Below are 57671 nucleotides of genomic sequence, written 5' to 3'. Positions count from 1 at the left end.
CCGCGATCCGGGCGCGGGAGAGCGAGCGGGCGGCGCTGCGCGCCGACGCCGACCTCGGCCTCGACGCGCCCGACGCGATCGCGGCGCTCGACACGGAGCTCGCCGAGCTGAACGAGAGGCTCGCGCGGCTGGAGGAGGAATGGCGGGCCGAGACGGCGCTGGTCGAGGAGATCCGGGCGCTGCGGGCGGGGCTCGCCGAGGGGGACGCGGATCCGTCGCCCGAGCCGGAACCCGTCGGGGCGAGCCTGGAGAGCGGCGAGGCGCCGGAGGCGGCGCTGCCGCCGGACCGGGAGGCGCGCCGCGCCGCGCTCAAGGCGAGCGCGGACAGGCTCGGCGCGATCGAGCCCGAGCGGCGCATGATCTACGCCCATGTCGACGCCCAGGCCGTGGCCGCCGTGGTCTCCGACTGGACCGGCATCCCGGTCGGCCGGATGGTCCGCGACGAGATCGAGACCGTCCTGCGCCTCCCCGAGATCCTGAACCGGCGCGTCGTCGGCCAGTCCCACGGCCTCGGCATGATCGCCAAGCGCATCGAGACCAACCGTGCGCGGCTCGACAACCCGGACAAGCCGATCGGCGTGTTCATGCTCTGCGGACCCTCCGGCGTCGGCAAGACCGAGACGGCGCTGGCGCTGGCCGAAGCCCTCTACGGGGGCGAGCAGAACATGATCACCATCAACATGAGCGAGTTCCAGGAGGCGCACACCGTCTCGACGCTGAAAGGTGCCCCCCCCGGCTACGTCGGCTACGGCGAGGGCGGACGCCTGACGGAGGCGGTGCGGCGGCGCCCCTACAGCGTCATCCTCCTCGACGAGGTCGAGAAGGCACACCCCGACGTCCACGAGATCTTCTTCCAGGTCTTCGACAAGGGCGTGATGGAGGACGGAACCGGCCGGCGGATCGACTTCCGCAACACCCTCATCATCCTGACCTCGAACGTCGGCACCGACCTGATCATGCAGCTCTCGCGGGACCCGGGCTACCGCTCGGACGCGGAGGCGCTCGCCCAGGCCCTCCGGCCGGAGCTGCTCAAGGCGTTCCCGCCCGCGCTCCTCGGGCGCATCGTGACGATCCCCTACTTCCCGCTCTCGCCCGAGATGCTCGGCGGCATCGCCCGCCTCCAGCTCGACCGGATCGGCCGGCGCGTGAAGGCCAACCACGGCGCCGCCTTCGCCTACGATGACGCGGTGGTCGCGCACATCGTCTCCCGCTGCAACGACCCGGACTCGGGCGGGCGGATGATCGACAACATCGTCACCAACACGCTGCTGCCCGAACTCTCGCGGGAGTTCCTGAACCGGAGCCTGTCCGGCGAGCCGCCCGCCGCGGTGCGGATCGGCGTCGAGGGCGACCACTTCGTCTACGCCCTGTCCGGCGCTCCGGGGGACGACACGGCGGCCCCCGCCGTACCCGACACGTCGCCCGACCCCGCGCCCGAGGAGGCCGCCTGATGACGCTCGCGCCTCTCGTCGGGCCGGCGGCCGTCGCGGCCGCCGATCGCGTCGTCGCGGCGGGAATGCCCGCCCCGATCCGCCCCGAATAGTCACAGCCGCGCCGGGAGAGACAGCATGGTCGGGATGGACAAGGTCGGGCGGGATACCGGCCCCGGCGACGGCGGCTTCCTCGTCACGGACCTGGATACGCCGGGCACGGTCGAGTTCGAGTTCATCCTCTCGAACTACAACATCGACGGGAACATGCTGAAGCCGGAGCACAAGACGCTGCTCAACCAGCACATCGTGCCCTTCCTCAAGCGCAACCGGTATCACGCCGAGATGACCGGCACGGCGAGCCGCACGGGCGACGCCGCCTACAATCGGCAGCTCTCCCGCGAGCGCGTTTCCAGAGTGCGGGCCTACCTCCTCCGCCAGGGCCTCGCCGACGCGCAGGTGCCTCTCAGGGACATGCACGCCGTCGGCGAGGACAAGTCGACCTCGAAGTTCGACGAGGACGAGCTCGAGCGGTCCGTGCGCATCAGCATCGTCGTCGGCGTGCGGCCGGCTCCCGCGGGGCCCGGCGTGGTCGTGCCGCAGATCGTGCCGCCCAACGGGAACCTGCCGCCGGCGCCGCCGCAGGTCGTCCCCGAGACGGTGATCGTCATCGATACGCGCGAGCCCTGGGCGATCCAGGAGCTGACCGGCTTCAACGGCGGCGTCGGCGCAGGCGGCAATGTCGGGCCGCTGAACGTCGGCGTGCAGGTCGGCACGATCGAGTACCATTTCCTGCTGTTCAACAGGCGCACCAAGCAGATGTCGCAGTGCCGCTTCTTCGGCGCGGCGATCTCCGGCGGCCCGAGCCTCGGCAAGTCGTGGAAACCCGGCTTCTCGGCGGGGCCGGGCTTCTCGATCACGAAGGGCAGCCACACCTGGGACCAGTTCTTCACCAAGGCCGGCACCGGCTTCGACGCGTTCGCCGGCGCTGCGACCTGGTTCGAGCCGTTCTCCCTCGCCCTCAACACCGACATCTCGGCGAAGGCGATCCTCAAGTTGGACAGCCTGGGAATCTCGATCGAGGTCTCGACGGGCGTGACGATCGGCACCTCCGGCTCGGCGGCGGCCCGCGGCGACTTCTTCCTGAAGCCGCCGGTCCAGCTCAACCTCTGAGGCCGGCGCCGCGATGCGACAGATCGGACGCCGCGCGGAGCGGCCGCCGTAGAGCCGCCGGAGCCGACCGCGCGCTGTGCGGGGGACAAGAGTAGCAGCGTCGGATCGAAGCGCGATCCGGACAGGGAGCCGAAACAGTGGCCAGCAAGATTTTGACGAGCACGCTCTTCCGCGACGACGCCAGGCTGCAGATGACGGCCATCGATCACCGCTATCACGTGACCGTCGGCGATCAGGGCGTCCACGTCAGGCGGATCCAGTTCTTCCTCTACGGCGTCGGCGCCCTGCAGGTGATGTACGCCGAAGACGTGGCCAGCGGGGAGGATCCGGAGATGACCGCGTCGCTCTTCAACGCCGAGGCCGAGGTCATGGAGTACGGCACCGCGACCGCGAAGGCGGTGCTGATCTACAAGCAGATGAACAAGATCATCGGCTACGGATACCAGACGTCCGCCGACAACATCGTCGGCGTCCTGACGATCCGCCACATGGACAAGATCGCGCGCACCGGAACGTCGAAATCGACCGAAGAGCGCAAGACCATCACCGCCTCCGCCACGAACGCGCTGAAGCCGGCGGTGATGGCGGGAATGACCGTGGGGAGCCGCGTGATCGGCCGCTCGTGAGACGCAAGCGTCGGCGGGCGAGCACGGCCCTCGACGAGACCGGGACCGACCCGAGGGAGAGGGACATGACGAAAGAGGCTTCCGGCAACCGCTTCGAGCAGGTCGACGAGCCGGCGGACGACGCCATGACACTCTCGCTGAAGCGGGAGGGCGAGAAGATGTCCGGGGTCGTCACCTGCCCCGCCGCGATCACCGGCGGCCGGCTGCCGAAGGATTTCGCGTCCGACGAGATGCCGCTGAAGGACGCGTTCCGCTCGGCGATCCGCCTCGCCAACGAGATGCGGGTGCCCCTCGTGGTCCTGGACCCGGACGGGCTCTGGCAGGCCGAGTGGGGAACGCTCGTCCGCGAGCCGGACGAGACCGACGCCTGATCCCGAGACCACCCGAGCCACCGGAGTATCCGCCTTGGCGACCATCCAGACGATGCAGGCCTCGAAATGGACCGTCCGCTGCTGGGACGCGTCCCAGCAATGGGTCTGGCTCTACACCTTCTCCGGCGACGGCCGCTCCCGAACGGGAAGCGTCACCTGGAAGGACGAGAACAACGGCATGACCGGCCAGGGAAGCTGGTTCCTCGAGGGCGGCAAGCTCAAGACGACGTGGACGAACTCGCAGACCAAGGAAACCTGGGCGCTGCCGATCAACACCGAGAACTGGACCGGCTCCTGCACGATGCATGGCAAGCCATACAACCTCCACGCCATCGCCCGCAGCGTCACCGAGAAGAAGCCGTCCACCGACAAGAGCGCCATCAACGCGGACCTGCTCTTCTCCGGCGACAAGAAGCAGGCGGCGCAGTTCCTCTCGAAGCGGGCCATCGAATACATGCCGCTGGAGAAGGCCTTCGGGGGCCCGCTGAAGAGCGTGAACGGGCTCGCCGTGCACATCACGGCGGGGCGCGGGCAGGCCAGGGACTGCTTCGACATCTTCACGAAGCGTAACGTCTCGACCCATTTCGTGATCGATCGCTCCGGCAACGTCGTGCAGTTCGTCGCGGCCTCGCTGGAGGCCTGGGCGCAGGGGCCGGGCAACCCGCACTGGCTCAGCGTCGAGCTCGTCGGCTACCAGCCGGACAACGCCATCCAGCGCACGGAAGGCATCAAGCCGGGTCCCCAGCTCGATGCGCTCCGCGACCTCTGGGGCTGGGTGCGGGACGCCTTCCCGCACGTGAAGGAGGGGCTCGCGATCCCCTATGTCGGGCAGAAGCACATGCTCGAATGGGTCGGCAAGCAGTCCTTCGTGAAGAAGGACGAGGCCGGCAAGCCGATCTTCGGCGGCGTGCTCGGCATGGGCCTCGACCAGCACTACAAGGCGCTGGCGGACGCCTTCGTCGCCCGCGGCGACGCGCCGACCACCTCCGACAACCTGCGCGTCTGCATCGATTCCCTCGGCCTCTCCTGCCACTGGTGGCTCGACTACTATCCGAAGTCCTGCCCCGGCGCGCCGATCATGTCCCAGATGCCGGAGGTGCTCGGCAAGTCCGCCGTCGTCCTGCCGGGGGCCGAGAAGTACCTCTACGAGGAGCCGGTCAAGGTCGCCGGCGGCGGCGGCTCCAAGAAGGGCTGAGGTCTCACGCCATGCCCAAGGGCCCCGCCGCGCGCGTCACCGACCCCGTCGCCCACCCGCTGCCGCCGGTGCTCCAACCGGGGCCGGGCAGCCCCAACGTGCTGATCGGCAGCCTGCCGGCCTGGCGCGGGGTCAGCGCCGCGGCGGCGGCGGCGATCCAGGCGGCCAAGGCCATATCGGATACGACGATCCAGGTCGCGGAGGCCGCGACGCTCGCCGCCGCCGGCACGCCGGGCGCGCCCGCGGCGCTCGCCGCGGAGCAGACCGTCAAGTCGACGGCCGCCTCGACCATGGGTTCGATGATCTCGGGCGGCGCGGGCGGCGCCGACATCCACCTCTGCGCGACGCCCCTGCCGATCCCGCCCCACGGGCCCGGCGTGGTCGTCAACGGCTCGCAGACGGTGCTCATCAACAAGCTCGCCGCCTGCCGGGCGGGCGACACCATCGTCGAGGCGGTCGGACCGCCGAACGCCATCGTCATGGGACTGCCGACGGTGATCATCGGAGGCTGAGACGGGCCGCCGGGGCCGATCCGCGCAGGGCGGCTCGAAGGGGAGGGCACCATGAAGGTCTGTGTCACCAACGGCGTCATCTTCCCGTCGCCGCCGCTGCCGAAATCGATCCGGGGCAAGATCTTCCACAAGATCGGCAAGTACGCCGAGGAGAAGATCGGCGCGGACTTCCAGACCTTCACCGGGCGACGCCAGTGGTACCCCGTCCCGATCGACGCGCCCGATTTCCGCGACGGCAGCCAGGGGCTGAACTCGAAGACCCTGTACTATTCGTTTCTGGTCGAGAAGAACCCCGACGTCGACAAGCAGAAGCTCGAGTGGCTCATGAACAGCCGCGAGGCGAAGGGCGAGGACGGCCAGCTCGTCTACATCCCCGACTTCATGGGCGACAAGGCGCCGGTCAACAAGCGCTTCTACGAGGTCAAGCCCGGGATGCCGAACCGGACGAACGAGGACGGCGAGACCAAGATCGCCTCCGTCGACGGGCTGATGGCCGACACCGAGCTTCCCTACAAGCCGGGCGAGAACTGGCAGCCGGTCGGCCGGCATGAGCTCTTCAACGGCTACATCCCGATGATGGCGCCGGGCCTGCTCCCCATCCCGATCCCCGTGAAGGTCATCGTGACTCTCGAGTACAAGCGGCACGACTGGACGCAAGGGCTCGTGGTCTACCATTTCTGCATCGATGCGAACTTCTCGGACGCGATCAAGCTCGCGGTGATCCTGGCGCTCCTCGCGCTGATCATCATCCTGGTGCTGTTCCCGGAGTTGCTGCCCGAGATTCCGCTGCCCGACATCCCGATCCCGCGGATTCCCGAGCTGCCGGCGCCGCGGCCCTCGCCGTTCCCGGTGCCGCCCCCGCAGCAGCCGGTCCCGATCCCGGTGCCGGGCCGCCCGTTCGGCATCTCGCCGACCTCCCTGCGCAAGCTCATCGCCGACGTGCCGGGGGAGCGGACGGAGGGGTTGCGGCAGAAGGCGATGTCGGGCTCCGTGGGAAAGGGCGGCCGCAACGTCCCCGACGACGTGCAGGCCGTCCAACTCTTGCTCAACAGCTGGCAGATCCTCGCCGGCCAGCCCTGCCTCAGGATCGACGGCATCGCCGGGCCCCTGACCTGCGGGGCGATCACCGCCCTTCAGGGCCATGCCGGACTGAAGGTGGTGGACGGGCGCGCCGATCCCGGCGGCCCGACCCTCGACGTCTTGACCAAGCTCGGGCTCGTCGTGGTCGGCGCCACGGTGCGCAACGCCTCGCGGCGCATCCACGTGCCGCAGACCGGGGGCAGCGTGCCGACGAGCATCCTGCCCTCGGTGTTCTGGGCTGCCCTGTCGGGAGCGAAGGACCCGTGAGGCGCGGCCGCGGCCGGGCTGCGCCCGCGGCTCAGCTGCGCAGCTTCAGCCGGTAGCTGTAGACGTCGCCCCGGAACAGGCCCTCGACGTACTCGACCATCACGGCCTCCTGCGTGAAGCTGTGGCGCTTGATCAGCAGGCAGGGAACGGGCTCGTCGAAACCGAACAGGCGGCACTCCTCGTTCGTCGGCATCGTCGCCTCGATGCTCTGCTCGCAGCTCACGAGCCGGGCGCCGCCGACCTCGGCGAGGAAGGCGTAGACCGAGCCCGACAGGTCGCCGTCCTCCAGGGCCGGGACCGCCTTGAGATTGTACCAGGCCACCTCGCGGGACATGGGAACGTCGTCGCCGTAGCGCACGCGGGTCAGCTTCAGCAGCGGCGCCGTCGAGGGCAGGCCGAAGATCGAGGAGATCGAGCGGTCCTGGACCACCGACCGTTCGAGGATACGGGAGGAGGGGATCTTGCCAAGCTCGCGCATCTCCTCGGTGAACCCCTTGAGGCGGTCCATGCCGGGATGCACCTGATCCGGCCTTGGGCGGACCAGGAAGCCCTTGCGCCCCTGCGAGGCGAGGAGATCGCGCTGGCGAAGCGCCGCGTAGGCCCGCTGGATGGTGACGCGGCTGACTCCGAGACCCTCGGCGAGCTGGCGCTCGGCCGGCAGGACCGTGCCGCCGGGGAGTGCGCCGGTGGCGATCAGGTCGTACAATTGTTCTTCGAGCTGCTGGTACAGCGGCATGGCCGTATCGTCCCGCAGACGCAGGAGCGACAACAGCGATGGCCGGTTGAGATGCGCGAGCCGGTCGGAATCTGTGATTGCATCCGGACCGGAGCCTTTCAGCAAACGTATTTGTGCTCGGCCGGTGGCGGTGTTCTTGACCAAACTCGTGGACCAGGAGACGACGCGTGCAGGTCTTTGTCGTCGGCAGCTTCGTCGTTGCCTGCTCAGTCATCGTAGCACGTCTCCCGAGAGCCGGTGAGTCCCTTGACGCCGCAGCCTTCGTCTCCGAGCCGGGCGGCAAGGGGTTCAACCTTGCTTTGGCTTTGCATCGGCTCGGATTTGGTATTACCGGCGTCTTCGCCATCGGGGACGACGCCTTCGCGGCGATCGCCGAATCCGCGTTCGCGGGCAGCGGCCTCGGCGGGGAGATGCTGGTGCGGCACCCGGGCTCGACGGGCGCCGGGGTCGGTTTCGTGGACGCGCGGGGGGAGAACTGCCTCGCCGTGAGCCTCGGCGCCAACCGGCTGCTCGATGCCGGGGACGTCGAGCGGGCCGGCCCCTCGCTCGATGCCGCGAGCCTCGTCGTGGCGACCTTCGAGTCTCCCGACGCGCCGATCCGCGCCGCCTTCGTCCGTGCCCGCGCCCGCGGTGCCGCGACCCTGCTGAACCCGTCGCCGAGCCGGCCGATCGACTCCGCCATCCTCGCCGCGACGACGGTCCTCGTCGTCAACCGGATCGAGGCCGACGATCTCGGGCTCGACGGCTCGGGCATCGCGGAGGGCGGGACCGGCGAGGCCGCGCGCTTCGAGGCGCTCTCGGCGCAGGGGCCCGAGCTCATCGTCGTCACCCTCGGTGAGCAGGGGGCGCTCGCCTACCGGCGTGGCCGGTGGTTCCGGCAGGCGGCGTTCCCCGTCGCGGTGGTCGACACGATCGGCGCCGGCGACGCCTTCGCCGCCGGCCTGTCGGAGGGGCTGCTGCGGGAGCGGCCGATCGAGGAATGCCTGTGCCGGGCCGCGGCCTGCGGCGCCCTCACCGCCTGCCGTCTCGGTGCCTTCGACGCCTTTCCGACCGCCGAGGCGCTGGACGCCTTTCTGGCGGCGCCCCACGCGGCCGGACACTTGTAGCCAAAATCATACACAGGCGGGCGAAAGCCATGCCGGCCGAGCCATAGGGAGCAGGACGCCGTTGACCCTGCGTCCTCGACCGCGGAAAGTCCGAAACAGAACCAGACGGGTCCGCCCTCGACATGGGGGCGATCCGGTCGGAGCGACGGCGGGGGCGGTCGCAGGACGTGCCGGATCCGCGCGAGGCGTGATCCCGGCCGTGGCCTGGAACGCGATCCCCGTCGGCGGTCGGTATGGGTTCGAGCGTCTCGTGACCAGATCTGCGGCCGGAAGCATGACCATCGGCACGACCCCGTTGACGGCGCACGCAGCATGAGGCGGCCGGCTTCCTCACGCGCGTTCCGCATCGCGCCTGTCGCCGCACTCGCCGCGTCCCTGCTCGCGGGGCCGGCGCTTGCCCAGACCGCCAGCCAGATCACGCCGCCGAGCTTCGCCCCGCCCGCCGCGCGGCCGGGGGGCACGCTCGCCTTCTCCGGGGAGGCGGGCCTCGCCGCGCCGGCCGGCGCCGAGAAGCTCTCCGTCCGCCTCGCCGGCGTCGCCGTCGAGGGCGCCCCGCCCGGCGCCGCCGCCGAGATCGCCGCGATCGAGGCCCGCCTCGTCGGACGCCGCATCCCGGCGAGCGAGATCTTCGCCGCCGCCCGCGAGCTGGAGGCGGCGCTGATCCGGCAGGGCTCGCTCCTGACCCGCGTGGTGCTGCCGGCGCAAAAGCTGAGCGACGGCGGACGCCTGCGCCTCCTCGTCGTCGAGGGCTTCGTCGAGCGCGTCGAGCTGCGCGACGTGCCCGAGCCCGCCCGCGGGCGGATCGCCGCCGTGCTCGAGGCGCTGGTCGGCCGGCGGGACCTGCGCACCGGAGAGATCGAGCGCCGGCTGCTGCTCGCCGGCGACACACCGGGCGTGTCCCTGCGCTCGACCCTGGTGCCCGGCAAGGCCCAGGGCGCCACCACCCTGGTGATCGAGGGCCGCTACCGGCCGTTGACGGGCTTCGTCGGCGGCGACAACACCGTCGGCAAGGCGCTCGGCGGCTACACGATCGGCACCGGCCTCGACATCAACACCGTGTTCGGCCAGGGCGAGACCCTCTACGTGCGCGCCCTCGGGCATCCCGGCGGCAACGACGCCCTCGGCACCGGCAGCCCCTTCGGCGACAACCCGCGCCTGCGCACGCTCTCCGGCGGCATGGTGTTGCCGCTCGGTGCCGACGGGCTGAGCTTCAACGTCGAGTACGTGAACAGCCGCACGGCCCCCAAGCTCGCCGGGCTGATCCAGACCACGAGCGACTACGATCGCCTCTCCTTCCGCCTGCGCTACCCGTGGCTGCGCAGCCGGAGCGCGAACTTTTTCAGCGAGGTCGCCTTCGATGCGACGAGCGAGGCGCTCGGCCTCGTGCTGCCTGCGGCCACTGCGCCGCTCAGCCTCGACCGTCTGCGCATCGTGCGCCTGAGCGGGGAGGGGGACCTGCGCCTCGACGGCGGCGGCCTGCTCTCGGGCCGCGGCACGCTCTCGCTGGGCGTCGACGGGCTGGGCGCACGCAGCCGCGCCGAGGCCACGCCGATCCTGCCGCTGTCGCGCCTCGGGGCCGACGCGGAGTTCCAGAAGCTCGACGCGACGATCGCCTTCACGCAGCCCCTGCCGGAGAGCTTCCTCCTCGGCCTCTACGCCCGCGGCCAGACCTCCTTCGGCCAGCCGCTGGCGCGCAGCGAGCAGCTCGCCACCGCCTCCTTCCAGGAGCTCTCGACCTTCGACGCCGGCAGCCTCGGGGGCGACAGCGGCTGGGTGGTGCGGAGCGAGGTGTCCCGGCCCTTCAGCGTCGCCTTCGGCGGCCTGCCGGGGAGCATCGCGCCCTACGTGTTCGGGGCCACCGGCCAGCTCTTCCTCGAGCGCCCGACCATCCTCGAAGCGGGGCGCCTGCGGGTGTCCTCCGTCGGCCTGGGCCTGAGGCTCGCGAGCCTCCTCGACCCGGCGAGCGCCACAGAGGCGAACCTGACGCTGGAGTTCGGGCGGCGCTTCCGCAGCGACGCGATCCCGGACGCCAACCGCTTCACCGTTCTCGGCTCGATCCGGTTCTGAGGGCGGCCCGACATGACCCGCGATCCCATCCAGCCCTCGCACCGCAGCCGCTCCGAGCTCCGCCTCGCCCGGCTGCTGCCGCTGCTGCTCGCCGGCACCGCGCTCACCAGTCCGGCCAGCGCCGGCGAGCTGCCGCAGGGCGGCAGCGTCGCCTATGGCAGCGTCGGCATCGGCCAGCCCGCAGGCAACCGCCTCTCGATCCAGCAATCCTCGCAGACGGCGATCGTGAACTGGCAGGGCTTCTCGATCGGCCAGGGCGCGCGCGTCGACATCAGCCAGCCGAACGCGAACGCGGCGATCCTCAACCGCGTCACCGGCTCGACGCCCTCCACCATCGCCGGCCAGCTCAACGCCAACGGGCAGGTCTACCTCGTCAACCCGAACGGCATCGCCATCACCCCGACCGGGACGGTGCAGGCCGGCGCCTTCGTCGGCTCGAGCCTCGATATCGCCGACGACGACTTCAAGGCCGGCCGCCGCAACTTCCGCGGAAACGGCCGCTCCGCCGGGGTCTCGAACGCCGGCAGCATCGACATCGCCAAGGGTGGCTACGCGGCGCTGTTGGGCGGACAGGTCGACAATTCCGGCACGATCAGCGTGCCCCTCGGGCGCGTCGGCCTCGGCGCGGGCGAGCGGGCGACACTCGACCTCTCCGGCGACGGCTTCCTCCAGGTCGCGGTGCCGAGCCGCGACGACGGTAGCGCCAAGGCCCTCGTCAGCCATTCCGGGCGGATCGACGCCGCCGGCGGGCGCGTGACGATCCAGGCCGCGACCGCCCGCGAGGCGGCCCGCAACGCGATCAATCTCTCGGGCGTCGTCGAGGCGCGCACGGTCGGCGGGCGCTCCGGGGCGATCGTGCTCGGGGGCGGGGAAGGCGGCACCGTCACGGTGAGCGGCCGGCTCGACGCCTCCGCACCGGCCCGCGCGCGGACGCAGCGGGCGGCGGCGCGGGGCGGCAGCGTCACGGTCACCGGCAACGACATCCGGCTCACCGGCGCCCGGATCAGCGCCGACGGCGAGGCCGGGGGCGGGCGCATCCGCATCGGCGGCGACTATCAGGGCGGTGGTAGCTTGCAGAGGGCGGCGACGACGCGGGTCGACGCCGCGAGCACGATCAGCGCCGATGCGGGACGGTCCGGCGACGGCGGCAGCATCGTGATCTGGTCCGACCGGTCGACCGACTTCGCCGGGCGCATCTCCGCCCGCGGCGGCGCGCAGGGCGGGAACGGCGGCGACGCGGAAGTCTCGGGCAAGGTGCTCCTGGCGTACACCGGCAGCGCCGACCTGACGGCGCCGCGGGGCCGCTTCGGCACGCTGCTCCTCGACCCCTACAACGTCACGATCTCGAACGCAGCCGACTCGAACCAGGCCGGGTTCGCGGCGACCGGCAACGACTCGGTCATCAACGCGACGACGCTGTCGAACGCGCTCGCCACGGCGAACGTCACCGTCACGACCGGGGGTGCCGGCAGCCCCGGTGCGCAGGCCGGCGACATCACGGTCGCCGCGCCCGTGGCCTGGAGCGCGCCGACGATCCTGACCCTTCAGGCGTTCCGCTCCATCGCCGTCAACGCCGAGCTCCAGGTCAACGGCGCCGGCGGGCTCGCCTTCACCACCAACAACGGCGGCACCGGCGGCACGCTGAGCTTCGGCCCCGGCGGCCGGGCGACCTACGCGACGGCCGGCGGCGCCGGCATCCCCGGCCAGTCGCTCACCATAGACGGGCTCGGCTACGGGCTCCTCTACTCCATCGCCGACGTGCAGAGCATGGCCGGCAACCTCGCCGGCAACTACGCCCTTGCCCGCAGCATCGACGGGGCCGGCACCGCCTTCGCGCCGGTCGGCGACACCGGCGGCGCCTTCACCGGACGCCTCAACGGCCTCGGCCAGACGCTCTCCAACCTGACGATCAACACTCCGGCACGGGGCACCACGGGCCTGTTCGGCGCGGCGACAGGCGCCACGATCGGCAACCTGACGCTGGCCGGCGCGAACGTCACCGGCGGGGCCAACACCGGCGCGCTCGTCGGCTTCGCCACCGACAGCGCCATCTCCGGCGTGACGATCTCCGGCAGGGTCGCGGGCGGCAACACCACGGGCGGCCTCGCTGGCGCGCTGATCGGCACCTCGACCACGACGGTCGCCGGCAGCAGCATCGCGAACGCCACGAGCACGGCGACCGTGACCGGCACCGACAACACCGGCGGCCTCGTCGGCGTCGCCGACACCGCCACGGTCACGCGCTCCTCGGTCGCCGGATCGGTCACGGGCGGGAACTTCACCGGCGGGCTGATCGGCAACGCGCAGAGCGTGGCCGTCTCGACCTCCTTCGCGACGGGGCCGGTCTCGGGCGCGAACCTCGTCGGCGGGCTCATCGGCGGCCTCGGCGGGGAGGGCGGCGCGACGCTCGCGACCACGCTGACGCAATCCTACGCCAACGGCGCCGTCACCGGCTCCGGCACGGCGGGCGGCCTCGTCGGCCTCGTCAGCAACAACAGCACCATCGCCGACACCTACGCCACCGGCCTGACCCGGGGCGCCACCGCGGGCGGCCTGATCGGCGAGATCAACAGCGTGCCCGGCGGCTCGACCGCCGCTCCCGTCATCCTGGGCACGAGCTATTCCACCGGCATCGTCGCGGGCACGACCGCGGCGGGCGGCCTCGTCGGCACCGTCACCGGCGCGCTCCAGACCATCACCGCCTCCTACTGGGACACGCAGACCTCGGGGCTCGCCACCAGCGCGGCCGGCACCGGCCAGACGACCGCCCAGCTCCAGGGCGCCCTGCCGGCGGGCTTCGCGCCCGGCACCTGGGGGACGCAGGCGAGCGCCTATCCCTACCTGGCCTGGCGCTTCCCGACCGGCGTGCTCGCGGTCTCGGGGCTCACGCGGGATGCCTCGGGCGCGGCGGTGGCCGGCGAGGCGATCCGCGTCGCCACCGGCGGGGCCGCCTCCTACCAGGCGAATGCGGGGGCCAACGGCTACTACTACGTCGCCCGCGACCCGCTGGCCGGGGCGCTGCCCCAGGGCGCGACCGCCTTCCTCGACGGCGCCACCCGCGGCAGCCGCACCGTCGATGCGCCCATCGGCGCCGGGGCGCTGACCAACGTCGACGCCCAGGCCGGGCGCGTCGTGGTCGCGACCGGGCAGACCACGACCTCCGGCCTCGCGGCCGTGCTGGCCTCGGCGGGCGACAGCGCGCTCTCGGGCAACATCCCCTACACCGTCGCGGCGACGGGCGGCGTGCCGACCTTCGGCAGCGGCCTGCCGACCTTCATCGAGGCCCTCGGCGCGAGCCTCGCCGTCGACCGTTCGATCGTCTCGGCCGGGACGCTTCAGATCGCCGGAGCGGGCTCTGGCACCGGCGCAACGACCTCGGCCGGCCCCGTCACCGTCGCGGCGGGGCAGACGCTCCAGAGCCAGACCGGCGACGTGATCCTGGCGACCGCGCAGTTCATCAACAACGCCGGTGCGGGCGCACTCCAGGCAGGCGGGCGCTACCTCGTCTACAGCGCGGACTACGCCGCCGATCAGCGCGGCGGCCTCGCGGGAGGCAACCTCTACAACCGCACCTTCGCGGGCAACGGGCCCGGCACCGTCACGCAGGCGGGCAGCCAGTTCATCTACAGCCGGCAGCCGGTGCTGACCGTCTCGGCCACCGACGCGACCCGCACCTACGGGCCGACCGCGCTCGGCTTCACCCGCACCGTCACCGGCCTCGTCAACGGCGACACCGCCGCCCAGGCCTTCACGGGCCAGTCGACGGTGACGGACACCACCAGCGCGACGACCGGCGTCGGCACCTATGCCGGCGCGGCGCAGGTCGGCCTCGGCAGCCTCGCCTCGACGATCGGCTACGCCTTCAACCTCGTGAACGCGCCGGTGACGATCACGCCGGCGCCGCTGACGATCCGCGCCAACGACGCTTCGAAACGCTATGGCACGACGCTCGCCTTCGCGGGCACCGAGTTCACGGCGACCGGCCTCGTCAACGGCGACAGCATCGCGGCCGTCACCCTATCGAGCGCCGGCGCACCCGCGACGGCGACCGTCGCCGGCAGCCCCTACGCGATCAACGCCAGCAACGCCCAGGGCCCGGCGGCGGCGAACTACGCCATCACCTACGCGCCCGGCGCCCTGACCGTGACGCAGGCGCCGCTGACGATCCGCGCCAACGACGCTTCGAAGCGCTACGGCACGGCGCTCGCCTTCGCGGGCACCGAGTTCACGGCGACGGGCCTCGTCAACGGTGACACCGTCACCGGCGTCGCCCTGTCGAGCACGGGCGCGCCCGCCGCGGCGACGGTCGCCGGCAACCCCTATGCGATCAACGCGAGCAACGCCCAGGGCGCCGCGGTCGCGAACTACGCCATCACCTACGCGCCGGGCACGCTCACCGTGACGCCGGCCCCGCTCGTCATCCGCGCCAACGACGCGGTGAAGACCGTTGGCACGACGCTCACCTTCGCGGGCACCGAGTTCACGGCCGCCGGCCTCGTCAACGGCGACACCGTCACCGGCGTCACCCTGGCGAGCGACGGCGCGCCGGCGAGCGCCGGAGCCGGCGCCTACGCGATCCTGGCCGGCAACGCCCGCGGAAGCGGCCTGCCGAACTACACGATCGGCTACGTGCCGGGCAGCCTCCTCGTGCGGGGCGCCGGGATCGACCCGCTGACCGTCGCCCTGGCTCTGCCGACCCTCGACCGCCAGTACCCGCCGCCCTTCTCGCCAGCGGTGGACACACCGGACACCATCGTCGTCGCGGGCACGGAGGAGGTCCTCTACGGCCGCGACTTCGGGGTCGGCAGCGGCATCAGCCGCACGAGCACGACCGAGACGCCGGCACCCGCCCTCGCGGTCGACGCCGATGCGGGGCTCGACGCCCTCGGGCGCGACCTCGATGCGGCCGTCGCGGCTTGCGAGAACCGCGATACCCGCCGGGTGCGCATCTACAACGACTGCGTGGCCCGCGCCCTCGAGACCTACGCGGACGCCCTCGAGGCCCGGATCGCGCAGTTGCCGCCGGCCCTGCGCAACCTGCCCGCCGCGGTTCGCATCCCGCCGATCCTGCGTGGAAGCGGTGCCGGAGCCGCGCCGCTCCGCAGCGTGCCGGACGTGATCCGGGCGGCGGCCCGCCAGGTCCGCGCGGCGCGCACGGTCGCCCAGGCGCGCAACGTGGTCCGCGCGGCGGTGACCGTGGTCCGAAAGGCGATCAGCCTGATCCGGGCCGACGAGCCGGCGGCCGCCAGAGGGGTGAGGCAGGGCAATGCTGTGGCTGGCGCTCTCCAGATGGTCGAGAACCGGCTCTCGCGGGCGGCCGGGCTCTGAGAGGCCGGTGACGGCGCGGCGGGCCGGACTCGCCGGCCTGCTGCTGGCGGCGCTCCTCGCCGCCGCGCCGGCACGGGCGGAGACACGGGTCGCGCTCGTCATCGGCAACGCCGCCTATCGCGGGCTCGGTCCGCTCGTGAACCCGGCCAACGACGCCGGCGACGTCGCCGCCGCCCTGAAGGCGCGGAGCTTCGAGGTGCTGCAGGGGACCGACCTCGACCGCCAGGCGATGGAGCGGCTGCTGGCCGCCTTCCTCGCCAAGGCGCGGGAAGCCGACCTGTCGCTGTTCTACTACGCGGGCCACGGCTTCCAGGTCGACCGGCAGAACTACCTCGTACCCGTCGACGCGGCGATCCGCTCCCGCGACGACGTCGAGGGCCAGACGATCAGCCTTCAGGCCCTGACCGCCGCACTCCAGGGCGGGCGCGGCAACCACCTCGTCTTCCTCGACGCCTGCCGCAACAACCCGCTGCGCGGGGCGGCCGCGGCGCGCGGGGAGGCCGACGCCAACCTCAAGGACGGGCTCGCCAAGGTCGAGGACACCGCGGGCTTCCTCTTCGCCTACGCGACGCGGCCCGACCACGTCGCCTTCGACGGCGGCGGCCGAAACAGCCCCTACGCCCAGGCCTTCCTCGGCCATCTCGGCACCCGCGGCCAGGAGATCGGCGCGACGATGATCGCCGTGCGCAACGACGTGATCGCCGCCACCGGCGGCTTCCAGGTTCCCCTGGAGATTTCCTCGCTCACCCGCCAGATCCAGCTCGTTCCGGGCCGGCCGGAGGCGGTCTCGCCGGAGACGCAGCTCTGGCAGCTCGCCGCCACCAGCCGCGACCCGGCCCTGCTGCGCATCTACCTGACCCGCTTCTCCGACGGCGCCCATGCCGGCGAGGTCAAGGCGATGCTGAAGGTGGCCTCCGCCGATCCCGCCGTCGGCATCCCGCGCAGCACGCCGGACGACAGCCTCGGCGACGACCGGCTCTGGGACTTCGCCCAGCGCTCGCGCCTGCGGCCGCTGGTCGAGTTCTACCTCGCCAAGCGGCCGGACGGCCGCCACGTCGCCGCCGCGAACGCGCTCCTGCAGAGCCTGCCCTCCGCGCAGGATGCCGAGGCCGAGCCGGAGGCGGTGTGCGAGCGCGCCACCACCCACCCGCGGGATGCGACGGCGAACATGCCCGGCGTGCCGCTCTCGGAGCTCGCCGCCAACGCGGGACCCGCGATCGAGGCCTGCACGCGGGCACGCAGGAACCATCCCGAGATGCCCCACTACGCGGCGCTGCTCGCCCGCGCGCTCGCAGCCGCCGGTCGCCGGGAGGAGGCGGTGGCGCTCTACCGGGAGGCGGCAGAGCGGGGGAACCTGCGCGCCCAGGTCAGCCTCGGCCTGATCCTCGAGACCGGCGACGGCGCCCCCCGGGACCCGAAGGCGGCCATGGCCCTCTACGAGCGGGCGGCCGAGGGCGGCAGCCCGGACGGAGCGATCAACCTCGCCGTGGCGCTGATGGAGGGGACGGGCGCGCAGAAGGATACCAAGCGCGCGGTCCAGCTCCTGCGGAAGGCGGCGGAGGCCGGCTCGGCCATCGCCACCTATAATCTCGGCGTGCTCTCGCAGGACGGCACCATCCCCGAGCCCGGCGCCGCGCTCGGCCATTTCGAGCGGGCGGCCGAGCTCGGCGACCCGCGCGGCTTCGTGCCTGCCGCGATCCTCCTCGACGAGGGCCGCGGCGTCCCGAAGGATCCGGGCCGCGCCGCCGACCTGCTGCTGCGGGGCGTCGCCTCGGATTCGGGCGAGGCCATGAACCAGATCGTCGGCCGCTCCGCCGCCTGGTCGAAGGAGACGATCCGGGCCGTGCAGGACCGGCTCAAGCGCGTCGGCTACTACGCCGGCCCCGTCGACGGGCGCGGCGGCCCACGGATGCGGACGCCGCTGCAGGAGTGGCGCCGGATCGGCAGCGTCGAGCTGCGCTGACGCGGCGATCGCGGGAGGGAAGGGCACCATGGCGCAGACGGAGCTGACCCTCGACGAGGCCCTGGAGGTCGCCGCGCGCGCCCACCGGGTCGGCGACCTGCCCGTGGCCGAGGCCCTCTACGGGCGCATCCTCGAAGCGGCGCCCGACCATGTCGGCGCGCTGCACCTCTACGGGCTCCTGGAGCACGGGCGGGGCCGCCACCGGGAGGCCCTGCGCCTGATCCGGCAGGCCGTCGAGCACGCGCCCGGCGCCGCGGGCCTCCACAGCGACCTCGGCAACGTGCTGTTCGAGCTCGACCGGCCCGATCTCGCCGTCCAGGCCTACGAGGAGGCGATCCGCCTCGCGCCCGAGGGGGTCGCGGCCCGCAACAACCTCGGCGTGGCCCTGCGGGTCCTGCGGCTTCCGGAGGCGGCGGAGGGCGTCTACCGGGAGGCCATCGCCATCGACCCGAAGCACCGCGACGCGTGGGACAATCTCGGCCGCCTGCTCGCGGGCAGCGGGCGCATCGTCGAGGCGATCGCCTGCCACGCCAGGGCCCTGGAGCTCGAGCCCTCCAACGCCGCCACGCGCCGCCACCTGATCGCGGCCTACGGGGCGACGGGGGAGCACCACAAGGCGCTGCCGATCCTTCAGGACTGGCTGCGTGAGGAGCCGGGCAGCGAGACCGCCCGCCATCTCCTGGCAGCGATCTCCGGCGAGAACGTGCCGGACCGGGCGAGCGACGCCTACGTCGCGAACCTGTTCGACGCCTTCGCGGCGACCTTCGACCACAAGCTCGCCCGGCTCGACTACCGGGCGCCGGAGCTCGTGGCGGAGGCGGTCGCGGCCTCGCAGGAAGCGGGGACGACGGGCCTCGCCATCCTCGACGCCGGCTGCGGCACCGGCCTGTGCGGGCCGTCCCTGCGCCCCTTCGCGGATCGTCTCATCGGGATCGACCTGTCGCGGAAGATGCTGGAGCGGGCCGCGGCGCGGGGCTGCTACGACGGTCTCGAAGCGGCGGAGCTGACCGCCTTCCTCGAAGCTCGGGCCTCGGCCTACGACCTCGTCGTCTCGGCCGACACCCTGTGCTACTTCGGCCGCCTCGACGCGGTCTGCCGGGCGGCGGCGGCCGCGCTGCGGCCGGGCGGCCGCTTCGTCTTCAGCGTCGAGGAGACGGAGAGCGGCGACGGCTTCACCCTCCAGGGTCACGGCCGCTACGGCCACACGCGCGCCTATGTCGAGAAGGTCCTCGCCGAGACCGGCCTGATCCGGCTCGAAACCCGAAGCGCGGCGCTCCGGATGGAGCGAGGGGAACCGGTCCACGGACTGGTGCTCACGGCCATGAGGAGCCTGTGACCTGCGCCGGGAGGATGGGACGACACCGCGTTCGAGATGTCTCATCGGCTCGCCCGGCCGCCCTTGCGTCGGGATCGGCCTCGGGTCAGTATCCGGCCGTCCGCTAAACGCGATGCGGGAGAGCCCAACCGGTCCTCTTGCAGGAACGGTATGGCGCCGACGGAGCAACCGCCCCCGGAAACTCTCAGGCACAATCACCGCATCGTTGGACAATCTGGAGAGAGGCGCGTGAGCGAGCGCGCCCACCGAAGGAGAAACCTCACGGGCCGCCCGCCCATGGGGGAAGCTCTCAGGTAGCCGCGACAGATGGGGGTATTTGGCTTCGGGCCGCGCCATGGGCGCTGCTGCGGGGCGGATACCGCTGTCGTGGAGTTCGCCGTGACCACCGATCCCGCAAGCGCGACGCCGGCCTGCGCGGCCGACGCTCTCGAGCGCACGCCGCTCTTCGCCTTCCATCGCAGGCACGGGGCCAGGCTGTGCGCCTTCGCCGGCTACGAGATGCCGGTCCAGTACCCCCTCGGGGTCCTGAAGGAGCATCTGGCGACGCGCGCCGGGGCCGGGCTCTTCGACGTCTCGCACATGGGCCAGATCGCCCTCGTCCCCCGCAGCGGCGACGTCGCTGACGCGGCGCGGGCGCTGGAGACGCTGGTTCCCGCCGACCTCCTCGGCCTGGAGGAGGGGCGGCAGCGCTACGTGCTCCTCACGAACGAGGACGGCGGCATCGTCGACGACCTGATGGTGGCGCGCCTTCGCGACGGCCTCGTGCTCGTCGTCAACGCCGCCAACAAGGCGGCCGATACGGCGCATCTGCGGCGCTCCCTTCCCGACGGCATTGAGATGCGCCCGATCGACCGGGCGCTGATCGCCGTGCAGGGCCCCGGCGCCGAAGCCGCTCTCGCACCGTTGGCCCCGGAGGTCCGGTCGATGCGCTTCATGGAGGCCCGCGAGATCGATGTCGGCGGCGAACGCTGCCTCGTCTCCCGCTCCGGCTACACCGGCGAGGACGGCTTCGAGATCTCCCTCTCGGACGGCCATGTCGAGGGGATCTGCGACGCCCTGGTCGAGGGGGGCGTCGTCCCGGCGGGCCTCGGGGCGCGGGATTCGCTGCGGCTCGAAGCGGGCCTGTGCCTCCACGGATCCGACATCGACGGGGCGACGACGCCGGCCGAGGCGGCGCTCGGCTGGGCGGTCGGGCGGGAGCGGCGGCCGGGGGGAGCCCGTCCCGGCGGCTTTCCGGGCGCCGAGCGCATCCTGCGGGAGCTCGCGGAGGGGCCCGCGCGCCGCCGCGTCGGGCTCCTCGCGGAGGGCCGCGCGCCGGTGCGCGCCGGTGCCGAGCTTTTTGGAACGGAGGAGGGCGCCGAGCCCTGCGGCCGCGTCACCTCGGGGGGCTTCGGCCCCAGCGCCGATCGGCCGCTCGCAATGGGCTACGTCCCCGCCGCCATGAGTGAGCCCGGAACGCGGCTCTTCGCGGAGGTCCGCGGCCGCCGGCTGCCCCTCGTCGTCTCCCGCCTTCCCTTCGTCCCCGCCGGCTTCAAGCGAAGCTGAGCACCGAAAAAGGAGTCCGCCATGCTGCGTTTCACCGAGGACCACGAGTGGCTCCGGCTCGACGGCGACGTCGCGACGGTCGGCATCACGGCGCATGCCGCGGAGCAGCTGGGCGATCTCGTCTTCGTCGAGCTGCCCAAGGTCGGCGCCAGGCTGAAGAAGGGCGACGCGGCGGCGGTCGTCGAGTCGGTCAAGGCGGCGTCCGACGTCTACGCTCCCGTCGACGGCGAGGTGGTGGAGGCGAACGAGGCCGTCGCGAGCGAGCCGGCCTCGGTCGGCGCCGACCCCCAGGGCGAGGGCTGGCTCTACCGGATCAGGCTTTCCGACCCCTCGGTGCTCGCCGCGCTGCTGGACGAGGACGCCTACGCCCGGATCGCGAAGTGACGGCGCGGAGGCCAGCGATGCATCGCGACACGTACGATCCCTACGACTTCGCCAACCGCCGCCATATCGGCCCGACGCGGGCCGAGATCGAGGCCATGGTCGCCGCCGTCGGGGCGGAGAGCCTGCACGGGCTGATCGACGAGACGCTGCCGCCGGGCATCCGCCAGGCGGAGCGGCTCGACTTCGGCGCCTCCCTGTCGGAGCGACGCTCCCTCGAGCGGCTTCGGGCGGTGGCGAATAGGAACCGGCTGCTCGTCTCGCTGATCGGGCAGGGCTACCACGGCACCACGATGCCGCCGGCGATCCAGCGCAACATCTTCGAGAACCCGGCCTGGTACACCGCCTACTCGCCCTACCAGCCGGAGATCAGCCAGGGCCGGCTCGAGGCGCTGCTCAACTACCAGACCATGGTCTGCGACCTGACCGGGCTCGACATCGCCAACGCCTCGCTCCTCGACGAGGCGACCGCCGCCGCCGAGGCCATGGCGATGGCCCGCCGCGTCTCGGCCTCCGAGGCGAACGGCTTCTTCGTCGACCGGGCCTGCCTGCCCCAGACGATCGCGGTGCTCAGGACCCGCGCGGAGCCCTTCGGCTGGGACATCGTCGTCGGCGATCCCTTCGCGGACCTCGACCCGGCGCGGGTCTTCGGCGCGCTCTTCCAGTATCCGGGCGTCGAGGGCGCGATCCACGATTTCAGCGCCGCGATCGCGGCGCTGCACGAGGCCGGGGGCATCGCGGCGGTCGCCGCCGATCCGCTGGCGCTGACGCTCCTGAAGCCGCCGGGCGAGATGGGCGCCGACATCGCGGTCGGCTCGACCCAGCGCTTCGGCGTGCCGATGGGCTTCGGCGGTCCGCACGCCGCCTATATGGCGACCCGCGACGCGCACAAGCGCACGCTCCCCGGCCGGATCGTCGGCGTGTCGGTCGACGCCAAGGGCCAGCGCGCCTACCGGCTCGCGCTCCAGACGCGCGAGCAGCATATCCGCCGGGAGAAGGCGACCTCGAACATCTGCACGAGCCAGGTGCTCCTGGCGGTCATCGCCTCGATGTACGCGGTGTTCCACGGGCCCCAGGGGCTCAAGTCGATCGCGGCCCGCGTCCATCGCGACGCCGTGCGCCTCGCGGAGGGGCTGGAGGCGGGCGGCTTCGAGGTCGCGCCGAAAGCCTTCTTCGACACCATCACGGTGCGCGTGGGCGCGTTCCAGGCGCTGATCCTGGCCCGCGCCGTCGAGAACGGCGTCAACCTCCGCAAGGTCGGCGAGGACCGCATCGGGATCACGGTCGACGAGCGCACCCGCGAGCACGTCATGGAGGCGGTCTGGCGGGCCTTCGGGATCGAGCGCTCGGTCGACCTCGAGACCTGGCCCGCGCCGCGCCTGCCGGAAGCCCTGCTGCGGACCTCGGAATTCCTGACGCACCCGATCTTCCACATGAACCGGGCCGAGACCGAGATGACGCGCTACATGCGCCGCCTCGCGGACCGGGACCTCGCCCTCGACCGGGCGATGATCCCCCTCGGCTCCTGCACCATGAAGCTCAACGCTACGGCCGAGATGCTGCCGATCTCCTGGCCGGAGTTCTCCGAGATGCATCCCTTCGTGCCGCCGGATCAGGCGGCGGGATATCACGAGATGATCGCGGACCTCTCGGCGAAGCTCTGCGCGATCACCGGCTACGACGCGATCTCGATGCAGCCGAACTCCGGGGCGCAGGGCGAGTATGCCGGGCTCATGGCGATCCGCCGCTATCACCGCGCGCGCGGCGAGGGCCATCGCGACGTCTGCCTGATCCCCTCGTCCGCCCACGGCACCAATCCGGCCTCGGCGCAGATGGCGGGGATGCGGATCGTCGTGGTCGGCGCCCGCCCCGACGGCGACGTCGATCTCGACGACTTCCGCGTCAAGGCCGAGCAGCACGCCGAGCGTCTCGCGGCCTGCATGATCACCTATCCCTCGACGCACGGGGTGTTCGAGGAGCACGTCCGGGCGATCTGCGACATCGTCCACGCCCATGGCGGACAGGTCTATCTCGACGGGGCGAACCTGAACGCGCTCGTCGGCCTGGCGCGGCCGGGCGACGTCGGGGCGGATGTCAGCCACCTCAACCTGCACAAGACGTTCTGCATCCCGCACGGGGGCGGCGGCCCGGGTATGGGGCCGATCGGCGTGAAGAGCCATCTCGTGCCCTTCCTGCCCGGACATCCGGAGACGGGTGGGGAAGGCGCGGTCTCGGCGGCCCCCTACGGCTCCGCGTCGATCCTGCCGATCTCCTGGAGCTACTGCCTGATGATGGGCGGGCGCGGCCTCACCCAGGCGACGCGGATCGCGATCCTCAACGCCAACTACATCGCCGCGCGCTTGAAGGGCGCCTACGCGATCCTGTTCAACGGGCGGAACGGGCGCGTCGCGCACGAGTGCATCGTCGACCTGCGCCCATTGCAGAAGAGCTCCGGCGTGACGGTGGAGGACGTGGCCAAGCGCCTGATCGACGCCGGCTTCCATCCGCCGACCATGAGCTGGCCGGTCGCGGGCACCCTGATGATCGAGCCGACGGAGAGCGAGACCAAGGCCGAGATCGACCGCTTCTGCGATGCCATGCTCGGGATCCGCGAGGAGATCCGGGCGATCGAGGAGGGGCGGATCGACAGGCAGGACAACCCGCTCAAGCGCGCGCCGCACACGGTGCACGACCTGATCGGCCCCTGGGAGCGCCCCTACAGCCGCGAGGCCGCCTGCTTTCCGGCGGGCGCCCTCGGGATCGACAAGTATTGGCCGCCGGTGAATCGCGTCGACAACGCCTACGGCGACCGCAACCTGATATGCGCCTGCCCGCCGCCGGAGGCCTACCAGCCCTCGCCGGCGGCCGCGGAGTAGCCCGGCGCCCGTCCTCGGGCGCGGCGGGGCCGCCGCCGCGGCGCGCTTCAGGGAAGCTCGTGCACCCGGGCCCCCGGCACCGCCTTGCGGGCGAGGTCGCAGAGGTGGCGGTGGTGGGTGAGGTAGATCACCTGCCCCAGGTGCGAGACCTTGCCGAACAGGGAAAGGACCTCCTCGGAGCGGGGCTCGTCGAAGGTCTCCATGATGTCGTCGGCCACGAATGGCACCGGGTGCCGGGTCGCGACGAACTCCTCGTAGCCCGCCAGACGCAGCGCCAGGTAGAGCTGGAACCGGGTGCCCTTCGACATGTCGGTCGCGAGCTTCGAGCCGCCCGCGCTCGGCCGGCCGATCAGGATCTCGCGGTCCTTCTCCGGCCGGGTCGCCAGCCCCGCATAGGCGTCGCGGGTCATGGCGCGGAACGCGTCCGAGGCCCGGCCCATCATCGAGCCGCGATGCTTCTCCCGGTAGGCCTGGAGCGCGCGCTCGGCGAGGAGCGCGCCGGTGCGCAGGTGCAGGAAGCGCAGCGCCTTGTCCTCGATCTCCAGGAGGATCGTGCGGCGCTCGGCCTCGATCCGGACCACCGCGTCGTCCCCGCCGACCGCCGCCAGCCGGTCGGCCGCCGCGGACTTGGCCGCGAACAGCTCCTTCAGGCGCTCGTTGAGATCCTCGACCCGGCGGTCGCTCGTTTCGTACGCCTGCGTCCGCTCCTCCGGCGCGCCCTCGGCGAGCCGTTCCAGGGCCGCCTCCAGGGACGGCGCGCCGGCCTCTTGCCTGATCCGGGCGGCGAGCTTGTCCCGGTCCGCCTCGATGCGATCCCTGCGCGCGCATTCGTCGAGGCGGGCCGAGACGTCCGCAAGGCTCGTCAACCCGAAGAAGGCCAGGCGCTCCGCCTTGCGCGCGTCGTGAAGCCCGATCTCCTCGAGAAGCACGCGCCGCTTTGCCTCGAGATCGGCGCGTTCCGCTTCCTTCGCCCGGCGCGCGTCTAGGGCATGGCCGGCGGCCCGGAGCCGGTCGCGCAGGGCCGAGGCGGCGGCGACGGGCTCCGTCCCGTCCGCAGGCTCGCCGAGCGCCGCCTGTACGCTCGCCAGCTCCGCCAGGAAGGCTTCCCGGTCGGCCTGCATGGCCTCGACGCGATGGCTCAAGCCGTCGCGCTCGGCGAGCCGCTCGGGGAGACCGGCGATGGCCTCCACGATGGCCCTGACGGCGGCACGGTCGGCGGCGAGGCCGGCGAACCAGGTGCCGGCGAGCGCGCGACCCCACGCCTCTTCCCAGGCCCTGCCGTCCCCGGCCGCGGCCGCGGCGTCCTTGCGCCGCGCTTCGAGCGAGCGGGCGTCGTCGCGCAGGCGCTTGTCGGCGGCGGCGCGGGCCTCGGCGTACCGGGCGTCCTCCGCCAGCAGCGTGTCGGCGGCCTGGAGCAGGGCCGGCAGGTCGAGGCCCTCAGGAGGTGTCCCGGCGGCCGCGAGGGCCTCGCCGAGGGCGCCGGCCTCCCGCGCGATCTCGGCCTCGACCGCCGCGCACTCGGCCTCGGCCGTCCGCCGCTCGGCGATGGCCGCCACCGCCCGCTCGCGCAGGGCGAGCCAATCCTCGATGCCGGAAAGACGCTCCCCGGCCGATGCCGCGTCCCCGCTCCCCGGCAGGCCGGCCGCCTCGATCCGCGAGGACAGGTCGGATCTCTCCCCGTCGAGTTCGGAGAGCAGTTCGGCCTCGCGGGCGATCCCGGCCCGGCAGACCTCAAGGTCCCGGCGCAGGCCGCGCAGCTCCGCGAGACGGTCGGCGGCGGCGAGGCGCGCCTCGGCCATGCCGTCGACGGCCTGCATCGCCTGCTCGAAGGCGGCGGCACTCGCCGCGTCCATGGCATCGCGGTGCCGGACCCAGGCCGCGTCGCGCCGCGCGCGGAGAGCGGCCGCCTCCGCGTCCCCGATCGGCCCGATGGCGGCCTCGGCCGCGGCGACCTTCGCCGCCAGCGCCGCGCCTTCCGTCTCCAGGCCGCGCCCTCGTTCACAATGCCCCTTCGATCGCAGCGCGTGCTCGGCGGCCTCGTCCCGCCACGCCTGGATCTGACGTGCCGAGGGGACCCGAAGCGCTTCGAGGGCCGCCGGCTCGCCCGACCAGGGGGCGAGGCGACGCATCGCCTCCTCGGCGGCCTGCGACTTCGCGCGGGCGGCCGCCTGCGCCAGACGCCGGCGGGCGAGGAGGTCGGTCTCTCGAACGCGGCCGGCCGCCGCCTGGAGGGCCGCCCTCTGCGGCGCCCCGAGCGCAGGATGGTCGCGGTCGAGGGCGGCCCGATCCTCGCGCGCGCGGTCGAACGCCTCTGACGCGGTCTCGTGCTCCTCCCGACTCCTGGACAGCTTCTCCTCGACCCCCGACCAGCGCTCGATCAGGCCCCGGAGGCTGCCGAGCGTGGCCGCGTCGACGGCGAGGGCGTCGGGATCGGCATCGTTCTCCGGGCCCGCGATCGCGCGCGCGAGCTGGGCGAGCCGGGAGCGGCTCTCCGCCAGTTCCGCGCGGCGCTTCGGAAGGTCAGGCTCGGCCGTCTGAACGCGGGCGGAGCCGAGCGAGAGCGCCTCGATCCGGTCGGCGAGCCCGAGCACCCGCCGGTCGACGGCGATCCCGTCGATCTCCGCCCGCAGCCGCTCCAGGCGCTCGTCGGCCGCGGCGCGCTTCGTCCCGAGGGTGGCGTCGGCCACCATGAGCGCCGGCAGGTCGGAGGCCCAATGCGCGGGCGGGCGCGGAAGCTCGGCGTGCGGCGCCAGGACCGCGGAGAGGCTCGCATGCTCGGCGGCGAGCGGCGCGGCCCGCACCAGGCCGCCGAGATCGTCCCGGCGGGCCTTCAACGTGCCGTGCTCGGTCATGGCCGCGTCGTAGGCCTGCTCGGCGCGCCTCAGCTCGGCGACGAGCGCGGCGTGGGCGCTGGCCTGGACGTCGACCTTCTCACGCTCCGCCTTGAGGTCGTTCAGGCGCCGCTTCAGTCCGGCGATCTCCGTGGAGGACGCGCGCCTGCGGAAGATCGCGTCGGCCTCGCCCGTCACCGCCGACAGCGCCCTGCTGAGGCCGGCGAGGCCGGCGCTCGCCGAGAACAGCAGCTCCCCGAGATCGCCCTTGCTGTCGAGGATGGCGTTGCCGCCCTCCTCCAGCGTCTGGTCGTCGAGGGAGAACATCATCCGGTAGGCGTCGCGGGTGAGGCCCGCCAGCGCCCCGGCGATCACCCCGTCCCCGACCGGCTGGCCCGCGGCGTCCCGGAGGGAGCCCGTCCGCTGCTTGACGCGGCGCAGTTCGTGGCGCGCCTCCCCGACCTCCAGCACCGCCCCGACCTCCATGGCAGCGTAGGGGTGCAGGAAGTCGTAGCGCGAGCGCTCCTCGATGCCGAACAGCAGGTCGAGGAAGCCGGAGAGGGCGGTCGACTTGCCCGCCTCGTTGAGGCCGTAGACGATGTGCAGGTCGGGGCCGCCGTCGACCTTCTCCCCGAAGTCGATCACGTGGTCCGTGAACTTGCCGTAGCGCGTCAGGTCGAGGCGGCGCAGGCGCATCAGCGGGTCCCGGCCCCATCCTGGCCGAGGCGGGCGACGATCTCCGCGCCGCTCTCGCCGAGGAGCCGGTCGAGGAAGCGCTCGAACTCCGCCTCGTCCTCGCCGCAGAAGCGCCGGGCATCCGGGGGCAGGTCGTCCCGGATCTCCTTGACGAGGGCGCCGACGCTCTCGCGCACCGCGGGCTGGCGGAGGATCTCGTCGCGCAGGAGGGCGCCGAGCTCGTCCAGGGGGTCGGCGATGCCGCCGGCCGGTGCCGTCGCGTCGGGGGGCGTCGCCGCGATCTCGATCTTGTCGATCCAGACCTGGCCCGCGCCTCCGAGCCGGTGCTCGATCTCGGCCCGGAGGAGATCGCTGTCCCGGCGCAGCCGCCAGGCCAGGGGCGTGCGGCCGCCGAGCACCAGCCGGCCGACGAGATGCGCGGCCGCAGTCCGGCTCCGGGCCGCCTCGACCGCGCGCTCGATCCCGTCCAGCACCGCAGGCCAGCTGTCGAGGTTCGAAAGGTCAACGGAAATGCGCTCGAACTGGGCGATGCTCGTCGGGCGCTCCTCGATCAGGATCGTCCGATCGTCGCGGACCGTGACGAGGCTGACCGTCTTCAGGCCGGACTCTCCAATGTCGCGGCCCTGGGGCATGCCGGGCATCACCACCTTCGAGGCCCCGCGATGCTCCGAGCGGGCGTGGACGTGGCCGAGCGCCCAGTAGTCGAAGCCCCACTCATGGAGGTCGGCGACGGAGCAGGGCGCGTAGGGGTCGTGCCCGGCCGCGCCGACGAGGCTCGTGTGCATGATGCCGATGTTCACGGCGTCCGGCCGGGGCCGGCCATACTTCGGAAGCAGGCTGTCGGGGGCGTGCGCCTTCGCGAAGCTCAGGCCGTGGATCGCGACCTCGATGTCGCCCTTGCGGACCGTCACGGTCTCGGCCCGTCCCCCGAAGAGCTTCAGGGAGGGCGGCAGGACCAGCTCCTGCGTGATCTTCGAGAGGGCGTCGTGGTTGCCGCGGACCTTGTAGACGACGATCCCCGCCCGGTGCAGGCGCTCCATCTGCTCCGCGAGGTAGCGGGCCGTCTTCATGGAGGTCTGGGTGCCGTCGTAAAGGTCGCCCGCGACGATCAGGGCGTCGACCTGCTCCTCGAGGCAGAGGTCGACGATGGCGCTGAGCGCCTGCCGGGTCGCGCCGCCGATCAGGGCCGCGAGATCGGGGTTGCGCAGGGCGAGACTCCGCAACGGCGAGTCGAGATGGATATCGGCCGTGTGGAGGAAACGGAAAGCCATACGCCGGGGGACACGCTGCACGCCCGAGGGGCGCCGTCGGCGACCTTGGGGGATCGCCGGACCGGGTTCAAGGCCGCCGCGCCCCGTCCCTGTGCAAGAGCCGGAGGCCCGATCAGTCCGTCGGTCCGCACCAGCCGGGCAGGTAGGCCGCCTCCGGCGTCTTGGAGAGCTGAAGCGCCTCGCGCATGGCGGCGGTGAAGTCGGTCTCGACGAGCTTGCGCTTGAGGCGGCGGCGCAGGAAATCCGCCCAGAGGAACTCGGCGAAGGGCGTCGGGTCCTTGGCGTAGCCGCCCGCCCGCCGCAGCTCCCCAGCGAGGCTCCGGAACGGATCGTCGGCGAGGTCGGCGACGCTCTTCGGCAGGTCCGAGATCGGCTGGCGCACGCCATCGGCATCGTAGGGGTGCGCCCAGCCGCGGTGGTCGGCGAACACCCAGAAGGCCGCCTTCTCGAGGTGGCTCAGGTCGGCGACGACGCTGGTCAGCACCTCGGACACGCCCTCCTCGAGCAGCGCGCGGGCGAGGTGGTGATGGTCGATGACATAGCGGCGGCCCTTCGGACCGAGCAGCACCGGGATCATGTGGGCTCCGAGGAAGTCCCCGCCGCCGTCCTTCTTCTGCTTCTCGCGCCAGTGCCGCCGCTTGTCCTCGACCTCCCGGTAGCCAACCGTGAGCTGGGTCGGCCTGAGATCGCGGATCGGGATCGGGTGGAGGAGCGGTTCGCGAGGAGACATGGCGAGACGAAGCCCTGATCGGCGGAGCCGGTCCGCCTCGGAAGGCGATCTATCTGGCACTCGGGCACCGCGCTGAGAAGCGCCCGGCGGCCCGAGCCTCGCTTTCGTGATCGCGCAGCCGGAGAGCCTCGTCTCAGACGGGCTCCGGGGCGAGGCTCACCGGCGCCCCGCGCGGCGCTTCCGCGACCTGCCGGGCCAGGCGCTCGGCGACGGCGACGAGGGCCGTCACCATCGGCGTCGCCGGGTCCCGGCGCAGGGCGACGAGGCCGATCGTATGCTCGATGCTCGGCTCGACGATCGGGATCGCGCGCACGCCGGGCAGCGGCCCGAGGGATTCCGCGAGGACCGCCGGCACGACGCTCGCCCAGCGCAGGGTCCGCACATGGGCCATCAGCGCAATCATCGAATTCGACTCGATGGCCGGCGACGGCTCGTGGCCGGCGGCGCGGATCTGCTGGTCGACGATCCGCCGGTTCTGCATGGTCGGCGTCAGCAGGCAGAGCGGCGTCTGCGCCACCTCCGCCCAGGTCACCGTCTCGCGGCCCTCCAGCATGCCGTGCTCGGCGATCAGCAGGCGGTACTGCTCCTGGTAGAGCGGCACCGCAGCGACGCGGCCGAGGGGCTCGTTGTCGAGATAGGTGAGGCCCGCATCCACCTCGAGGTTCTCGAGGAGCGAGAAGATGTCCGCCGAGGCGGTGGACTCGATGGTGAGGCGGACGTCGGGATAGCGGGCGCGATAGGGCGTCGTCAGCGCGGCGATCATCGGCAGCGCGGTCGGGACGGCGGCGATGCGCAGGTGCCCGGACAGTCCCCGGCGCAGGGCGGCGACGTCCTCGTGCATGGCGCGGGAATCCGCGACGATGCGGCGGGCCCAGGCCAGCACCCGCTCGCCCTCCGGCGTGAAGCCCTGGAAGCGGGACCCTCGCTGGACGAGCTGGACCCCGAACTTGTTCTCAAGCTGCTTCACCCCCGCCGAGAGGGTCTGCTGCGTGACGCAGCACGCCTCGGCCGCCCGGCCGAAATGCTGCTCGCGGGCGAGGGCGAGGAGGAAGTCGAGCTTGTCGATCACCGGCGGCTTTCCCCGGGCGCGGCAGGCCGACCCGGCCGAGACAGGAACCTCCGCCGCTTCGGGACCGAAGGCGAGGGCCGGCCGATGCTAAGGGATGCGGGCCGCCGAAACCAAGCCCTCGCCCCCTATGGCGACCTCGCTCGGACGGATGTCGGCCGCCTCTGAAACGCGAAAGGGGCCGCCGGCGGTCCGGCAGCCCCTCTCCAATGCCTTCGACCGGCTGTCAGCCGGCGTCGCTGGCGCCCGCGCCGAGGAGGTGCGGGTCCCGCGTCGCCTCGCGCACCGGGCTTTCCAGACCCGAGGTGTCCTCGGTTAGGGCGCGGACGACGAGGTTGTCGAGGCGGTCGCCCGCCTCGTCGATGTAGTCGGTGAGGTTCCGGCGCATCTTCGGCGTCCAGAACGCGACGATGTGCTTGGAGATGCCGGCGACCGCCTCCTCCTCCGGGTAGGAGCGGAAGAAGCTGGCGATCTGGTTCGCCATGCGCACCAGCTTATCGTTGACGGACAGCACGCTACGGGTTCCTCACTCGGCCGCGTCGAGGGACTGGGCGATGCGGGTGAGGGAGAAGTCCTCCTCGTAGAACTTCGCCTGCCAGTCGGAGGGGCGGTTGGTCCGCCGCACCTGCACCGCCGTCACCTTGTACTCGGGGCAGTTGGTGGCCCAGTCCGAGAAGTCGGTGGTGATGACGTTGGCGCCGGTCTTGGCATGGTGGAAGGTCGTGTAGACCACCCCCGGCTGCATCCGCTCGCTGATCACCGCCTTGAGGGCGATGTCGCCCGAGCGGCTCTCCAGCGAGACGAGGTCCCCGTGGACGATGCCGCGGGCCTCGGCGTCGAACGGATGGATCTCGAGGATGTCCTCCTCGTGCCAGCGCGAGTTCTCCGTACGGCGGGTCTGCGCGCCGACATTGTACTGCGACAGGATGCGGCCCGTGGTGAGGATGAGCGGGAAGCGGGGGCCCGCCCGCTCCTCGGTCGCCACGTACTCCGTGATCATGAACTTGCCCTTGCCGCGCACGAAGCGGTCGACGTGCATCATCGGCGTGCCGTTCGGGGCGTTCTCGTTGCAGGGCCACTGCACCGAGCCGAGCTCGTCGAGCTTGGCGTAGGAGACGCCGGTGAAGCTCGGGGTCAGGCTCGCGATCTCGTCCATGATCTCGGACGGGTGCGTGTAGCTCATCGGGTAGCCCAGCGCGTTGGAGAGGAGCACCGTGCCCTCCCAATCGCCGTAGCCGCCGAGCGGCGACATCACCTTGCGGACGCGGCTGATGCGCCGCTCGGCGTTGGTGAAGGTGCCGTCCTTCTCCAGGAACGAGGCGCCCGGCAGGAAGACGTGGGCGTACTTCGCCGTCTCGTTCAGGAAGATGTCCTGGATCACGATGCACTCCATGGCCTTGAGGCCGGAGGTGACGTGATGCGTGTCGGGGTCGGACTGCGCGATGTCCTCGCCCTGGATGTACATGCCCTTGAAGGAGCCGTCGACGGCCTCGTCGAGCATGTTGGTGATGCGCAGGCCCGGCGCCGAGTCGAGCTTGGCGCCCCACAGGGCCTCGAAGCTCTCGCGGGTGGCATCATCCGAGACGTGCCGGTAGCCGGTGAACTCGTGCGGGAACGAGCCCATGTCGCAGGAGCCCTGCACGTTGTTCTGGCCGCGCAGCGGGTTCACGCCGGCGCCGAGCTTGCCGATGTTGCCGGTGGCCATGGCGATGTTGGCCATGCCCATCACCATGGTCGAGCCCTGGCTGTGCTCGGTGACGCCGAGCCCGTAGTAGATGCCGGCGTTGCCGCCCTTGGCGTAGAGGCGGGCGGCCGCGCGCAGCTCGGCCGGGTCGACGCCGGTGTACTGCTCGGAAGCCTCCGGCGAGTGGCGCTCGTCGGCGACGAAGCGCGCCCACGCCTCGAAGTCGCCGAGCTCGCAACGCTCGCGCACGTAGGCCTCGTCGATGAGGCCCTCAGTGACGATGACGTGGGCGAAGGCGTTGATGAAGGCGACGTTGGAGCCGGGCTTCAGCGGCAGGTGATGGTCCGCCTGGACGTGGGGCGACTTCACCAGATCGATCTTGCGCGGATCGGCGACGATCAGCTTGGCGCCGGCGCGGATGCGCTTCTTCATGCGCGAACCGAACACCGGGTGCCCGTCGGTCGGGTTGGCGCCGATGACGAGGATCACGTCCGTGTGGTCGACGGAGGCGAAGTCCTGGGTGCCGGCCGACGTGCCGAGCGTCGACATCAGGCCGTAGCCGGTCGGCGAGTGGCAGACGCGGGCGCAGGTGTCGACGTTGTTGTTGCCGAAGGCGGCGCGCACCAGCTTCTGGACGAGGTAGGCCTCCTCGTTGGTGCAGCGGGACGAGGTGATGCCGCCGACCGAGTCCTTGCCGTACTGGGCCTGGATGCGCTTGAACTCGGAGGCGGCGTGATTGATCGCCTCCTCCCAGCTCACCTCGCGCCACGGGTCCGTGATCTTGGCGCGGATCATCGGCTTGGTGATGCGGTCCTTGTGGGTGGCGTAGCCGTAGGCGAAGCGGCCCTTGACGCAGCTGTGGCCGTCATTGGCCTTGCCGCCCTTGTAGGGGACCATGCGGACGATCTTCTCGCCCTGCATCTCGGCCTTGAAGGAGCAGCCGACGCCGCAATAGGCGCAGGTCGTGACCGCCGAGTGCTCCGGCTGGCCCATTTCGATGACCGACTTCTCCTGAAGCGTCGCGGTCGGGCAGGCCTGCACGCAGGCGCCGCAGGACACGCACTCGGAGTTCATGAAGTCGGTCGGGCCGGCGGCGACGCGGCTGTCGAAGCCGCGGCCGGCGATCGTCAGCGCGAAGGTGCCCTGCGTCTCCTCGCAGGCACGGACGCAGCGGTTGCAGACGATGCACTTCGAGGGGTCGTAGGTAAAGTACGGGTTCGAGGTGTCCTTGGGCAGGTACTTCTCGGCGGTCGGCTTGACGTGGTTGTCGCCGTCGTAGCCGTAGCGGACCTCGCGCAGGCCCACGGCGCCGGCCATGTCCTGCAGCTCGCAGTCGCCGTTCGCCGCGCAGGTCAGGCAGTCGAGCGGATGGTCGGAGATGTAGAGCTCCATCACGCCCTTGCGGAGCTTGGCGAGCTTGTCCGTCTGCGTGTGGACGACCATGCCGTTCTCGGCGGGCGTCGTGCAGGAAGCGGGCGTTCCGCGGCGGCCCTCGATCTCGACGAGGCAGAGGCGGCAGGAGCCGAAGGGCTCGAGCGAGTCCGTGGCGCAGAGCTTGGGGATCTGCGTGCCCATGGTCATCGCCGCGGCCATGACCGAGGTGCCGGCCGGCACCGTCACGTCGACGCCGTCGATCTTGAGCGTCACCAACTGATCGGTGACGCGGATCGGGGTGCCGTAATCGATTTCCTTGATGAGGGTCATGAACGCCTCCTCACTCGGCCGCCATGGCATGGGAGCCATCGCCGCTAAAATCCTCGGGGAAGTTGGTGATCGCGCTCATCACGGGCATGGGGGTCAACCCGCCCATGGCGCAAAGCGATCCGTCGGTCATGGTCTCGCAGAGGTCCGCGACGACCTTGAGGTTGTCCTGGCGGCGCACGCCGGCGATGATCTTGTCCATCGTCTCGACGCCGCGGGTGGCGCCGATCCGACACGGCGTGCACTTGCCGCAGGACTCGGTGGCGCAGAACTCGAAGGCGAAGCGGGCCTGGGCGGCCATGTCGACGGTGTCGTCGAACACCACGATACCGCCGTGGCCAACGAGGCCCTTGGCCGCCGCCATCTTCTCGTAATCGAGGGGCGTGTCGAGCAGGCTGTCGGGGAAGTAGGCGCCCAGCGGACCGCCGACCTGCACGGCCCGCACCGGACGGCCCGAGAAGGTGCCGCCGCCGAAGCCCTCGATGACCTCGCGGAGCGTGATGCCGAAGGCGTACTCGATGAGGCCGCCGTACTTGACGTTGCCGGCGAGCTGGATCGGCAGGGTGCCGAGCGAGCGGCCCATGCCGTAGTCGGCGTAGGCCTTGGCGCCGTGCTCCATGATCCACGGCACGGCCGTGAAGGTCATGACGTTGTTGACGAGCGTCGGCTGTCCGAGGAAGCCCTTCAGGGCCGGGATCGGGGGCTTGGCCCGCACGATGGCGCGCTTGCCCTCAAGGCTCTCCAGCAGGGAGGTCTCCTCGCCGCAGATATAGGCGCCGGCGCCCATGCGCACTTCGAGGTGGAAGGCCTTGCCGGAGCCGAGGACGTTGTCGCCGAGCACGCCGGCCCTGATGCCGTTGGCGATCGCCTCGCGCAGGGTCTCGAAGGCCTGCGGATACTCGGAGCGGCAGTAGATGTAGCCGCGGGTGGCGCCCGTGGCGACGCCGGCGATGGTCATGCCCTCGATCAGGTTGAAGGGGTCGCCCTCCATCATGATCCGGTCGGCGAAGGTTCCGGAATCGCCCTCGTCGGCGTTGCAGATCACGTATTTCTGCTGCGCCTTCGCGAGCATCACCGTGTTCCACTTGATGCCGGCCGGGAAGCCGGCGCCGCCGCGGCCGCGCAGCCCCGAGTCGCGCACCTGGGCGACGATGCCCTCGGCGTCGGTCTTCAGCGCCGCCTCGAGACCCTTGTAGCCGCCGTGCGCCTTGTAGTCCTCGACGGAGACGGGATCGACCACGCCGCAGCGGTGGAAGGTCAGCCGGTGCTGACGCGCGAGGAAGGGAATCTCTTCGGGGTTGCCGAGGCGCAGGGCGTGCTCGCCGCCCTGGAGGAGCCCGGCATCGAGGAGCGCGTCAACGTCGTTGGCGGTGACAGGCCCGTATGCGACCCGGCCCTCGGCCGTACCGACTTCGACCATCGGCTCCAGCCAGAGCATGCCGCGGGTGCCGGTGCGGACGATGGTGACGTCGAGGCCGCGGCGCTCGGCGCCGGCGAAGATCGCCCGGGCGACCTTGTTGGCGCCGAGGCCGAGGGCGACGGCGTCACGCGGGACGTAGACGGTGACGCTCATCGGCCGGCCTCCGCGAGAGCGGCCTGAATGGAATCGGCCGTGATACGAGCCAGGGGCTCGTTGTCGATCAGCGCCGCCGGCGCGTTGGAGCAGAGGCCGAGACAGTAGACCGGCTCGACCGAGCAGGAGCCGTCGGCCGCCGACTCGTGCCAATCGCAGCCGAGGCGCTCGAGCACCTCGCGATGGAGCTTGGTCGAGCCCATGGCCTGGCAGGCCTCGGCGCGGCAGAGCTTCAGCTCGTGGCGGGCGCTCGGCGGCTGACGCTTGAAGTCGTGGTAGAAGCTGACGCAGCCGAACACCTCGGCCCGCGACATGTTGAGCGCATCCGCGATCATCGGCACGGCGTCCTCGTGGACGTAGCCGAAGCGCTCCTGCAGGGCGTGCAGGATGGGAAGCGTGGCGCCCTCCAGGTGGAGATGCTCGGAGACGATCTCGGAGGCGCGCTCGGCGTCCCAGGCCTCGTGACGTGGCATGTTTCCCTGCCCAAATTGGTCTTATTCTAAGGGCCGAAACTTATAGACCGGGGTTTTGTATTCAATCAAGGAGTCCCGTCGATCGACAAAGGATGCCTGTCGGACGACTCTCGGCAGATGGGGAACCTGCGGATTCCGCCCGTGATTGGACGCCGGACGGGCCAATCGGAGCCCGTCGGCAGCCGGCGTGTGATCATGATGCATATTGCAAGTCCGATCTTTCACCGGAGAGATACTGCACGCGCGGCCGGGGTATACGCAAGGCGCATGGCCCTCGCCCTGGGAATCGCGATCGCCGCGACGGCACCTGCCGTCGCGGCCGACCGCTACCCCGGCAGCGCCCTTCAGCCAGTGCTGTCCTCGCCCGATCTCGTCTTCAACGGCATCACCCGCTCGCAGGACGGCCGGCTGTTCTCGCCCTTCCAACGCCAGACGAAGGGCGAGGGAATCGAGCTCGGCGAATGGGTCGACGGCAAGCCCGTGCCCTACCCGAACGCCGCCTGGAACGCGTGGAAGCCGGGCGACGATCCGGCGAGCGCCTTCGTCGGCCTCAACGCCATCCGCATCGGGCCGGACGGCGACCTCTGGGCGGTCGACAAGGGCTCGGACAGCTTCGGCGGCGCGCCGCTGCCGGGCGGGCCGAAGCTCGTGCGGATCGATCTCGCGACCAACAGCGTGCGCCGGGTCTATCCGCTCGGGTCCGGCACGGGCCCGAAGAGCTTCGTCGACGATTTCCGCTTCAACGGCCACCGGGTCTACCTGACCGATGCCGGCGCGCCGGCGATCCTCGTGCTCGACCTCGACAGCGGCCGGGTCCGGCGCGTGCTCGACGGCCATCCCTCGACGGTGGCGCAGCGGCCCCTGACCGGGGAGGGGCGCCCGCTCGTCGGCGAGGATGGCGGCCCGGTCCAGGTCCATGCCGACCAGCTCGAGGTCTCGCCGGACGGCCAGACCTTCTATTACCAGCCCTGCACGGGCCCTCTCTACAAGATCCCGACCCGCTGGCTCGACGACGAAGAGGCGAGCGACGCGGAGCGCGCCAAGCACGTCTCAGTGCATGCCGAAATCGGCTCCACCGGCGGCACGGCCATCGACGCGGCGGGGACGATCTACGCGAGCGACACCGACGGCCTGCGCATCCTCGCCATCGCGCCGGACGGGGCGGTCTCGACCCTCGTCCGGGATCCGCGCCTCGTCTGGGGCGACGCCATGTGGATCGACGCCGCCGGCGGGCTCTGGATCCCGGCCGCCCAGATGAACCGCGCGCCGATCATGAACGGCGGCAGGAGCGCCATCCGGTTCCCGACCACGATCTACCGGCTGGAGATCGGCGCGAAGCCCGTGGCGAACTGAGCGCCCGAGGGGGAAAGGGCAAACGCATCGACCAAGGTCGGCTTGCGCCGCGCGGCAGGCCGGCGTCATCTCGGGGTCCGTTCGGGAGAGTATGACGATGAGCGAAGCCCAGACCCTGCGCGGCCTCTCCGGCCTGCCCGCCGACCCCGCCCGTCTCGCGGGCGCGGCGCTGGTGATGATCGACCTCCAGAACACCTACCGGGAGGGGGTGATGCGCCTCTCCGGCGTGGAGCCCGCCATCGCCGAGGCGCGGGTGCTGCTGATGCGGGCGCGGGAGGCCGGCATCCCGGTGATCCACGTGCGCCACGACGCCGGCCCCGGCACGCCCTACGACGTGCGCGCGCCGATCGGCCAGATCAGCGACGAGGTCGCCCCGCTCGACGGCGAGCCCGTCATCACCAAGGCGCTGCCGAGCTCCTTCGTCGGCACCGACCTCGCCGAGCGCCTGGAGAGGACTGGCGTGAAGGACCTGATCCTCGCCGGCTTCATGACGCATATGTGCGTGAACTCGACCGCCCGCAGCGCCTTCAGCCTCGGCTTCCGGCCGACGGTGGTGGCCTCGGCGACCGCGACCCGCGACCTGCCGGGGACGGACGGAAGCCTGGTGCCGGCGGCGCAGCTCCAGGCGGCGAGCCTCGCGGGCCTCGCCGACCTCTTCGCGGTCATCGCCCGCAACGCCGCCGACATCCGCGACTGAGCGCGGACCCGGGCCGGCACGGACGAGACGGTCCGGGTCCGGTCTTCCGGCGCAGGGGAGGGCTGCGGGAACGGGCGGCGCGTCCGTGGGTTCGGGTGTCGCTATCCGGGAGCCGCGCGCCATGACCATCGAGACCGTTTCCGACCTCTTCGTCGAGACCCTTCAGCAGGCGGGCGTCCAGCGCATCTACGGCGTCGTGGGCGACAGCCTCAACGGCATCACGGAATCGATCCGGGCGCGGGGCAAGATCGATTGGGTCCATGTCCGCCACGAGGAGGCGGCCGCCTTCGCTGCGGGCGCCGAGGCGCAGCTCACCGGGCGCCTCGCGGTCTGCGCCGGCTCCTGCGGGCCGGGCAATCTCCACCTCATCAACGGCCTCTACGACTGCCACCGCTCGCGCACGCCGGTGCTCGCCATCGCCGCGCAGATCCCCTCGGCCGAGATCGGCGGCGGCTACTTCCAGGAGACGCGCCCCGAGGCGCTGTTCCGGGAGTGCAGCCACTACTGCGAGACGGTCCTGAGCCCCGAGCAGCTCCCCTTCGTCCTCGAGAACGCCATGCGGGCGGCGATCGGCCTCGGCGGCGTCGCGGTCGTGATCATCCCCGGCGACGTGGCGCTTAAGGACGCGCCGAGGCGGGGCATCGCACCGAACCCCGGCCTGATCCCGGCGGCCCCGAGCGTCGTCCCCTCCGACGCCTCCCTCGATGCGCTGGCCGAGATGCTCCACGGCGCCTCGAAGGTCACGCTGCTTTGCGGTCGCGGCTGCGCCGGTGCCCATGCCGAGCTGCTCCAGCTCGCCGAGACCCTGAAGAGCCCGATCGTCCACGCGCTCGGCGGCAAGGAGTTCGTCGAGCCCGACAACCCCTACGACGTCGGCATGACCGGCCTCATCGGCTTCTCCTCGGGCTACGCCGCGATGAAGGGCTGCGAGGTGCTGCTGATGCTCGGCACCGACTTTCCCTACAAGCAGTTCTACCCGACCGAGGCGAAGGTGGCGCAGGTGGACCTGCGCCCGCAGCAGCTCGGCCGGCGCTGCAAGCTCGATCTCGGCCTCGTCGGCGGCGTCAAGGAGACGATCCGCGCGCTGCTGCCGCGCCTCTCCGCCAAGGCCGACCGCGCCTGGCTCGACGCCAGCTTGAAGCACTACCGCAAGGCCCGCGAGGGTCTCGACGAGCTCGCCACGGGCACGCCCGCAAAGGGCTGGTTCGGCCTGAAGTCCGGCGGCAAGGTCATCCACCCCCAGTACCTCGCCAAGCTCGTGAGCGAGGCGGCCGCGGACGACGCGGTCTTCACCGCCGACGTCGGCACCCCGACGATCTGGGCGGCGCGCTACCTGCACATGAACGGGCGCCGCCGACTGCTGGGCTCCTGGGTCCACGGCTCGATGGCCAACGCCGTGGCGCAGGGAATCGGCGCGCAGGCGGCCCAGCCCGGACGGCAGGTGGTCTCGCTCTCCGGCGACGGCGGCTTCGCGATGCTGATGGGCGACCTCCTCACGCTTCGCCAGCAGGGGCTGCCCCTGAAGATCGTGGTCTTCAACAACGGCAGCCTCGGCTTCGTGGAGATGGAGATGAAGGCGGCCGGCTACATCGAGACCGGCGTCAGCCTGGAGAATCCGGACTTCGCCGCGCTCGCCCGCTCCGCCGGCCTTCACGGCGTGCGCGTCGAGGACCCGGCCGAGCTGGAAGGGGCGGTCCGCGACGTGCTCTCCCATGACGGCCCGGCGCTGCTCGACGCGGTCGTGGCGCGCCAGGAGCTGTCGATCCCGCCGAAGATCGACGGCCAGCAGGTGAAGGGCTTCAGCCTCTATCTCCTGCGCGCGGTGATGAGCGGCCGGGGCGATTCGGTGCTCGACCTCGCCAAGACCAACCTGATCCGATAGACCGGAGCGGAGTTTCGACCCGTTCCAGACTGGAAGACAGGTTTCCCGATGCGCGTCGGCCTGTTCGTGCCGTGCTACGTGGATGCGTTCGAGCCCGAGGTCGGCATCGCCACCCTCGAGCTTCTCGAGCGCTTCGGCCTCGACGTCTCCTACCCGTTCGACCAGACCTGCTGCGGCCAGCCGATGACCAACACCGGCTGCCACGCCGAGGCCGCCGCCACCGAGGCGCTGTTCGTCAAGAACTTCACGGGCTTCGACTACGTGGTGGCGCCCTCGGGCTCCTGCGTGCACCAGGTCCGCGAGCACCTCACCGCGATCCCGCAGACGCCGGAGGTGAAGGCCGTCCGCGAGCGCACCTTCGAGCTGGTGGAGTTCCTCCACGACGTGCTCAAGGTCGAGGCCTTCCCCTGGGCCTCCTTCCCGCACAGGGTCGCCTATCACGCCAACTGCAACGCGTTGCGCGGCATCGGCCACGCCCGGCCGAGCGAGATCCAGAAGCCGTTCTTCTCGAAGCCCCTCGATATCCTGAGAAAGGTCGAGGGCATCGAGATCGTCGATCTCGCCCGGCCCGACGAGTGCTGCGGCTTCGGCGGCACCTTCAGCGTGTTCGAGCCGGCGGTCTCGGCCAAGATGGGCTACGACAAGGTGGCCGATCAGTCCCGGGCCGGGGCTGCCTACGTGGTCTCGGCCGATTCCTCCTGCCTGATGCACCAGAAGGGCTGCGCCGAGCGCCTCGGCATGCCGCTCAAGTTCATCCACATCGCGCAAGTGCTGAACGGAGCCGCGGCATGAGCGGATGCGGGGAGATGCCATGAGCAGCGCGAGCGACGAGTTGCGTCCCCGCGGCGCCGAGGAGCGTCTCGTCAACCCGGAGGTCGCCAAGGCCGGCGACGAGAGCGAGCGCGGCCAGGACGGCGGCCGCCTCGCCCATGCCGAGGGCGCGAGCCGGCCCCTCAGCGCCGAGCCGGCCGCACGCCGCGAGCGGGAGCCGCAGCCGAGGGGCGCCAAGATCCGCGGCGACCGGCCGATTGACCAGGCTGAGGCGGCCGAGCGCTTCCTCGCCGCGCCGCTTCACCAGAAGGCCCATGACGAGCGCCTCTGGGACCTGCGCAAGAAGCGGGACGCGGCCGCCCACGGCATCCCCGAGTGGGAGGAGCTGCGCGAGCTCGCCTCGCAGATCAAGGCGCACACGCTCTCGAACCTCGACACGTATCTCGAGCAGTTCGAGGCGGCGGCGAAGGCGAACGGCGTCCACGTCCACTGGGCGGCGGACGGAGCCGAGCACAACCGCATCGTCCACGCCATCATGCGCGACCACGGGGCGCGCACCCTCATCAAGTCGAAGTCGATGCTCACCGAGGAGTGCGGCTTCCGGCACTACATGGCCGGCGTCGGCATCGAGATCATCGAGACGGATCTCGGCGAGCGCATCCAGCAGCTCGACGCGGAGGAGCCGAGCCACATCGTGGTGCCGGCCGTGCACAAGACCCGCCTCGACGTGGCCGAGGTCTTCGCGCGGACGCTCGGCACCGATCCGGACAACGACGACGTCCACTACCTCGCCGAGAGCCAGCGGGAGACGACGCGCCCGCATATCCTCAGCGCGGATGCCGGCATGACCGGCTGCAACTTCGCGGTGGCCGAGACCGGCAGCGTCGTCACCTGCACCAACGAGGGCAACGCCGACCTCTCCGGCAACGTGCCGAAGCTGCAGATCCACTCGATCGGCATCGAGAAGCTAATCCCGCGGATCGAGTATCTCGGCGTCTTCATCCGCCTGCTCTCGCGCTCGGCGCTGGGCTCGCCGATCACCCAGTACACCTCCCATTTCCGGGGGCCGCGGGCCGGCACCGAGATGCACATGGTGCTCGTCGACAACGGCCGCTCCGCCCGGCTCGGGATGGAGGAGTTCTGGACCTCGCTCAAATGCATCCGCTGCGCGGCCTGCATGAACACGTGCCCGGTCTATCGCCGCTCCGGCGGGCTCTCCTACGGGGCGACCTATGCCGGGCCGATCGGGCTCATCATCGACCCGACCTACAACAAGCGTAAATACTCCACGCTGCCCTTCTCCTCGACCATGAACGGCTCCTGCACCAACGTCTGCCCGGTGAAGATCAACATCCACGAGCAGATCTTTGCGTGGCGCAAGGTGCTGGCGGAGGAGCACTACATCCCCGCCTTGAAGCAGGGGATGATGAAGGCCGCCGGCGCCGTGCTCGCCCGACCGGCCGCCTACCGCGCCGCGATCGGGGCTGCGGACTCGGCCCTGAAAGTCCTGCCGCGCTTCGCCGTCTACAACCCGCTCAACACCTGGGGGAAGAAGCGCGAGATGCCCGAGGCCCCCCGCGAGACCTTCCACGCCTGGTACAAGCGCGAGCGCCTGAAGAAGACGGGGCAGGACGCGTGAGCGCGCGGGAGGCGATCCTCGCCACCCTCCGGGCGAACCGGCCGGCGGGCGCGCATCCGCTGCCGGAGGTGCCGCTGTTCACGCCGCTGGTCGGTCCCGATCTCGTCGCCGAGTTCGGCGAGCGCCTGAAGCGCATGGGCGGGCGCGTCGCGGACGCGGATGGCGGCGATCCGTTCGGGCCGGTGCGGGAGCGGCTCCAGGGCGCCAGGGTCGTGGCCTCGGCGGTGCCGGAATACGCCGGCAACCGCGACCTCGCTTCCGTCATGCAGCCCGGAGACCTCGCCGACGTGGACGTCGCCATCGTGCGCGCCGTGTTCGGCATCGCCGAGACCGGCTCCGTGCTCTTCACGGAGCGCCAGCTCGTCGTGAACGCGGTAGCCTACCTCGCCCAGCATCTCGTGGTGCTCCTCGACCCCGCTGACATCCTGCCGAACGTGCAGGCGGCTTATCTGAGGCCGGAGTTCGGGCAATCCGCCTACGCGGTCCTCCATACCGGCCCCTCGGCCACCGCCGACATCGAGGGCGTGCTCATCCACGGCGCTCAGGGCGTGCGCTCGCTGACGGTGCTGCTGGTGCCGCGCCCCTGAGGCTGCCGGGATCACAGGATCAGCCGATCCCGTGATCCCCGGAGGAGGGCGGCCGGCGCGGTCCGGCGCTCGCGAGAAGCCCGTTCTCGCGATGGTTCCTCAAGGAGCAAAGCGTGGCTGTTGCGAGGTCGCAACACCGCGAATTGATCCCGAGTTTGCCCCGAGACCCGCCTGCATCCGCCGCGATCCCGCCACGATCCGGGACCACCTCAGCCTCGGCGGTAAACGGCAGTCACCCCAACGCTTTACCGCCGGGTTCCCGAGGGATTCCAGAGCGCGCCGGCCCCTCGGGAACGGCGCAGCGGCCCCGGGCCTCCCGCTGCGTGGTGTGAGGGGTGACGGGACCGATGATGGACGCGCGTATCACCGACAAGTCGAAGCTGCCGAGCCGGCACGTGACGGAGGGGCCCGAGCGCGCCCCGCACCGGTCGTACCTCTACGCCATGGGTCTCACCCGCGAGCAGATTCACCAGCCGCTCGTCGGCGTCGCCTCCTGCTGGAACGAGGCCGCGCCCTGCAACATCTCGCTGATGCGCCAGGCCCAGGCCGTGAAGAAGGGCGTCGCGGCCGCCAACGGCACCCCGCGCGAGTTCTGCACCATCACCGTCACCGACGGCATTGCCATGGGGCATGCCGGCATGCGCGCCTCGCTGCCCTCCCGCGAGGTCATCGCCGACTCGGTCGAGCTGACCATGCGCGGCCACGCCTACGACGCGCTCGTGGGCCTGGCCGGCTGCGACAAGTCGCTGCCCGGCATGATGATGGCGATGGTGCGCCTCAACGTGCCCTCGATCTTCATCTACGGCGGCTCGATCCTGCCCGGCTCCTTCCGGGGCCGTCCGGTGACGGTTCAGGACCTGTTCGAGGCGGTCGGCAAGCACGCCGTCGGCGACATGACCGCCGACGATCTCGACGAGCTCGAGCAGGTGGCCTGCCCCTCGGCCGGCGCCTGCGGCGCGCAGTTCACCGCCAACACCATGGCCACGGTCTCCGAGGCCATCGGCCTGGCGCTGCCCTACTCGGCCGGCGCTCCCGCTCCTTACGAGATCCGCGACAGATTCTGCATGACCGCCGGCGAGCAGGTCATGGAGCTTCTCGCCAGGAACATCCGCCCCCGCGACATCGTCACGCGCAAGTCGCTGGAGAACGCCGCCGCCACCGTCGCGGCCTCGGGCGGCTCGACCAACGCGGCGCTGCACCTGCCGGCGATCGCCCACGAGTGCGGCATCGAGTTCACGCTGTTCGACGTGGCCGAGATCTTCCGTAAGACGCCCTACGTCGCCGACCTGAAGCCCGGCGGGCGCTACGTCGCCAAGGACATGTTCGAGGTCGGCGGCATCCCGCTCCTCATGAAGACGCTCCTCGACCACGGCTACCTGCACGGCGACTGCCTGACCGTCACCGGCCGCACCATCGCCGAGAACCTCGAGAAGGTCGCCTGGAACCCGGACCAGGACGTGGTGCGCCCGGCCGACAAGCCACTGACACCCACCGGCGGCGTCGTCGGCCTCAAGGGCAACCTCGCCCCCGAGGGCGCCATCGTGAAGGTCGCCGGCATGTCGCTCGACAAGCAGGTCTTCACCGGCCCGGCCCGCGTCTTCGACGGCGAGGAGGCCTGCTTCGAGGCCGTGCAGAGCCGCACCTACAAGGAAGGCGAGGTTCTGGTCATCCGCTACGAGGGCCCGAGGGGGGGCCCTGGCATGCGCGAGATGCTCTCGACCACGGCGGCCCTCTACGGGCAGGGCATGGGGGACAAGGTCGCCCTCATCACGGACGGGCGCTTCTCCGGCGCCACCCGCGGCTTCTGCGTGGGCCATGTCGGCCCGGAGGCCGCCGTCGGCGGCCCGATCGCGCTGCTGCGCGACGGCGACGTGATCACGCTCGACGCCATCAAGGGCACCCTCGACGTGGCGCTCTCCGACGCGGAGCTGGCCGAGCGCCGCAAGGCGTGGGCGCCCCGCGAGAACGGGGCGACCTCGGGCTACCTCTGGAAATACGCGCAGACCGTCGGACCCGCGGTCAACGGCGCCGTCACCCATCCGGGGGGCGCCAAGGAGACGCAGACCTATGCGGACATCTAGGACTGACCTTAGCCGGCCCTCGCGGCCGGCCGGGGCCGATCCGTGTCGGCACCGGGCATCCGCGACGATGCGCGCCTTCGGGTTCGCCGCGGCGATGGCGCTCGGCTGCCTGTTCGCCGCGCCCGTCGCCGACGCGCTCGACGCCAGCGCCCGCACGCCGGTCCCCGAGCGCAGCTACCGCTCGGCCCGCGAGGCCCTGCGCACCGGCGTGCGCGAGTACAATGCCGGCGACAAGGAGGGCGCCGCCCGCGCCCTCGAATACGCCGCCGGGCAAGGCCACGCGCTCGCCCTGTGGAAGCTCGGCCGCATGTACGCGGACGGGGACGGCGTGCCCCACGACGACCTCAAGGCCTTCGAGTACTTCTCGAAGATCGCCGACGCCAACACCGACGACGGGCCGGACGCACCGGATTCCGGCGTGGTGTCGAGCGCCTTCACGGCGCTCGGTGGCTACTTCCTCGACGGGATCAAGGGCACCTACGTGCGCCCGAATCCCGAGCGCGCCTACGACATGTTCAACTACGCGGCCTCCTACTTCGGGGACCCAAACGCGCAGTACAACCTCGCCCGGCTCTACCTCGACGGCACCGGCGTCGAGGCGGACGCGAAGCAGGCGGCCCGCTGGTTCAACCTCGCCGCGGAGAAGGGCCACCGCCCGGCGCAGGCACTGCTCGGCGACCTGCTCGTCAACGGCATGGGCGGCATCTCGGCCCAGCGGGTACGGGGCCTCGCCTGGCTCGCCCTGGCGCGCCAGGGCGCCGAAGGCCGCAAGGACGACTGGATCGTCACGCTCTACGAGAAGAACTGGGCCGCCGCGAGCGCCGACGACCGGGCCGAGGCGGAGAGCCAGATGCAGACGGTCGGCTCGATCAGGCGGCGTCGCTGAACGCCGCCTGACCGGCTCCCCTCAGCTCTTGCGGGCGGCCATGGCCGTCTCGAAGGAGGGGCGCGCCAGGATCGCCTTCACGTAGGCCGCGAGCCTCGGCCAGCGCCCGGCATCGATCTCGGCCTTCGCCAGCCCGAAATTGTAGAACCCCGTCGCGATCGAGATGTCGGCGATGCTGAAGGCGTCGTCCACCAGGAACGGTCCGTCGATCTCGCTCTCCAGATGGTCGAAGAGCGGCGGCAGGTCCCTGTCGAGGGCCTTGGCGACGGCGGCCTCGTCGGTGGGCTTGCCCATCATGTTGGGCTTCAGGACCCGCTCCACGAAGGGCACGACGAGCTTCCCGAACAGCTCCGTGTCGCCGAACTTGTCGAACCACAGGGCGCGCCCGAGCGCCTGCGGCTCGGTGGGCACCAGGGTCGGCGTCGGCGCCCGGCGGTCGAGGTAGAACAGGATCGCCGTGGAATCGGCGAGCAGGAAGCCGTTATCGTCGATCGCCGGGATCTTGCCGAGGGGGCTCGCCGCCTGGAAGGCCGGATCGGGATCGTGGAACATGAGCGGGCGGTGCTCGTAGGCCAGCCCCTTCTCGGCGAGCGAGACGAGGACCTTGCGCACGTAGGGCGAGTAGCCGGTGCCGTAGACGATCAAGAAGCTGCTCCGTGTCGGAGGGTCGGGCCCGCTCCCTAGCACGGGCGTCACGACGGCGGAGCGATGGCCTCAGGCCGCGGCGAGCTCCACCGTGACGGGCACGTGGTCGGAGGGCTTGTCGAGGCCGCGCAGGTGCCTCTGCACGGAAGCCGCCACGAGCCGGTCGGCGGCCTGGGGCGAGAGCAGCAGGTGGTCGATGCGAATCCCGAAGTTCCGGGGCCAGCAGGCGGCCTGATAGTCCCAGAACGTGTAGAGCCCCGCCCGCGGATCGCAGGCCCGGAGCGCGTCCGTGTAGCCTTCGGCGAGGAGCGCCCGGAAGGCGGCGCGGGTCTCGGGCCTGAACAGGGCGTCGTCGACCCAGGCGGCCGGATCGGCGGCGTCCTCCGGCTCGGGGATGACGTTGTAGTCGCCCGCGAGCACCACCGGGATCTCGTCCTTCATCAGCGCGCGGGCGTGGCGGCGCAGACGCTCCATGAAGGCGTGCTTGTAGGCGAACTTGTCGCTCGTCACCGGATTGCCGTTCGGCAGGTAGATCGAGGCGACGCGCACCCGCTCGCCGTCCTCGCCCGTCACGAGCGCCTCGACGTAGCGGGCCTGCTCGTCCGTCTCGTCGCCGGGAAGCGCACGGCGCACGGCATCGACCGCGAGCCCGTGACGCACGACGAGCGCCACGCCGTTATAGGCCTTCTGCCCGACCGCCTCGATCCGGTAGCCGGCCGCCTCGATCTCCTCGCGGGGGATGCCCGCCTCCTGGCTCTTCAGCTCCTGGAGGCAGACCACGTCCGGCGCGGCTTCCGTGAGGAAGGCGGCGAGGTGCCCGATCCGCTGCTTGATCGAGTTGACGTTCCAGGTCGTGATCCGCATCCGCCGCCCCGAGGCCCGGGCTTTGAGGAACTCGCGCGGGCCGCAAGCCGTCATCGGGCCTTCGCGGCCGGGTGGCAAGGCGGCGAGGAGCCGGAGAGGGGATCGCGCGTGGACTGGTTCGAGCCGGTGATGGCCTATTGCGAGCGCACGGGCCCGGCCTTCTGGGCGGAGCCCGTCAACGCGCTCACCAACGCGGCCTTCCTGATCGCCGCCGCGCTGCTCTGCCGGCGCGCTGACGTGCGCGGCGATCCGCCGGCGCTGGCGCTCGCCATCCTCACCGGGATCGTCGGGATCGGCTCGTTCCTGTTCCACACGCTCGCCGTGCACTGGTCGATGCTCGCGGACGTGATCCCGATCGCGCTGTTCATCCACGGCTACTTCCTCCTCGCCCTGCGCCGCTTCCTCGGGCTCGGCTGGCCGGGGGCGGTCGCCGCGACGCTCGCCTTCCTTGCCTTCGGCTTCGGGCTGACCCCGGCGCTCGACTGGCTTTCCGGCCTGGACACGAGCGCCGCCACGAACGGCTCGATCGGCTACCTGCCCGCGATCCTGGCGCTGGCCGGGGTGTCCCTCGGCGCCCTGGCGAGGGGCGAGGGCGCCATCGCCGCCCGTCTCGGCGCCGTCGCCGCGCTGTTCCTGGTCTCGCTCGCCGCCCGTACCCTCGACCGGGGGGTCTGCGCGGCGTGGCCGCTCGGCAGCCACTTCCTCTGGCACTGCCTCAACGCCTGCGTGCTCTACGGGCTCGTCGCCACGGCGGCCGGACGGAGGCCGCCTCGCGCGGCGGCGGCCTGACGGGCGGGCGCGTTCCTTGCGCCCCCCCGGAATTCGTTGCAGAACGCCGCCGCGCCGTCCGGGCCGCATATCCCCGCCCTTCGCGCGGGCCGCCGCCAAGCGCGCGGCGTCGGGCACCGGAGCGGCCGGACGGGCAGGCACGGAACGCAAGCCATGACACAGGATTTCCGCATCGGCGTCGCCGGCCTCGGCACCGTGGGAGCGGCCGTCGTCGGGATGATCGCACGGCGCGCCGAGGCGCTCGCCGCCGCCACCGGGCGCCGCATCGCCGTCACCGCCGTCTCCTCCCGCGACCGGAACCGCGACCGCGGCCTCGATCTCTCGGGCATCGCCTGGTTCGACGATCCCACCGCGCTCGCCCGCTCGGCGGAGGTCGACTGCGTGGTCGAACTGATCGGCGGCGCCGAGGGGCCGGCCAAGGCCACCGTCGAGGCGGCGATCGCCGCCGGCAAGGCGGTGGTGACGGCCAACAAGGCGCTGCTGGCCCATCACGGCGGCGCGCTCGCGCAGGCCGCCGAGGCGCGGGGCGTGGCGCTCGCCTACGAGGCCTCCGCCGCCGGGGGCATCCCGGTGATCAAGGCGCTCCGCGAGGGCCTTCCGGGCAACGAGGTCAGCCGCGTCTACGGAATCCTCAACGGCACCTGCAACTACATCCTCACCCGCATGGAGCGGGAGGGGCTAACCTTCGAGGCCTGCCTGAAGGACGCGCAGGCGCTCGGCTACGCCGAGGCCGACCCGACCTTCGACGTCGAGGGCTTCGACACCGCCCACAAGCTCGCCATCCTCACGAGCCTCGCCTTCGGCACCGCCATCGACGCCGAGGGGGTCGCCGTCGAGGGCATCTCCGGCGTGCAGCCCCTCGACCTGACCATGGCCGAGGAACTGGGCTACCGGATCAAGCTGCTCGGCGTCGCGCAGCGGGCGGAGGGCGGCATCGAGCAGCGCGTCCACCCGACCATGGTCCCGAAATCCTCGGCCATCGCCCAGGTGATGGGCGTGACGAACGCGGTGACCATCGACGCCGACGCGGTCGGCGAATTGACGCTGATCGGCCCCGGCGCCGGCGGGCAGGCCACGGCGTCCGCGGTCGTCGCCGACATCGCCGATCTCGCCGCCGGCATCCTGCGCCCGACCCTCGGGCGGCCCGCCGCGGCGCTCGCCCCCGCCGCGCGGGTGGAGATGGCCCGCCACGAGGGCGGCTACTACGTGCGCCTGACGGTCCACGACCGGCCGGGCGTCGCGGCGGGTGTCGCGACCCGGATGGCGGAGCGCGCCATCTCGCTGGAGAGCATCCTCCAGCGCCGGGTCGAGCACGCGGCGAGCGAGGACCCGCACGGCCGCTCCGGCCGGCCGGTGCCGCTGGTGCTCATCACCTACGCCGCGACGGAGGGCACGATCCGGGCAGCGCTGGAGGCCATCGCCGCCGACGGGCTGCTGGCCGAGGCGCCGCAGGTGATCCGCATCGAGCGCGAGTAGGCCGCCGGCTGGGGAGGGGCTGCGCGGATCGTTAACGAAACACGCATGGATTGTTCCGCGGCGGCCAAAAACCGCGCTATCCTGCCGCCATAACGCGTCTGCATCCCGCGAACGGGCCCAAGCGAGGCGCGGCGACCGGATCAATCCGGCGGAACGGGGCGAGGAGCGTCATGGCTGCGTCGGACATCACGGGCGGAGGCACCATCGTCTCCCGGACCCTCTCACTCGAGCTCGCCCGCGTGACGGAGCGGGCGGCCATCGCCGCCGCCCGCCTGCGCGGCCAGGGCAACGAGAAGGCCGCCGATCAGGCCGCCGTCGACGCCATGCGGGGCGAGCTGAACGCGCTGCCCATCGACGGCACCGTGGTGATCGGCGAGGGCGAGCGCGACGAGGCCCCGATGCTCTTCATCGGCGAGCGCCTCGGCACCGGCACGGGACCGCGCCTCGACATCGCCGTCGACCCGCTCGAAGGCACCACCCTCTGCGCGAAGGACATGCCCGGCGCCATCGCGGTGATGGCGCTGGCCGAAGGCGGCAGCCTGCTCGCGGCCCCCGACGTCTACATGGACAAGATCGCGGTCGGCCCCGGCTACCCGGCGGGCGTCGTCGACCTCGACGCGAGCCCCGCCGACAACATCGCCGCGCTCGCCCGCGCCAAGGGCGTGAAGCCCTCCGAGATCACCGCGATCGTCCTCGACAGGCCCCGCCACGCGGCCCTGATCAGCGCCGTGCGCGCCACGGGCGCCGGCATCCGCCTGATCTCCGACGGCGACATCGCCGGCATCATCTTCACGACGAGCCCGGAGGAGACCGGCGTCGACATCTATCTCGGCACGGGTGCCGCGCCGGAGGGCGTCATCGCGGCAGGCGCGCTCCGCTGCATTGGCGGCCAGATGCAGGGCCGCCTGATCCTCGATTCCGCCGACAAACGCGACCGCGCGGCGCGCATGGGCATCGAGGACCCGCGCCGGAAGTACGAGCTGACCGACCTCGCCCGCGGCGACGTGATCGTGGCCGCGACCGGCGTCACCGATGGCGCGCTCCTGCGCGGCGTGCGCTTCAAGCCCGGCTTCATCGAGACTGAGACCCTGATCTACCGCTCCTCCACGGGCACCGTCCGCCGCATCACCGGCGAGCACCGCCGGCCGGAGCGGTTCGAGGGGTGAAGATCCCTCTCCCCGCCCGCGGGGAGAGGGGTTCATCCGGAAATCCCGCGTTCCTTCAGGCTCTCGCCGATCTCGTCGAGGACGCCGGCGTCGTCGATGGTCGCCGGCATCGTCCAGGGTTCGGCGTCGGCGATGCGCTTCATGGTGGCGCGCAGGATCTTGCCGGAGCGGGTCTTCGGCAGGCGCTTGACGGTCAGCGCCAGCTTGAACGCCGCCACCGGGCCGATCCGCTCGCGCACCAGCGCCACCAGCTCGCGCTCGATCTCGTCAGGCGCGCGCTCGACGCCGGATTTCAGCACCACGAAGCCGCAGGGCTGCTCGCCCTTGAGCGCGTCGCGGATGCCGATGACCGCGCATTCCGCCACGTCCGGGTGGGCGGCGAGCACCGCCTCCATGCCGCCCGTCGAGAGGCGGTGGCCGGCGACGTTGATGATGTCGTCGGTCCGCCCCAGCACCGTGACATAGCCGTCGGCGTCGATGACGCCGGCGTCCGAGGTGTCGTAGTGGCCGGGGAAGGTCGCGAGATAGCTCGCCCGCATGCGCTCGTCCGAGCCCCAGAGCGTCGGCAGGCAGCCCGGCGGCAGGGGCAGGCGGATGGCGATGGTGCCCATCGTGTCCGGCGGCACCGGGCGCCCGCCCTCGTCGAGGACGCGGACGTCGTAGCCCGGCATCGGCACGCAGGCGCTGCCGTGCTTGACCGGCAGCAGCCCGAGCCCCAGCGGGTTGCCGGCGATGGCCCAGCCCGTCTCCGTCTGCCACCAGTGGTCGACGACCGGCCGCTCCAGCACCCGCTCCGCCCAGGCGACGGAGTCCGGGTCGGCCCGCTCGCCGGCCAGGAACAGGCTGCGCAGGCCGGAAAGATCGTACCCGCGGGCGAGCGCGCTGGAGGGATCCTCCTTCTTGATGGCGCGCAGCGCCGTCGGCGCCGTGAACAGGCAGGCGGCACCGTGCTCCGCGGCGACCCGCCAGAGCGCGCCGGCATCGGGCGTGCCCACCGGCTTGCCCTCGTAGAGCACCGTGGTGCAGCCGATCAGCAGCGGCGCGTAGACGATGTAGGAATGGCCGACGACCCAGCCGATGTCGGAGGCGCAGAAATAGACCTCGCCGGGGCGCACGCCGTAGAGGTTCTCCATCGACCAGGCGAGCGCCACGAGATAGCCGCCGGTGTCGCGCACGACGCCCTTCGGCTTCCCCGTCGTGCCCGAGGTGTAGAGGATGTAGAGCGGGTCGGTCGCCGCGACGGGCACGCACCCCGCCCGTCGACCCGCCTCCCGCGCCCGCGCGACCGCCGCCGACCAATCGATGTCGCGGCCCTCCACCATCTCCGCCGGGGCTTGCGGGCGCTGCAGGATCAGGCAGGCGTCGGGCTTGTGCGGGCAGGCGGCGATGGCCGCATCGAGGAGCGGCTTGTAGGCGACGGTCCGGCTCGGCTCGATGCCGCAGGAAGCGGCGAGAACCACCTTCGGGGCCGCGTCGGCGATGCGCGTCGCCAGCTCGTTCGCCGCGAAGCCCCCGAACACCACGGAGTGGATCGCCCCGAGCCGGGCGCAGGCGAGCATCCCGAACAGCGCCTCGGGCACCATCGGCATGTAGAGGATCACCCGGTCGCCCCTGGCCACGCCGAGCCCGGCGAGCACGGCGGCGAGCGTCGCCACCTCGTCTTGAAGCGCGGCGTAGGTGATCTGCCGCTTCGTGCCGGTGGCGGGCGAATCGTGGATGATCGCCGCCTGCCCGCCCCGGCCCGCCGCGACATGGCGATCGACGAGGTTGTGGCAGGCGTTCAGCCTCGCCTCGGGAAACCAGCGGCCGTAGACGCCGGCCTCGGCGTCGAAGGCCCGGCCCGGCCCCTCCACCCAGTCGATCGCCCCGGCGGCCTCGCCCCAGAAGCGCTCGGGATCGGCGAGGGAGGCCGCATGAACCGCGGCGTAGGAGCCGGGCAGGGCGGGGGCGTCGGCGGTCATGGAGCTTTCCCCCGGTGCGTTTCCTGTTGCCTTCCCTCTAGAGCCGCGCCCGATCGCGTTGCAATCGGGCGCAGATCGCAATCGGCCGGCAGCAGGCCGGCGACAAACAAAAACCGCCGCGCTGGTTGCAGCGCGGCGGCGAAAACTCGGGACAAGATGGTCGGTGTCGCGTCAGTGGATCGTGCCAGCGCCGTCCTGGAGGCGCCTGATCTCGTCCTTGAGGTAGAGCTTTCGCCGCTTCAGCTCGGCGATCCGCAGATCGTTCTCGGCTGGTCTCTGGATGGCTTCCTGGATCTCGCGCTCGAGGGCTTCGTGCTTCTGTGAGAGCTGGTTGAGGTGCGTCTGCAGCGACATGAGCAATCTCCTGTCATCGTGGCGACACGGGCAGAGTGGCACGGTCCGCGGTCCGGTGGAAGACCGGCTCTGGATGATGATTCACGAATCCTTGCCGAGGCCGCGGGGCTGGCGCATGGTCGCGCGCCGGGTGCCGGCCGAACGAAGCGAGCGGCGAAGGGTGTCGAGTTGGTCGAGGACAGGCAGGGCGAGTTCGCCGCGGAGCTGGCGAGCCTTAAGGAGGAGCACCGCGACCTCGACCACGCCATCGAGGCGCTCGAGCGCAACATCGTCGGCGACCAGCTCCAGATCCAGCGGCTGAAGAAGCGCAAGCTGACGCTGCGCGACCGCATCTCCTACATCGAGGACCAACTCACCCCCGACATCATCGCCTGACGGCGGCAGGGGCGCAGCGACACCGTGCGGGCTTGCGCACGGGCCGGTCCGCGTGCTTTCGGCTGCCCTCCCGCGCGGACGCGACGCGCGCCAGCCCCGGACGATCGCATGGCCCTCTCCGACCGGACGCGCCGCCTGCTGCCGCTCGCCGCCTTCGCCCTCGGCCTCGCCGGGCTCAGCGGAGCCATGGTGTTCATGCTGGCGCCCGAGAAGGCGCCCGTGCAGACGGCGAGCGTCGGCGGCCCGTTCACCCTCTTGGACCAGGACGGCAGGACGGTCACGGAGCGGGACTTCGCGGGCGCGCCCCACCTCGTCTTCTTCGGCTTCACGCACTGCCCGGACATCTGCCCGACGACGCTCCAGCAGGTCACCGACGTCCTCGGCGCGCTCGGCCGGAAGGGCCGGGACATGCGCGTGGCCTTCATCACCGTCGATCCGGAGCGCGACCGGCCGGAGGACCTGAAGGCCTACCTGTCGAGCTTCGATCCGCGCATCACCGGCCTCACCGGCAGCCCGGAGCAGGTGGCGGCGGCGGTGAAGGCCTATCGCGGCTACGCCCGCAAGGTGCCCGACAAGGACGGCGGCTACACCATGGAGCATACCGCCCTGGTCTACGTGATGGGCCGCGACAACCGCTTCGTCAGCTCCCTCAACCTGCAGCGGCCGCCGGAGGAGAGCGCGGCGGAACTCGCCAAGCGGCTCTGAGGGCGAGCGTCGCGTTCAGGCCCGCGCCGGCGCGCCGTTCGGCTCGTTTCCATCATGGACCGGCGACTTGGGCCCGGCCGGGCGAACGGGCTTCAGCAATCCCGAGCGCGTGGTGCGCGAGACGCCGTGCTCGGTCTTGTTCCAGCGGTTCGGCGCGCGCACCAGCTCGATCACCGCCAGCCACGCCGCGAGGCTGACGAGGACGAAGTAGGCCGGCAGAAGCCAGACGCTCGGGAGCAGGTCCCGCCAGCCCCGGCGATGGGCGGCGAGCGCCGCCGGCAGCAGCATCGCCCCGAGCCCGCTGAGAAAGACGGCGAGGGACACCCCGGCCGGAAGGTTGGCCAGAAATCTGGGCTCCGGCGCCGGGCCGACGAGCAGGAAATCGTACAGGGCGACCGCGAGAAGCGGCGGGTAGAGCAGCGCCGAGAGCACCGTGCCGGGCAGCATGGCGACGGCGCAGAGCCCTTCTAGGGGACCGAGGCGGCGCAGGGTCTGCAGCGGATGCCGGCCGTGGGTCAGCGTGGTCTGCATGAACCCCTTCATCCAGCGGGTGCGCTGGCGCAGCCACGGCCCGTAATCGGCCGGGGCCTCCTCCAGGGTCGGGCTCGGCAGGTCGCCGACATGGTAGCCGGCGACCGCGAGACGCATCCCGAGATCGGCATCCTCGGTGACGTTCCAGGCGTCCCAGCCATGGACCTCGCGCAGCACCGCCGTGCGGAAATGGGTGGAGGTTCCCCCCAGCGGCGTCGGCATCCTCCAGACGGCGAGCGCCGGCCCGAGCACATCGAAGAGCGCGCCGTACTCTAGGGAGAAGCAGCGGGTGAGCCAGGAATCGTGGGCATTGTCGATGACGAGCCGGCCCTGGAGGCAGGCGGTGCGCCGGTCGGCGCGGGCGAAGGTCTCGGCAGCGAGGCGCAACTGGCCGGGCTCGGGCACGTCCTCGGCGTCGTAGACGACGAGGCAGGCGCCGCGGGCGAGCGGCAGGGCGGCGTTCAGCGCGCGGGGCTTGGTGCGCGGCAGCCCCGGCGGCACCGTCAGGACCTCGAAATGCGCCGGCAGGTCCTCGCGGGCGAGGGCGGCGGCGGTGGCGCCGTCGTCGGCCTCGATCAGGAATTTGATGTCGAGCTTGATCGCCGGATAGTCGAACGCCTTGAGCGCCTTGACGAGGCGCGGCACCACCGCCGCCTCCCGGTAGAGCCCGACGAGCACCGTGTAGACCGGCAGCTCCCGGACGGAGAGCGGCGTCCCCTCGGGCGCGGCCTCGGTGCGGCCCGGGATGAGAAGCGCACCGAGGCGGAAGCTCGTCATCGTGAGCACGAGGGCCTGCGCCAGCAGCGCGATCCCGAGGGCGATCCAGGCCGGGAGCAGATGGAACCCCATGGCGGCCGCGGCGAGCAGGACGGCGGCGAGCGCGAAGGCCTGGGGCCTCGGGCCCGGATGGGTCGACCAGTCCGGCCGCCGCGTCCGCAGATGGTCGGCCGCGTAGGCGGCGACGGCCTCAGGCGCCTCGGCGAGCACCGCCTCGCGCAGGCGCAGCGGCGTCGTCAGCGCGGCCCCGCGCAGGCCGAGCCAGCCCGTGGCGAGCAGCGCCCCGATCTCGGCCGTGCGCGGCGCCAGAACCCGCTGCGCGATCTGCCCCGGAGCGAGGGGTGCCGAGCCGGCGATCAGCGTGTCGGGAAAGGCGATGCCGGCATCGAGCGCCATGGCGCCGTCGAGGAAGGGCAGGCCGAGATGGCGGGCCAGCGCGCGGTAGTAGGCGTCCTCGCCCATCAGTCTCGCGTGGATCGCGACCGCGGCGGCATCGGTCCCGGCCTCCTGCGCGACCTCGGCGATGCGGGCCAGCGTCGCGACCGGCAGGCCCTCGACGAGCAGGAACGCGATCTCCGGCGGCAGCGTCACCGCCTGGCACGGTCCCGGATCGAGGGGCAGAAACGACACGAGGCCGCTCCCGGAGGCTCGCAAGCGTGCTACAGCCGGGCGGATGAGCCAGCCCCGCCCGGAGCCGCGCCAGGGCACCATGAGCGTTAACGAAGCGTCAACGAACCGCCGCAGGTTGTACCGTGCCGTCGGCGCCATCGCAGCGGCAATGCTGGCCGGCGTGGCGCTCGCGCCACAGTCGAGGGCCGAGCCGGCGCCCGCGCAGCCCAGCGTGACCATCCCGAACTTCTGGAACCCGCGCAGCCGCGGCGAGCGCGTCGAGGCGCCGGCGACGAGCCGGGCCGTCCGCTTCCTTACCGACGACGAGTTCCCGCCGCTCCATTTCGCCGGGCCCGACGGGACGCCGACGGGCTTCGCGGTCGAGCTCGCCCGCGCGGTCTGCGAGCGGCTCTCCATCACCTGCACGGTGCAGACCCGCCGCTTCGACACGCTCCTCGACGGCCTGAGCGAGCGGCAGGGGGACGTGGTCGCCGCCGCGATCCCGCTGACGCCGTCGCTCCGGGCGAACTTCCTGGCGACGCGCCCCTATTTCCGCTGGCCCGCCCGCTTCGTCGTCCGCACCGGGCGCGACCTGCCCGCGCCCTCGGCGGCCGCGCTCGCCGGGCGCAGCGTCGGCGTCGTCGGCGGGACCGCCCATGCCGCCTACCTCAAGGCGTTCTTCCCGAAGGCGCAGACCCGCGAGTTCGGCGATCTCGGCGCCGCCGAGACGGCGCTCCGCAGGGGCGAGACCGACTACCTCTTCGCCGACGGGCTCAACCTCGCCCTCTGGCTCGGCGGCTCGGATTCGGCGGGCTGCTGCGCCTTCACCGGCGGCGACTACCTGGAGAACCGCTACTTCGGGGAAGGCATCGGCTTCGTCACCCGCCGGGAGGACGCGGCCCTCTCCCGCGCCCTCGACGACGCCCTCCAGCGGGTCTTCGACGACGGCCGCTACGCGGAGCTGTACCTGCGCTTCTTCCCCGTGGGGCCGTTCTGAGGGAGCGGCGCCCGCGTTGACCCTGCGCGGGGGCCTCCGTAGGTAGGCCGTTCCCCCGAAATCCACGTTCAGGCCCGATGACCGCGCCCCTCCGCCTCGACCCCGACATCCTCGACGCCGCCGCCACGGCCGCCGCCTGGCCCTTCGAGGAGGCCCGCAAGCTCGTCGCGCGGCTGGAGCGCAAGCCGAAATCAGAAGTGCTGTTCGAGACCGGCTACGGCCCCTCCGGCCTGCCGCATATCGGCACCTTCGGCGAGGTGGCCCGCACCTCCATGGTCCGCCATGCCTTCCGGGTGCTCACGAAGGACGCCGTGCCGACCCGGCTGATCGCGTTCTCCGACGACATGGACGGCCTGCGCAAGGTGCCGACCAACGTGCCGAACCAGGACCTCCTGGCCAAGGCCCTTAACCTGCCGCTGACCAAGGTGCCGGACCCGTTCGGCACGCATGAGAGCTTCGGCGCCCACAACAACGCGGAGCTGCGCCGCTTCCTCGACGCCTTCGGCTTC

Annotated in this window: 43 protein-coding genes, 1 pseudogene and 1 riboswitch (1 of these 45 running past the window's edge); of the genes and pseudogenes, 30 read left to right on the top strand and 14 right to left on the bottom strand. The window is 71.8% G+C overall.

Annotation, left to right across the window (positions count from 1 at the left end; all coding sequences use genetic code 11):
• From tssH to MFF04_RS13155, 7 genes are all read left to right on the top strand, one after another.
• Window positions 1-1451, top strand: the 3' portion of a protein-coding gene (gene tssH / locus MFF04_RS13185) for a type VI secretion system ATPase TssH (RefSeq protein WP_238276421.1). It extends 1330 nt beyond the left edge of the window; 1451 of the gene's 2781 nt are visible here — the last part of the coding sequence; its start codon lies beyond the left edge, outside the window; the stop codon is at window positions 1449-1451.
• A 117-nt stretch (window positions 1452-1568) separates the two neighbouring features.
• A complete protein-coding gene (locus MFF04_RS13180; protein ID WP_238276418.1) occupies window positions 1569-2603 on the top strand; it encodes an OmpA family protein in 1035 nt (344 codons plus the stop codon).
• 137 nt (window positions 2604-2740) lie between these two features.
• Window positions 2741-3229: a hypothetical protein gene (locus MFF04_RS13175; protein ID WP_238276417.1), complete on the top strand. Its 489-nt coding sequence runs from the start codon at window positions 2741-2743 to the stop codon at window positions 3227-3229.
• A 65-nt stretch (window positions 3230-3294) separates the two neighbouring features.
• Window positions 3295-3600: a hypothetical protein gene (locus tag MFF04_RS13170; RefSeq protein ID WP_238276416.1), complete on the top strand. Its 306-nt coding sequence runs from the start codon at window positions 3295-3297 to the stop codon at window positions 3598-3600.
• A gap of 34 nt (window positions 3601-3634) precedes the next feature.
• On the top strand, window positions 3635-4795 hold the full coding sequence (locus MFF04_RS13165; RefSeq protein ID WP_238276415.1) for a peptidoglycan recognition protein family protein: 1161 nt from the start codon (window positions 3635-3637) through the stop codon (window positions 4793-4795).
• Between the two features lie 11 nt (window positions 4796-4806).
• Complete coding sequence (locus MFF04_RS13160; protein WP_238276414.1) at window positions 4807-5307, top strand: PAAR domain-containing protein; 501 nt, start codon at window positions 4807-4809, stop codon at window positions 5305-5307.
• A gap of 51 nt (window positions 5308-5358) precedes the next feature.
• On the top strand, window positions 5359-6654 hold the full coding sequence (locus MFF04_RS13155) for a peptidoglycan-binding domain-containing protein (RefSeq protein WP_238276413.1): 1296 nt from the start codon (window positions 5359-5361) through the stop codon (window positions 6652-6654).
• Window positions 6655-6685: 31 nt separating this feature from the next.
• On the opposite strand, the gene MFF04_RS13150 is transcribed toward MFF04_RS13155, so the two are convergent.
• Complete coding sequence (locus MFF04_RS13150; protein WP_238276412.1) at window positions 6686-7390, bottom strand: GntR family transcriptional regulator; 705 nt, start codon at window positions 7388-7390, stop codon at window positions 6686-6688.
• 167 nt (window positions 7391-7557) lie between these two features.
• On the opposite strand from MFF04_RS13150, the gene MFF04_RS13145 reads away from it, so the two are divergent.
• From MFF04_RS13145 to gcvP, 8 genes are all read left to right on the top strand, one after another.
• Complete coding sequence (locus tag MFF04_RS13145; RefSeq protein ID WP_238276411.1) at window positions 7558-8496, top strand: ribokinase; 939 nt, start codon at window positions 7558-7560, stop codon at window positions 8494-8496.
• 312 nt (window positions 8497-8808) lie between these two features.
• Window positions 8809-10563 carry a ShlB/FhaC/HecB family hemolysin secretion/activation protein gene (locus MFF04_RS13140; RefSeq protein ID WP_238276409.1) on the top strand — a complete coding sequence of 585 codons (1755 nt, stop codon included), beginning with the start codon at window positions 8809-8811 and terminating at the stop codon, window positions 10561-10563.
• 12 nt (window positions 10564-10575) lie between these two features.
• The gene (locus MFF04_RS13135) at window positions 10576-15891 is read left to right on the top strand and encodes a beta strand repeat-containing protein (protein WP_238276407.1); all 5316 of its coding nucleotides are present in this window, start codon (window positions 10576-10578) and stop codon (window positions 15889-15891) included.
• Window positions 15892-15898: 7 nt separating this feature from the next.
• Window positions 15899-17854, top strand: a complete 1956-nt coding sequence (locus MFF04_RS13130; RefSeq protein ID WP_238276405.1) for a caspase family protein — start codon at window positions 15899-15901, stop codon at window positions 17852-17854.
• Between the two features lie 28 nt (window positions 17855-17882).
• Entirely contained in the window at window positions 17883-19190 is a 1308-nt protein-coding gene (locus MFF04_RS13125; RefSeq protein ID WP_238276403.1) for a tetratricopeptide repeat protein, read from the top strand.
• A gap of 105 nt (window positions 19191-19295) precedes the next feature.
• A riboswitch (glycine riboswitch) is annotated at window positions 19296-19400 on the top strand.
• A gap of 156 nt (window positions 19401-19556) precedes the next feature.
• Window positions 19557-20735 (top strand): glycine cleavage system aminomethyltransferase GcvT, encoded by a 1179-nt coding sequence (gene gcvT, locus MFF04_RS13120; RefSeq protein ID WP_373320050.1) that lies wholly within the window; start codon window positions 19557-19559, stop codon window positions 20733-20735.
• Between the two features lie 21 nt (window positions 20736-20756).
• Complete coding sequence (gene gcvH / locus MFF04_RS13115; protein WP_238276401.1) at window positions 20757-21119, top strand: glycine cleavage system protein GcvH; 363 nt, start codon at window positions 20757-20759, stop codon at window positions 21117-21119.
• A 17-nt stretch (window positions 21120-21136) separates the two neighbouring features.
• Complete coding sequence (gene gcvP / locus MFF04_RS13110) at window positions 21137-23992, top strand: aminomethyl-transferring glycine dehydrogenase (RefSeq protein ID WP_238276399.1); 2856 nt, start codon at window positions 21137-21139, stop codon at window positions 23990-23992.
• A 47-nt stretch (window positions 23993-24039) separates the two neighbouring features.
• On the opposite strand, the gene MFF04_RS13105 is transcribed toward gcvP, so the two are convergent.
• From MFF04_RS13105 to MFF04_RS13070, 8 genes are all read right to left on the bottom strand, one after another.
• The gene (locus MFF04_RS13105; RefSeq protein WP_238276397.1) at window positions 24040-27519 is read right to left on the bottom strand and encodes a YhaN family protein; all 3480 of its coding nucleotides are present in this window, start codon (window positions 27517-27519) and stop codon (window positions 24040-24042) included.
• Window positions 27519-28790, bottom strand: coding sequence for a metallophosphoesterase family protein (locus MFF04_RS13100; RefSeq protein ID WP_238276396.1), 1272 nt, complete (start codon window positions 28788-28790; stop codon window positions 27519-27521). Before MFF04_RS13100 ends, MFF04_RS13105 begins: the two co-directional genes overlap by 1 nt.
• A gap of 112 nt (window positions 28791-28902) precedes the next feature.
• Window positions 28903-29520, bottom strand: coding sequence for a ParB-like protein (locus tag MFF04_RS13095; RefSeq protein ID WP_238276395.1), 618 nt, complete (start codon window positions 29518-29520; stop codon window positions 28903-28905).
• 133 nt (window positions 29521-29653) lie between these two features.
• Window positions 29654-30589 (bottom strand): LysR family transcriptional regulator, encoded by a 936-nt coding sequence (locus tag MFF04_RS13090; protein WP_238276394.1) that lies wholly within the window; start codon window positions 30587-30589, stop codon window positions 29654-29656.
• A 223-nt stretch (window positions 30590-30812) separates the two neighbouring features.
• A complete protein-coding gene (locus MFF04_RS13085) occupies window positions 30813-31070 on the bottom strand; it encodes a formate dehydrogenase subunit delta (protein ID WP_306308052.1) in 258 nt (85 codons plus the stop codon).
• A 42-nt stretch (window positions 31071-31112) separates the two neighbouring features.
• The gene (gene fdhF, locus MFF04_RS13080; protein WP_238276392.1) at window positions 31113-33974 is read right to left on the bottom strand and encodes a formate dehydrogenase subunit alpha; all 2862 of its coding nucleotides are present in this window, start codon (window positions 33972-33974) and stop codon (window positions 31113-31115) included.
• Between the two features lie 10 nt (window positions 33975-33984).
• A complete protein-coding gene (locus MFF04_RS13075) occupies window positions 33985-35544 on the bottom strand; it encodes a formate dehydrogenase beta subunit (protein WP_238276391.1) in 1560 nt (519 codons plus the stop codon).
• Window positions 35541-36017: a formate dehydrogenase subunit gamma gene (locus MFF04_RS13070; protein ID WP_238276390.1), complete on the bottom strand. Its 477-nt coding sequence runs from the start codon at window positions 36015-36017 to the stop codon at window positions 35541-35543. The genes MFF04_RS13075 and MFF04_RS13070 overlap by 4 nt, the downstream gene beginning before the upstream one ends.
• A gap of 267 nt (window positions 36018-36284) precedes the next feature.
• Between MFF04_RS13070 and MFF04_RS13065 the strand changes: the two genes are divergently transcribed.
• From MFF04_RS13065 to MFF04_RS13030, 8 genes are all read left to right on the top strand, one after another.
• Window positions 36285-37370 (top strand): SMP-30/gluconolactonase/LRE family protein, encoded by a 1086-nt coding sequence (locus tag MFF04_RS13065; protein WP_238276389.1) that lies wholly within the window; start codon window positions 36285-36287, stop codon window positions 37368-37370.
• A gap of 97 nt (window positions 37371-37467) precedes the next feature.
• Window positions 37468-38067 (top strand): cysteine hydrolase family protein, encoded by a 600-nt coding sequence (locus tag MFF04_RS13060; protein ID WP_238276388.1) that lies wholly within the window; start codon window positions 37468-37470, stop codon window positions 38065-38067.
• Between the two features lie 121 nt (window positions 38068-38188).
• Window positions 38189-39949, top strand: a complete 1761-nt coding sequence (gene poxB, locus MFF04_RS13055; RefSeq protein ID WP_238276387.1) for a ubiquinone-dependent pyruvate dehydrogenase — start codon at window positions 38189-38191, stop codon at window positions 39947-39949.
• A 48-nt stretch (window positions 39950-39997) separates the two neighbouring features.
• Window positions 39998-40741, top strand: a complete 744-nt coding sequence (locus tag MFF04_RS13050) for a (Fe-S)-binding protein (protein WP_238276386.1) — start codon at window positions 39998-40000, stop codon at window positions 40739-40741.
• 19 nt (window positions 40742-40760) lie between these two features.
• The gene (locus tag MFF04_RS13045) at window positions 40761-42359 is read left to right on the top strand and encodes a lactate utilization protein B (RefSeq protein WP_238276385.1); all 1599 of its coding nucleotides are present in this window, start codon (window positions 40761-40763) and stop codon (window positions 42357-42359) included.
• Window positions 42356-42946, top strand: coding sequence for a LutC/YkgG family protein (locus MFF04_RS13040; protein WP_238276384.1), 591 nt, complete (start codon window positions 42356-42358; stop codon window positions 42944-42946). Before MFF04_RS13045 ends, MFF04_RS13040 begins: the two co-directional genes overlap by 4 nt.
• Before the next feature lie 350 nt (window positions 42947-43296).
• A complete protein-coding gene (ilvD, locus tag MFF04_RS13035; RefSeq protein WP_238276538.1) occupies window positions 43297-45027 on the top strand; it encodes a dihydroxy-acid dehydratase in 1731 nt (576 codons plus the stop codon).
• Between the two features lie 94 nt (window positions 45028-45121).
• Window positions 45122-45913 carry a tetratricopeptide repeat protein gene (locus MFF04_RS13030; protein WP_373320055.1) on the top strand — a complete coding sequence of 264 codons (792 nt, stop codon included), beginning with the start codon at window positions 45122-45124 and terminating at the stop codon, window positions 45911-45913.
• A gap of 21 nt (window positions 45914-45934) precedes the next feature.
• On the opposite strand, the gene MFF04_RS13025 is transcribed toward MFF04_RS13030, so the two are convergent.
• Window positions 45935-46558, bottom strand: coding sequence for a glutathione S-transferase family protein (locus tag MFF04_RS13025; protein WP_238276381.1), 624 nt, complete (start codon window positions 46556-46558; stop codon window positions 45935-45937).
• 69 nt (window positions 46559-46627) lie between these two features.
• Window positions 46628-47422, bottom strand: a complete 795-nt coding sequence (gene xth, locus MFF04_RS13020; RefSeq protein ID WP_238276379.1) for an exodeoxyribonuclease III — start codon at window positions 47420-47422, stop codon at window positions 46628-46630.
• Window positions 47423-47551: 129 nt separating this feature from the next.
• Here xth and MFF04_RS13015 point away from each other — a divergent pair, with 129 nt between their 5' ends.
• The 3 genes from MFF04_RS13015 (at window position 47552) to glpX (ending at window position 50853) form a co-directional block, all read left to right on the top strand.
• Entirely contained in the window at window positions 47552-48211 is a 660-nt protein-coding gene (locus MFF04_RS13015) for a ceramidase domain-containing protein (RefSeq protein ID WP_238276536.1), read from the top strand.
• A gap of 153 nt (window positions 48212-48364) precedes the next feature.
• On the top strand, window positions 48365-49687 hold the full coding sequence (locus MFF04_RS13010) for a homoserine dehydrogenase (RefSeq protein WP_238276377.1): 1323 nt from the start codon (window positions 48365-48367) through the stop codon (window positions 49685-49687).
• A gap of 170 nt (window positions 49688-49857) precedes the next feature.
• The gene (gene glpX, locus MFF04_RS13005) at window positions 49858-50853 is read left to right on the top strand and encodes a class II fructose-bisphosphatase (protein WP_238276376.1); all 996 of its coding nucleotides are present in this window, start codon (window positions 49858-49860) and stop codon (window positions 50851-50853) included.
• A gap of 32 nt (window positions 50854-50885) precedes the next feature.
• Here the strand turns inward: glpX and MFF04_RS13000 are convergent, their stop codons facing one another.
• Both MFF04_RS13000 and MFF04_RS12995 read right to left on the bottom strand, forming a co-directional pair.
• On the bottom strand, window positions 50886-52814 hold the full coding sequence (locus MFF04_RS13000) for a propionyl-CoA synthetase (protein ID WP_238276374.1): 1929 nt from the start codon (window positions 52812-52814) through the stop codon (window positions 50886-50888).
• A gap of 171 nt (window positions 52815-52985) precedes the next feature.
• Window positions 52986-53168 (bottom strand): YdcH family protein, encoded by a 183-nt coding sequence (locus tag MFF04_RS12995; protein WP_164064717.1) that lies wholly within the window; start codon window positions 53166-53168, stop codon window positions 52986-52988.
• Window positions 53169-53336: 168 nt separating this feature from the next.
• Between MFF04_RS12995 and MFF04_RS12990 the strand changes: the two genes are divergently transcribed.
• Window positions 53337-53543 carry a YdcH family protein gene (locus tag MFF04_RS12990; protein ID WP_238276372.1) on the top strand — a complete coding sequence of 69 codons (207 nt, stop codon included), beginning with the start codon at window positions 53337-53339 and terminating at the stop codon, window positions 53541-53543.
• Between the two features lie 108 nt (window positions 53544-53651).
• Window positions 53652-54248, top strand: coding sequence for an SCO family protein (locus MFF04_RS12985; protein ID WP_238276370.1), 597 nt, complete (start codon window positions 53652-53654; stop codon window positions 54246-54248).
• Window positions 54249-54263: 15 nt separating this feature from the next.
• Here the strand turns inward: MFF04_RS12985 and MFF04_RS12980 are convergent, their stop codons facing one another.
• Window positions 54264-56186 (bottom strand): glycosyltransferase family 2 protein, encoded by a 1923-nt coding sequence (locus MFF04_RS12980; RefSeq protein WP_238276369.1) that lies wholly within the window; start codon window positions 56184-56186, stop codon window positions 54264-54266.
• A 148-nt stretch (window positions 56187-56334) separates the two neighbouring features.
• Here MFF04_RS12980 and MFF04_RS12975 point away from each other — a divergent pair, with 148 nt between their 5' ends.
• Complete coding sequence (locus tag MFF04_RS12975; RefSeq protein WP_238276534.1) at window positions 56335-57162, top strand: transporter substrate-binding domain-containing protein; 828 nt, start codon at window positions 56335-56337, stop codon at window positions 57160-57162.
• Window positions 57163-57239: 77 nt separating this feature from the next.
• Window positions 57240-57671: pseudogene (lysK, locus tag MFF04_RS12970) on the top strand (lysine--tRNA ligase); the annotation flags it as partial.

Source organism: Methylobacterium jeotgali (assembly GCF_022179345.1).
In the GTDB taxonomy this organism is placed as follows: domain Bacteria; phylum Pseudomonadota; class Alphaproteobacteria; order Rhizobiales; family Beijerinckiaceae; genus Methylobacterium; species Methylobacterium jeotgali.
Note: the sequence above shows the minus strand (reverse complement) of the source record. Positions and strands in the feature narration are given on the sequence as shown.

Coding starts and splice junctions, on each gene's coding strand:
- MFF04_RS13180 (WP_238276418.1), top strand. CDS start 1,569: ATGGTCGGGATGGACAAGGTCGGGCGGGATACCGGCCCCGGCGACGGC.
- MFF04_RS13170 (WP_238276416.1), top strand. CDS start 3,295: ATGACGAAAGAGGCTTCCGGCAACCGCTTCGAGCAGGTCGACGAGCCG.
- MFF04_RS13160 (WP_238276414.1), top strand. CDS start 4,807: ATGCCCAAGGGCCCCGCCGCGCGCGTCACCGACCCCGTCGCCCACCCG.
- MFF04_RS13155 (WP_238276413.1), top strand. CDS start 5,359: ATGAAGGTCTGTGTCACCAACGGCGTCATCTTCCCGTCGCCGCCGCTG.
- MFF04_RS13150 (WP_238276412.1), bottom strand. CDS start 7,390: ATGCCGCTGTACCAGCAGCTCGAAGAACAATTGTACGACCTGATCGCC.
- MFF04_RS13140 (WP_238276409.1), top strand. CDS start 8,809: ATGAGGCGGCCGGCTTCCTCACGCGCGTTCCGCATCGCGCCTGTCGCC.
- MFF04_RS13135 (WP_238276407.1), top strand. CDS start 10,576: ATGACCCGCGATCCCATCCAGCCCTCGCACCGCAGCCGCTCCGAGCTC.
- MFF04_RS13125 (WP_238276403.1), top strand. CDS start 17,883: ATGGCGCAGACGGAGCTGACCCTCGACGAGGCCCTGGAGGTCGCCGCG.
- gcvH (WP_238276401.1), top strand. CDS start 20,757: ATGCTGCGTTTCACCGAGGACCACGAGTGGCTCCGGCTCGACGGCGAC.
- gcvP (WP_238276399.1), top strand. CDS start 21,137: ATGCATCGCGACACGTACGATCCCTACGACTTCGCCAACCGCCGCCAT.
- MFF04_RS13105 (WP_238276397.1), bottom strand. CDS start 27,519: ATGCGCCTGCGCCGCCTCGACCTGACGCGCTACGGCAAGTTCACGGAC.
- MFF04_RS13100 (WP_238276396.1), bottom strand. CDS start 28,790: ATGGCTTTCCGTTTCCTCCACACGGCCGATATCCATCTCGACTCGCCG.
- MFF04_RS13095 (WP_238276395.1), bottom strand. CDS start 29,520: ATGTCTCCTCGCGAACCGCTCCTCCACCCGATCCCGATCCGCGATCTC.
- MFF04_RS13085 (WP_306308052.1), bottom strand. CDS start 31,070: ATGGCGAACCAGATCGCCAGCTTCTTCCGCTCCTACCCGGAGGAGGAG.
- fdhF (WP_238276392.1), bottom strand. CDS start 33,974: ATGACCCTCATCAAGGAAATCGATTACGGCACCCCGATCCGCGTCACC.
- MFF04_RS13075 (WP_238276391.1), bottom strand. CDS start 35,544: ATGAGCGTCACCGTCTACGTCCCGCGTGACGCCGTCGCCCTCGGCCTC.
- MFF04_RS13070 (WP_238276390.1), bottom strand. CDS start 36,017: ATGCCACGTCACGAGGCCTGGGACGCCGAGCGCGCCTCCGAGATCGTC.
- MFF04_RS13065 (WP_238276389.1), top strand. CDS start 36,285: ATGGCCCTCGCCCTGGGAATCGCGATCGCCGCGACGGCACCTGCCGTC.
- MFF04_RS13060 (WP_238276388.1), top strand. CDS start 37,468: ATGAGCGAAGCCCAGACCCTGCGCGGCCTCTCCGGCCTGCCCGCCGAC.
- poxB (WP_238276387.1), top strand. CDS start 38,189: ATGACCATCGAGACCGTTTCCGACCTCTTCGTCGAGACCCTTCAGCAG.
- MFF04_RS13050 (WP_238276386.1), top strand. CDS start 39,998: ATGCGCGTCGGCCTGTTCGTGCCGTGCTACGTGGATGCGTTCGAGCCC.
- MFF04_RS13045 (WP_238276385.1), top strand. CDS start 40,761: ATGAGCAGCGCGAGCGACGAGTTGCGTCCCCGCGGCGCCGAGGAGCGT.
- ilvD (WP_238276538.1), top strand. CDS start 43,297: ATGGACGCGCGTATCACCGACAAGTCGAAGCTGCCGAGCCGGCACGTG.
- MFF04_RS13030 (WP_373320055.1), top strand. CDS start 45,122: ATGGCGCTCGGCTGCCTGTTCGCCGCGCCCGTCGCCGACGCGCTCGAC.
- xth (WP_238276379.1), bottom strand. CDS start 47,422: ATGCGGATCACGACCTGGAACGTCAACTCGATCAAGCAGCGGATCGGG.
- MFF04_RS13015 (WP_238276536.1), top strand. CDS start 47,552: ATGGCCTATTGCGAGCGCACGGGCCCGGCCTTCTGGGCGGAGCCCGTC.
- MFF04_RS13010 (WP_238276377.1), top strand. CDS start 48,365: ATGACACAGGATTTCCGCATCGGCGTCGCCGGCCTCGGCACCGTGGGA.
- glpX (WP_238276376.1), top strand. CDS start 49,858: ATGGCTGCGTCGGACATCACGGGCGGAGGCACCATCGTCTCCCGGACC.
- MFF04_RS13000 (WP_238276374.1), bottom strand. CDS start 52,814: ATGACCGCCGACGCCCCCGCCCTGCCCGGCTCCTACGCCGCGGTTCAT.
- MFF04_RS12995 (WP_164064717.1), bottom strand. CDS start 53,168: ATGTCGCTGCAGACGCACCTCAACCAGCTCTCACAGAAGCACGAAGCC.
- MFF04_RS12985 (WP_238276370.1), top strand. CDS start 53,652: ATGGCCCTCTCCGACCGGACGCGCCGCCTGCTGCCGCTCGCCGCCTTC.
- MFF04_RS12975 (WP_238276534.1), top strand. CDS start 56,335: ATGCTGGCCGGCGTGGCGCTCGCGCCACAGTCGAGGGCCGAGCCGGCG.